Genomic DNA, 56,206 nt, shown 5'->3' with positions numbered 1-56,206 from the left:
AAGGAACCGAGGCGGCTCTTTTATGCGCAGCGTTGCTACCGCTACGAACGCCCCCAGCGCGGACGCTACCGCGAATTCACCCAATTCGGTATCGAGATCCTGAACGGCGATTGCGCGATGGATCGAGAAGAGGCAACCGGACTGCTGCGGGCCTGCCTCGATAGCTTCGAAGGCCTTGAGTGGGTCTATTCGGACGGTGTGAAGCGTGGCCTCTCCTATTACGTGGAAGACGGTTTTGAAGCCGAATGCCCTGCACTCGGTGCGCAGAAGCAGATTGCAGGCGGCGGCCGTTACGCCGAAGGCATTGGCTGGGCGATCGGAATCGACCGCCTGATGCTTGGGTGGAGGCCGGAACTTTTCGATTGAGACCGATGCAGAGGGTGCGCCTCGGTCCGCGTGGCTGGTGTGCACCTTTCCGCGACAGCGGGGCCACCAGCAGCCGACCGGTGGCCTCCGCCTTTCGCGACATCGCTTCGATCGGCCGTCTGCAGCGCCTGCTCCAGGATCGCTGTTGTCCAGGGTGTCGGCCAGCCTGACCCGGATCGCCGCGATGTTGCCGGATGCGGCGATCCTTCGGAGCCCTCGCTCAGGAGATCGAAACCGACGACGAGCAAGTTGGCTTCACTTGCGCATCGATCTCCCACACGACCCGGCGGCGCCGCGCCATGGTCCGCATCGGCGCGATCCGCCTGAGGGTCAGGATCCGGGGACGGAGTTCAACCGCCGCAGGCCTTCGTCAGCTCATCCCCGGCCGCCTTCAATTCCGGCCGGATCCTTTCGGCATAGTCCGCGGTCAGCCGGGTGACCGGGCCGGACAGCGCGAGGGCGCCAAGGAGGCCGCCGCCCGGCCCGAACACCGGCATTGCCAGTGACGCGGCATGTGGATCGGTAACGCCACTGGTATAGATCGGCACATCGATCTTCGGCGCGACGCGACCGACGTCGAAATGGCGGAGCACCTGGGCAATGGCGGATTTGTCCATCGGGCGGAGGTCGCCGGACTGCACATGCATGCGAATCGGGCTGGCGCTCTCGACGCGGAACAGACAAAGGCGCTGTTCGCCGCGCCGCGTGTAGAAGGACGCGGTCTCCCCGGTCGAGCGCGCCAGCCGCTCCAACACCGGCGTCACATGGTCGGCAAGGCCGAAGGCATGCTGGTAGCAGGCGGCAAGCCGCATCACCTCGGCATCGAGACGGTAACCGCCGTCTTCGACGCGCTTGATCAGCCCGAAGCTCTCCAGCGACAGGGCCATGCGCATGACCGTCGTCTTGACCAGACCGGTGCGCTTGGTGAGTTCGGCCAGACTGACCACGCCGTCGCCACGCTGGAAGGCGGTCAGCACGGTCAGGGCGCGCTCGACGGCTGATACGCCCTGCAACCCGGACGATGCTTCGGTCTTGGCGGGCTTCCTGGTCTTGGTCTGATCGGTCGTCACATGCGGCTTCCTGAAGAGGCCGCCCATCGGGCGGCCATTTCAGGAGGATATACAGGCAACCGGCAGGAATTTCACCCGCCGGATCGCTCGTCCTCAGCCCATATACTCGACGCCGCGCTTCTTCAGTTCGGCATCGACCCAGGAGCGGTCGTTGCGTCCCGCCCGGATCGCTTCCATCTGGGCGGTTTCGGCGTCATGCTTCTTCTTGGTCCCGGCGTAGATCGCCTCCGCATCCGCGAGCGGGACGCAGACGAGGCCGTCGTCGTCGCCGAGCATCAGATCGCCGGGAGTGATGATCATGCCGTCGATGGAGATCGGCACGTTGATCTCGCCGGGGCCGTCCTTGTAGGGACCACGATGGGTGACGCCGGCGGCGAAGATCGGGAAGCGGCCTTCCCGCAGCGTGGCGGCGTCGCGGATCGCGCCGTTGATGACGATGCCGCCGACGCCGCGCCGTTCAGCATGCGCGACCATCAGTTCGCCGATCAGCGCGTTGGTGAGGTCGCCTCCGGCATCGAGGACGATGACGTCGCCCGGCTCCGCCATGTCGATGGCCTTGTGCAGCATGAGATTGTCGCCGGGACGCGACTTCACGGTGATGGCCGGACCGGCCAGCACGCCGCCGCCATGCATCGGGCGCAGACGCGGGCCGGCAGCCGCCATGCGCGACATGCTGTCGCTGACATTGGCGACCGGGAGCTTGCGAAAGCGCTCCACGAGGTCCGGCGAAGCCTTCTGCTTCGGGTTCGGATAGATGCGGAAACCGACGGTCATGTGAGCGCTCCTGCCTGTCTGATGTTGGTTTTGCGGCCGGATCATCCGACGCACGGTTGACAATCCGAGCCGCCGATGCAATAGGTACCAAAAAATGAAACGCCGTTGCAATTTCAAAAAGCAACGGTTGGCGACACCACCGACCCGCCACGGCCCAGGCCGGCAGCGTGCACCGTCACGCGCCGGCAGCGGCAGGCGCTTGCTTGAAATCAGAAAGGGACAGGCATGCCCTATACAATCCTGGTCACCGGCCCAGCGCTGACGCCGGAAGCCGCCGAAGTCGCGGAACGGCGCGGCGCGCGCCTCGTTTCCATCGGCGCCGCCTATGCGAGCCCCGAGGAACTCGCCGCGGTCGCCGCGAAGGAAGAGATCGACGGCATCATCGTGCGGCAGGGCAAGGTCACGGAAAAAGTGATCGCCGCGTCTCCCAGGCTCCGGGCGATCGCCAAGCATGGCGTCGGCTACGACAACATCGATACCGAAGCCGCCGCCCGCCACGGCATCCCGGTTCTCGTCGCCCGCGGCGCCAACTCGCAGTCGGTGGCGGAGCTTGCCTTCGCGCTGATGTTCGCCGTCGCCCGCGACCTCGCCCATCTCGATGCGCGGATGAAGGCCGGCTTCTGGGACAAGGCGACCACCTCTGGCCTGCAGCTTCGCGGACGCAGCCTCGGCGTCGTCGGCCTGGGCGAGATCGGCCGTATTCTGGTCGGGCTGGTGCAGCCCCTGCACATGACCGTGCGCGTCTTCGATCCCTACATGCCGGCCGACGTCCGGATCGAGGGGGCGGAGCGTGTGGCGAGCCTGGACGAGCTGCTCGCCACCAGCGACGTCATCAGCCTGCACTGTCCGCTGACCCCGCAGACCCGCAACCTGATCGGCCGCGAGCAGATCGCCACCATGCGGCCAGGCAGCATCCTGATCAACACGGCGCGCGGCGGGCTGATCGACGAGGACGCCCTGTTCGAGGCCTTGCGCGACGGCCGAATCGGCGGCGCCGGTCTCGACACCTTCGCGGTGGAACCGGTGAATCCGGCCAATCCGCTGCTGACGCTCCCCAACCTGATCGCCACCCCGCATGTCGGCGCCAGCACCCAGACCGCCCGCGACGCCATGGGCCTCATCGCGCTCGACCACGTCATGAACGTGCTCGAAGGCAAGGGAGCCGATCCGCGCGCGATGGTCAACGCGCCGCAGCTCCGCGTCGCCTGACCGACGCACCAGTCAATACCGCTCCGGGAGGAAACGATGTCGCAAACCGACGAAGCGTCCAACACGCTCGAACAGAGGACCATGCGCCGCGTGGCGTGGCGCATCATGCCGTTCATGATGATCTGCTACCTGTTCGCGATCCTGGATCGCGGCAACGTCGGCATGGCGTCCTTGCAGATGGTCCAGGATCTCGGAATGTCGAAGGCGGTGTTCGGCTTCGGCGCCAGCCTGTTCTTCTTCTCCTACTTCCTGATGGAGGTGCCGAGCAACCTGGCCCTCCAGCGCTTCGGCGCGCGGCGCTGGATCGCCCGCATCATGATCACCTGGGGCCTCGTTTCGGCCGGCATGGCGCTGGTCCAGGGGCAGAATTCCTTCTACGTCATGCGGTTCGTCCTCGGTGCCGCCGAAGCCGGTTTCTTCCCCGGCGTCCTGCTCTACCTGACCTACTGGCTGCCGGCCGGCTATCGCGGCCGCCTGATCGCCCTGTTCGGCATCTCTATCCCGGCGGCGACCTTCATCGGCTCCCCGCTGGGCGGCATCCTGCTCGGCCTCGACGGCATGCTCGGCCTGCGCGGATGGCAGTGGCTGTTCATTCTGGAAGGCGTCCCGACCGTCCTGCTCGGCATCGTCTGCTTCTTCTTCCTGACCGACCGGCCGGAACAGGCGCACTGGCTGCGCGGCGACGAGCGCACATGGCTCTGCGCCGAACTCGACCGTGAGAAGGCCAGCCGGCCGGCCGCCGCGCAGAAGACCGGTTGGGGATCCTTCGCGGAATTGCTGCGCAACCCCACTGTCTGGGCGATGGCGCTGACCTGCTCCGGCGCGTCGGCGGCGGGGACGGTGCTCGGCGTCTGGCAGCCGCAGCTTCTGAAATCCTTCGGCCTGACGAATTTCGAGACCGGTCTGATCAACTCGATCCCCTATGGCGTCGCCTGCGTGCTGATGGTGCTGTGGGGCCGCCATTCCGACAAGACGAAGGAGCGGCGCTGGCACACCGCGCTGATGCTGCTGCTCATCACCGCCGGCTTCCTCGGCGCCTTCGTCGTCCAGTCGCTTGCCGGAACCATCGCATTGCTCAGCATGGTGCTGGTCGGCGCCTACGCCTTCAAAGGCCCCTTCTGGGCGCTGTCGTCCGGCTGGCTCAGCGCCGGATCGGTCGCGGCCGGCCTCGCCATGATCAACGCCGTGTCGAACCTCATCGGCGGCGGTCTGATGGTGAATGTCTATGGCAGCATTCTGCAGGCGACCGGCAACTACGCGCTGGCGCTTCTGCCGATCGCCCTGGTCACCGCGATCGGCGCCGGGCTGGTCCTGGCGATCAGCCGGCAGAAGCGCGACGCGGCGGTGACCACAGCCGCTGCGAAGGGGGCGTGACATGACGCGAGAGGATGCGATGACGCGCCGCGCCCTGCTGGCGGGAGCGGCGGCCACCGCCGCGCTCCCACCATTGGCGACGGCTTGGGCGGAAGGGCGCGGTGAAGAGGCGGTCCGCTGGTCCACCGGCACCGCAAGGCCGGCGGCGAAGGCGCCGGCCAACGCGACCGACTGCCATTTCCACACCTACGACTCCCGCTATCCCACGGCCCCCGGCGCGACGCTCACCCCGCCCGACGCGTTGCCGGAAGATTACAGGACGCTGCAACGGCGCCTCGGGACGACGCGCGGCGTTCTGGTGACGCCCTCGACCTACGGCACCGACAACAGCCTGCAGCTCGCCTCCCTGCAGGCGCTCGGACCCGACAATTTCCGCATGGTCGCCGTCGTCGCCGAGGATGTTGCGGATGCGGAACTGAAACGGCTCGACGCGCTGGGGGTGCGCGGCGTGCGGTTCAACCTGCCGTTCCCCGGACCGCTGTCGATCTCGTCGCTGCAAAAGCTCTCGCCGCGGCTCGCCGCGCTGGGCTGGCACTGCGAGATCAACATGCGGCCGCAGCAGTTGGCCGAGACGCAGGATCTGCTGATGGCCCTGCCGTCACGCATCGTGATTGACCATCTGGGCGCGCTGCCGGCCGAAGGCCTCGAAAGCGCATCCTATGCGATCATCCGCAGGCTGCTCGACAAGGGCAAAACCTGGGTCAAGCTGTCCGGCGCCTACCTCACCAGCAGGTCGCCCTACATCCAGAGCGCCGCAATCACGGCGGCCTATGTCCGGGCCGCTCCGGAGCGGATGGTCTGGGGCAGCGACTGGCCCCATCCGACCCGTAAGCCCGACGATAAGCCGGACGATGCCGAACTGTTCGATCTGATGGCGCAGGCCATGCCGGACGAGGCTACACTGCACCGTATCCTCGTCGACAATCCCGCGGACCTTTACGGATTTCCGAAATGAGCTGGTTTGCACCTCCCCGCCGGATCGAAACCAGCGTCTTCACCCGCCTTCCGGATCGCTTCCGGACGGCGCGGCGCACCGCCTGGGCCGATGGCAACCAGGGCGGCCGGCAGATCGACAGCTTCCTCGAAGGGCCGTCCTTCGATCGCGCCGGCCGCCTCTACGTCACCGACATCCCCTATGGACGGGTGTTCCGCGTCGATCCGGACGGCGAATGGACGCAGGTGACCGAGTATGACGGCTGGCCGAACGGCCTGAAGATTCATGCCGACGGCCGGATCGTCATCACCGATTACAAGCGCGGGCTGATGCTGCTCGACCCGGACAGCGGGCGGGTGACGCCGCTGCTGGAAACGGCGGCGACCGAAAGCTTCAAGGGCGTCAACGACCTCGTCTTCGCACGGTCGGGCACGATCTACTTCACCGACCAGGGCCAGACCGGCATGCACGACCCGACGGGCCGGGTCTGGCGGCTGGGAACCGACGGCCGGCTGACCTGCCTCGTCGATACCATCCCCAGCCCGAACGGCATCGTCGTCGATGCCGACGAAACCTTCCTGCTGGTCGCGGTGACGCGGGCCAATCAGGTCTGGCGCATTCCGTTGCCCGAAAGCGGCCTCGTCACCAAGGTGGGCGTGTTCGTGAACCTGCATGGCGGGCCGGGCGGGCCGGATGGTCTGGCGCTGGACCGCGACGGCAACCTGCTGATCTGCCACACGGGGTTCGGTTCGGTCTGGCGCGTGTCGCCGGTTGCCGAGCCGCTCGACCGCATCGTGTCCTGCGCCGGGGTGGGAACCACCAACCTCGCCTTCGGCGGCGAGGGAAACCGCAGCCTGTTCATCACCGAAAGCCGGACCGGCTCGATCCTGCGCGCCGACCTGGAAACGCCGGGCCTGCCGATGTACTCCCACACCTGAGGCGCTGCGTCGGTCATGGGAAAGGAGTGACCATGACGGTCACTCCTTTTTTATTGCCGGCACGACGCCGGCGCCTCGCCCGGAAAGCCTGCCGACAATCAGGAGAAGCCGAAGAGGGTGGCCGGATTCGTCACCAGAATCTTCTTCCGCGTCGAAGCGTCCGGCGCCCAGCCCGTCAGCAGGTCGAACAGCAGGGCATCGTCCGGCTTTTCCTTTTCGGTCGGGTGGGGCCAGTCGCTTCCCCAGATCACCCGCTCAGGAGCGGCCTGCACATAGGCGCGGGCGAGCGCACCGGTGTCGGCATAGGCCGGCGGACCGAGTTTGGTGTCGACATAGGGTTCGGACAGCTTGATCCAGCTGCGGCCCTTGCCGACGATGCGCAGGATGGCCTGCGCCCCCGGATGCGACAGGCCATCGGGCTGCGGAATGCGTCCGAGATGGTCGAACACCACGGGAACCGGCAAACCGGTCAGCACCTCTTCGAAGCGGGCGATCTGCTCGCCCGACATCAAGACCTGCGCATGCCAGCCGAGGGGGGCGATGCGGGCGGCCGTCTCGATCAGACGCTCCGGCGTCGTGACGCCCCAGCTCTGCGGGGTGAGGAAATTCACCCGGACGCCACGCACGCCCAGATCGTTCATCCGTCGCAGCTCGGCGGCCGTCGTGTTCTCGTCGATGACGACGATGCCGCGGGCTTCGCTTCCGAACTGTTCGAGCGCGTCGAGCAGGCAGCGGTTGTCGACACCATAGGTCGAGGGCTGCACGATCACATGCCGGGTGATCGACAGCTTCTTCTGCAACAGCCGGTAATCGGCGACGGTCGCCCCGTCGGGCCGGCCGCCGCGCCAATGCGGCGATACCGGGAAACGGGCGTCGTAGATGTGATGGTGGCTGTCGCAGGCGCTCACCGGGGCCTTCAGGGCCGGCGGCTCGGTGCCTGCGGAATTCGGGACGGTCTGGGCCAGGGCGGGCCGGGGAGCGATCCGGGTACCGGCGAGCGCGCAGGCTCCGCCCACCGCACCACCGACCAGGAGAGTGCGCCGGGTGATCATGTCACCCCCTTCGGCGTGAACTTGTCGCGGCCGGGATCGCCGAGAACGGCCATGACCGCCGCCCCGGTGAGGAGGATGGCCGACAGCACATAGAGCGGCGTCGAGAAGCTCATGGTCGTCTCCCGCAGATAGCCGATCATGTAGGGCCCGGCGAAGCCGCCGAGATTGCCGATGGACACGATGAGCGCCAGACCGGCCGCGGCGGCGCGTCCGGTCAGGAAGCCGGACGGGATCGCCCAGTAGGTCGCCTGGAACGACAGGATGGAGACCACGGTCACGGTCAATGCCAGCATGGCCGGCAGGGGGGCCGTGAAGGTCGCGCTGACCGACAGGGCCAGACCGGCCATCGCCAGAGCGCCGCAGACGAACCACAGCCGATGGTTCGAGCGGTTGGCGAAACGCGCCCAGAGGAGCATGCAGACGGCACCGAGCGCATAGGGTGCAGCGGAGATGAACCCGACCGCGACGTAGCTGACCCCAAAGCCGCGCACGATCTGCGGCATCCAGAGCCCGACCCCGAGCGAACCGCAGATGCCGCAGAAATTGACCAGCGCGAGCACGAAGACCTTCGGGTTGGCAAAGGCATCGCGCAGCTTGTTGCCGTGGCGGGCGGCGAGAAGCGACTGTTCGGCGGCCAACTGCTCGCCGAGCGCGCGCCGTTCCCCGTCTTCCAGCCACTTGGCGTCGGCGGGTCCGTCGGAAAGGACGAAGAGGCAGGCGATCCCCAGCAGGACCGCGGGCAGCCCTTCGATGATGAGCAGCCATTGCCATCCGGCAAGACCGCCGAAGCCGTCCATGGTGAGCAAGGCGCCGGAGATCGGCGAGCCGATCATGTTGGCAACGGGAATGCCGACGAGGAAGGCCGCGGTCGCCTTCCCGCGCCAGGCACCGGGAAACCAGTAGGTGAAATACAGATAGACGCCCGGCGTGAAGCCGGCCTCCGCCATGCCGAGCAGCAGACGCATCACCGAGAAGCTCACCGGTCCGGTGACGAAGCATGTCAGCGTCGACAGCAGGCCCCAGCTGATCATGATGCGCGCGATCCACAGACGCGCCCCGACCCGCTGCATCATCAGGTTGCTGGGGATCTCGCAGAGGAAATAGCCGAGAAAGAAAAGTCCCGCTCCCCAGCCGAACTGCGACGGCGTAAGGCCGAGATCGCGGTTCATCTGCAGGGCGGCGAAGCCGACATTGATGCGATCGAGATAACTGACGACGTAGCAGACGAAAATGAACGGAATGATGCGCCGCATCACCCTCGTCATCGTCGGCTCGATGCTGATCGCCGGTGCCATTGCGGCAGCGGACGCGCTTCCCATACGCCTTCTCCCATCATTGTTTTGTGCCGTGAGGCGACATTCGTTGGGGCGAACCATAGAAGCTGTCCGCAGATAATGCAACGACGTTTCATTTTATGGGGGGCGGCTTATGGCACCGGCGGCTTGCAGATCGGACAGGCGAAGGGCAGAGGCCTGTGCCGGCCCCTTTAGGGAGAAGGAAATTTGAGGGATTGCGGGCTCAAAGAATCCGGCGGGCGAGCCGTTCCGAATGCATCCGAATGCCGGGTTCGGAAGCGTCAGCCCCAACGCTTCGCCATCCAAACGCGGTCCTGCCCCGGAGGCCGGTCGCGCAGGCGTCCGATTTCGACATACCCGTGCTTCTCGTAGAAGCCGATTGCCTGGAAGGTCGAGGTTGTCAGTTGCGCGCCGATGGCTCCCTTGCCTCGGGCCGCGTCCTCGGCTTGCGAGAGAATGCGGCTGCCATGGCCCTGCCCACGGAATGCGGTTTCGATCCAGAAATTGTCGATCTGCAGCCAGCACAATGTCAGCATGCCGCGGATGCCGCCGCGCAGCAGGCCGGCATCGTCCTTCAGCATGACCGTCAACGGCACGCGCGGCCAGTCGCCCGCTTTCTCGACCAGATGCGCAAGCAGGCCGGCCGTTATGCCTTCCGCTTGGGGGGGAGCAGCCGCTTCATGAACTTCTATACGCATCGCCCCTCCCGATCGCGGCGGCTTGGCTTCAGTCCTGCCCGCGTGAGACGCGGAACCAGTGTTCAGCATATTGCCGGCACAGCTCAGCCTCCACGCCGTCACCGGCACGTTCGGCATCGGCGGCGCGGGCGAGCCACTGAGACTGTTTTTGAAGCGCCGATCCGTTCACACGGGCGGGCGATGGTCGAACCCCGGCCGAAGCGGCAGCGGTGGGGCGGGGCTTGCTGAAATTCGGTCGCGGCACTGATGCGCGGGGCCTGGAGGGTGGCATGGGGCCTGTCGATTTCCTTGAAAGAGTGCGAGGTCATCCGTCGATCCGGGAGAGTCTACGCTGCGCATCGCTTCGACGCGCGAAAATTCTCCGATGCCGCAGTGTCGCGAACGTCTGCCGGCGCGCCGACCGGCATCGGGGAGGGCGGCCGACCGGCTGGGCTGGTGTCTGTTGACAGGCGGAGGACCGGTGTCGGCGCGGTGGTCAACACCGCCAAGGTACAGATCACCCACGTGCTGACGCTGGACGAGATCAACAAGGGCTTCGACCTCATGCACAAGGGCGAGAGTATCCGCTCGGTAGTCGTCTACTGATTTTTTCCTATTCTATCGGGGAGAATGGCAATGGCGGTGATTTCTGGCGACGACATTTTTTCGCACGTCATGATCGGCTGCAACGACGTGGCGACTTCGGCGAAGTTCTATGATCCGGTGCTCGGCGCGCTGGGCATCAGGAATCTCGGGCCATTCGGCGACTGGATCCTCTACGGTCGCGACAAGCCCGCTTTCCTGCTGACCAAGCCGGGCAACGGCCAAGCGCCGTCGAGCAACGGCGTGACCATCGGCTTCGCTGCCGCGACCACGGCCGAGGTCGACGCCTTCTACAAGGCGGGGCTCAACAATGGTGGCACCGACGAAGGCGCCGCCGGCCCGCGCAGCCACCTGCCGGGCGCCTATGCCGCCTATCTGCGCGATCCCGGCGGCAACAAGATCTGCGCCTATACCTTTACCGAATGAGGTGGGCGCATGGCACTCGATGTCGTTTCGACCAACCGCTCATTCGGTGGTGTGTGGGGTGTACAAGCATTACTCGGCCACCACCGGCACGGACATGACCTTCTCCGTATTCATGCCTCAGCATGCTGGGGGTGCACGGCTACCGGTGGTCAGGTATCTGTCCGGCCCCACCAGCACCCATACGAACGTGACCGAGAAGGATGAATGATGCGAGCAAGGCGCCGCTCATCGACCATTATCGCATGTGGAGTTACGTTACCGAGGAACTATCGGCGCTCGTGTCGGGGAAGTTCCCGGCCGATGTCGTGCGGCAATCGATCGTACGAAAGTCGGTTGGTAGTTGGCGGGGAAGGGATTGCCGGATAAGGAAGTCGGTCCCGCTGAAGCCGTGCCCCGCCGTGCCCCGGATGATGCCATACAAAGCCAACGGGAGCCGACGTCACAAGATCCCGAAGGTCCGCTATCGGGTTGAGAACTGGGCGTCTTACGATGCGGCGCTTCGCCGCCGGAGAGACCTGAAGATCTGGGTGTCGTCGGAAACGATCACCGTTTGGACGCCGCCCGCCAAGTGGCGGCGCGGCCGGCCATCGCGCTACTCCGATATTGCCATTGAGGCCGGGTTGATGCTGCCCTTGGCGTCCGGTCGGCCGTGGCGCCAGACCGACCACGCCGCCCCGTTTTGGCCGGCGTCCAAGCGGCGATCGCCTCGGGTGTCACCCACACCGTCAGATCGCCACGCCGGCCGAGCGCCGCATCGTAAGATGCCCAGTTCTCCACCCGGTAGCGCGCCTTCGGGATCTTGTGGCGGCGGCTCTCGTTGGCCTTGTAAGGCATCGGGCTCTCGGCTTCAGCGGAACGCCTCGATACCCGCCAGAACCCTCAGCCAGCCCCCAAGGATTTATGCGCCAACCTCGCTCAGCAGGGCTGGATGGGACGTCTGGAACAGGATGGAACGGTTTTCCCGACCTGTTCCACCGCTCCCTTGGCCGGCCCGCGTTAAAGTCTGTCTGATTTATATAGAAGCATTCCCTGCATGTCGGATGTATGCGGCGCACTCGTGTGGCTGGAAGTCGCGGCAGACCGGATAGCGGGAATGGCCGCCGGTGCGGATCGCTTCCAGCAGTTCCGCCTGCGGCTTGCCGAGGTCGAGTCCCCGCCCGCCGGGCGGGGCTGCTCCATCCTGGTTGAAACCAGCCGAAGATGTGGTGGGTGTCCGACTGCTTGCAAGAAGCCGCTGCGTTTGGATCCGTGCCGGAAATTTTGCGCCCTGACCAAAAATTCGGCCTCTACGCAAAAAGTGGATTGTTGGCGTACCAATCACCGTCTATCATATTCCAGTCGATGTAATCGAATACCGATTATAAAAACGAACACCATGCAGATCAAGGAGATCGCGTGTGGACGTGATCGCTGAGCTGTCGGGCCTGATCGGCGCCGACGCCGTTCTGACATCCAAATCCGACCTGGACGCCGTGACGGAGGACTGGCGCGGCCGCTACCGCGGGCCGGCACTCTGCCTCGTCAGGCCGGCGAATGCCGAACAGGTTGCGGCGGTGGTCCGCTGCTGTGCTCGCCATGGCGTGCCGGTGCTGCCGCAGGGTGGCAACACCAGCCTGTGCGGCGGCGCCGTCCCATCGGAAAGCGGCCCCGCCCCGGTGATCCTCAATCTGGCGCGCATGCGCGCGGTGCGCAGCATCGATCCGGTCAACAGCACGATGGAGGTCGAGGCCGGTTGTGTGCTCGCCACCGTGCAGGAAGCGGCGGCGGCGGCCGGGCGGCTCTACCCGGTCAGTCTGGGCGCCGAGGGATCCTGTCAGATCGGCGGGACGATCGCGACCAATGCCGGCGGCACGTCCGTCCTGCGCTACGGCAATACGCGCGACAATGTGCTGGGGCTGGAGGTTGTGCTGGCCGACGGCACGATCTGGTCCGGCCTGTATGGCCTGCGCAAGAACAACACCGGCTACGACCTGAAACACCTGTTCATCGGATCGGAAGGCACGCTGGGTATCATCACGGCAGCGACGCTGAAGCTGCATCCGCTGCCGACGCGCCATGCCGTCGCCTGGATCGGGATGGCCGGTCCGGCCGACGCGCTGGTCCTGCTGACCCGCATGCAGGAACGCTGCGGCGCCCGGCTGTCGGCCTTCGAGATGATCAACCGCCTCCAGCTCGACTTGGTGGTGGAGCAGGTTCCGGGCCGCCGCAGCCCGATCGAGACGCCGGCCGACTGGCATATCCTGATCGAGCTGTCCGACAACAGCGAGGGCGATACGCTGGATGCCGAACTTCAGGCGATCCTGGAGGACGCCTTCGGCGACGGGCTGCTGACCGACGCGGCGCTCGCCGCCAGCGACGCCCAACGCCATGCCATGTGGGAGGTGCGCCACAGCGTGTCGGAGGCCAACAAGAAGGCCGGCGTCGGCCTGACCACCGACTGCGCGGTGCCGCTGTCGGCGGTGCCCACCTTCATCGACGCCGCAACGACCGCGGTGCAGGCGCTGGTGCCCGGCTTGCCGGCGATCGTCGTTGCTCATCTCGGCGACGGCAACGTCCATTTCATCCCCTTCTTCACCTTCGGCGCCTGGAATGCGGTGGCCGACCGCGAGGCGCTGGCCGCCGCCATCCGCCATGCGGTGAACGATGAGGCCGCCCGGCTGAACGGCACCTTCAGTGCCGAGCACGGCGTTGGTCGCGTCCAGTTGGGTGAAATGGCGCGCTACAAGCCCGCCGCCGAACTGGCGCTGATGCGCGCGGTGAAGCAGGCCCTCGACCCGCAGAACCTGTTCAATCCCGGCCGCCTGCTGCCTTCGGGCTGAGGTCCGTTCCGTCCCTTCTTCCGCGGTTTCTTCTCCGTTCCGGCCCACCAAGAGGAGTCCCGACATGAGCATCCGCCAAACCGGCTGGTCCCGCCGCACCCTGCTGAAAGCTGGCGCCGCCGGCGCCTCCACGCTTGCCATGCCGGCGATCTGGAGCCCGGCCCGCGCGCAGAACAAGCGGATCGTCGTGCGGGACGACGGCGGCATCTACACCAAGGCCTATGGCGAGGTGTTCTACAAGCCCTTCACCGCCGCGACCGGCATCGAGGTGGTGGGCGTCCAGGCCAATGCCGAGCCGACGGCGCAGATCCGCTCGATGGTGGAAGCCAGGTCCTACACCTGGGACATGGCGAAGATCAGCCAGCCGGCAATCCTGATGCTGACCGGCGGCGACAAGCCAATGCTGGAGAAGCATGGACTGGAGACCGATCCGGCCGTCGCCTCGATCCCCAAACAGTACATCTCGGAATACGGCGTCGGCACCAACGTCTACTCGACGGTGCTGGCCTACCGCACCGACGCTTTCAAGGGCCGCAAGGCACCGGCCTCCTGGAAGGATTTCTACGACGTCGCCAACTTCCCCGGCCGCCGCGCCCTGCGCAAGCACCCGTTCGACACCATCGAGCAGGCGCTGATGGCCGACGGCGTGCCGACCGGCGAGGTTTATCCCTGCGACCTCGACCGCGCCTTCAGGGCGCTGGACCGTATCAAGAAGGACATCGCCGTCTTCTGGACCAGCGGCGCACAGGTCGAACAGATGCTGCTGTCGGGCGAGGTCGATATGATCCCGACTTGGGTGTCGCGTCCGCAGGCGGCCATCGCCGCTGGCGCACCGGTCGGCATCGTCTGGGACCAGAACATCTGGGGCCTCGACAACTGGGCGATCCTGGCCGGCACGCCGAATGCGGACGCCTGCCGCCAGTTCATCAAGTTCGCTTCCGATCCCAAGCGGCAGGCGGAGCTGGTGAAGTATTTCCCGGCCGGCGTCACCCAGCCGGACGCCTTCAAGTACATCGACTCGAAGATCGCCGCCGACTGCCCGACCTTCCCGGCTAACATCGAGCACGGCGTGCAGATCAACGCCGACTACTGGCTGAAGAACCAGCAGAAGGGTCTTGAGCGCTACAATGCCTGGCTGCTGAGCTGAGGCGGAGCAGGGGTGGGGGATGCCGTCACGGCGCCTCCGCCCCCGTCTTCCCGCACCCCATTCCCCTTCGGCCCCACCCTTTCGCGAGGAGGCGCGCATGTCTTCTTCCAGCCTTTCCGTCCAGGGTCTTGCCAAGCGCTACGGCGACTTTGTGGCGCTCGCCCCCACGGATCTCGTCGTCGCCGACGGCGAATTCCTGACGCTGCTTGGTCCGTCGGGCTCCGGCAAGACGACGCTGCTCAGCCTGCTGGCCGGGTTGGTGCCGCCCGACGAGGGAAGTGTGCGCATCGGCTCGCAGGACGTCACCTACGCCCCGCCCTATGAGCGGGACATCGGCGTGGTGTTCCAGAATTACGCGCTGTTCCCGCACATGACCATCGAGGAGAACATCGCCTTCCCGCTGAAGATGCGGAAGGTGCCGGCGGCCGAGGCCAAGCGGCGCGCGGGCGAGGCGTTGGAGATGGTCCATCTGCCGCACATCGCCGGCCGCTATCCGCGCGAGCTGTCGGGCGGCCAGCAGCAGCGCGTCGCGCTGGCCCGCTGCATGGTCTACAAGCCGTCGATCATCCTGATGGACGAGCCGCTGGGCGCGCTCGACAAGAAGCTGCGCGAGCATATGCAGCTGGAGATCAAGCGCCTGCACCGCGAGCTGGGAACGACGGTCGTCTACGTCACCCACGATCAGGAAGAGGCGATGACGATGTCCAACCGTATCTGCCTGATGAATGCCGGGCGGATCGAACAGCTGGGCACGCCGGCCGACCTGTATTTCCGCCCGCGCTCGCTGTTCGTCGCCGATTTCCTGGGCGAATCCAACATCCTGCCCGCCGCGCTCCGCAGCCGCAGCGGCGACGAGGTGGAGATCGGCCTCGGCACGCTGGGCGTGTCCGGCCGGGCGCTGGCCAACGGCAACGAGCTGCCGCCGGGTACCGAGGTGCGCGTGATGGTGCGGCCGCAGAACCTGACGGTCGCCCGCAAGGGCGGGAACACTCCGGACGAGCTGCAAGGCCGCGTGTCGGAGGTGATGGTCACCGGCAGCCTGACCAAGGTCTATATGGAGCCGCTGGACGGCAAGCTGCCGCCGCTGGTCGCCGCCTTCCCCACCCGCAACGACGATGACGCGGTCCGCATCGACGACGTGCTGACGCTGTCCTGGAGCGGCCGCGACGCCGTGGTGATCGCCGACAAGATCGCCGATGCCGCCCGTGCGGCCGGGACGGCGTGAGATGAGCGGACAGACCGTGACCATGACCCACGCCCCGGACGCCAAACGCCATTCGCCCCCGCCCGCCTGGCGCAAGCCCGTACTGATGGGCGCGCCGCTCGTGCTGCTGCTCGTCGGATTCCTGGTCTTCCCGGTCGGGCAGCTGCTGGCGCTCAGCGTCTACAACGGGCAGGGCTTCACGCTGGCGCCTTATGCCCAGCTCTTCGCCTCCAGCCTCTACGTCACCGTCCTGTGGATCACGCTGAAGATCTCGCTGGCGACGACGCTGGTCGCGGTGGTCGCGGCCTATCCGATCGCCTACCTGATCTCCATTGCCAAAGGGCCGGCGAAGAGCCGGCTGATCTTCTGGGTCCTGCTGTCCTTCTGGACCAGCTTCCTGGTGCGTGCCTTCGCCTGGGTCGTCATCCTCGGCCGCAACGGCGTTGTCAACAGCACGCTGATGTCGCTGGGCATCATCGACCGGCCCCTCGACCTGCTCTACGGCTTCGGCGCCGTGCTGGCCGGCATGGTGCATGCCATGCTGCCGCTGGCGGTGATGACCATGCTGGCGGTGATGGAGAACATCGACCGCACCCTGCCTCGTGCCGCCGGCACGCTGGGAGCCCGGCCCGGCACCGCCTTCTGGACCGTCTATTTCCCGCTGTCGCTTCCGGGCGTCGCCGCATCGGCGATCATGGTCTTCGTGTCGGCCATCGGCTTCTTCATCGTGCCCGCCCTGCTGGGCGGCCGGAAGGAGACGATGATCACCCAGCTGATCATCGATCAGGTGCAGCAGACGCTGAACTGGGGGCTGGCCGGCGCCATCTCGGTCCTGCTGCTGACGGTCGTGCTGGTGGTGTTCGTGCTGTACGACCGCGTCTTCGGCTTCGCATCGCTGACCGGCGAGAGTGCGGTGGTGCGCAACCGCGACACCGCCATGCGGCGGCTGGGCGGGCGCGTGCTGGGCATGCTCGGCTCGGCCAGCGACACAGCTATCGGCCTGCTGCCGCGCCGCCATCCCATCCGCGGCCGGGCCGAGCACCCGCTGGCGCTGACCGGCTTCGTCTGGCTGCTGCTGGCGCTGATCAGTCTGCCCGCCTTCCTGATGATCCCTCTGTCCTTCGGCAAGGGCGGGCTCGCCTGGCCGCCGTCGGGCTTCACTCTGCAATGGTATCAGCAGCTGCTGGACTCGCCGATCTGGATGCAGGCGCTGTGGCGCTCCATCGTGGTGGCCTTCGGCACCGGCCTCCTGGCAATGGCGATCGGCGTTCCCGCCGCCTTCCTGATGGTGCGCAGCCAGATGCGGGGCAAGGGCGCCATGCTGGCCTTCATCCTGTCGCCCATCGTCGTGCCGCGCATGATCATCGCCGTCGGCATGTTCTATGTCTTCGCCCAGATGGGTCTGGTCGGCACCATCCTGGGGCTGGTCATCGGCCACACCGTCGTGGCTGTGCCCTATGTGGTGATGACCATGATGGCGGTGCTGCGCAACTACGACACCCGGCTGGACATGGCGGCGCAGAGCCTGGGCGCCCGGCCGCTGGCGGCGCTGCGCCACGTCACCTTCCCGATCCTGGGGGCCGGCATGCTGTCGTCCTTCCTGTTCGCCTTCGCCACCTCCTTCGACGAGCTGACCATCTCCCTGTTCTCCTCGGGCGGGCTGAGCGCCACGCTGCCCAAGCAGTTCTGGGACGAGGTGACGCTGCAGGTCTCCCCCGTCGTCGCGGCGGTGTCCACCGGGCTGCTGTTGTTCGTCGCCACCCTGATCTATGTCGCGGACCGGCTGCGCCGGCGCAGCCTCGCCGGCTGATCCCGACTTCCAACCGCTTTCACCCTCCGCTTCTTCCAAGGACTAGACATGCTCAACGCCACGAAGCTTCGCGGCATCCTGCCCGCCACCCCGACGCCGGTCACCGCCGACGGCACCGTCGACGTGGCGGCCTCCAGAGCGCTGTTTTCCTGGCTGTTCCGCCAGGGCATCGACGGGCTGGTCCCGCTCGGCGGCACCGGCGAGTATGGCGCCTTGGCGAAGGACCAGCGCATCCGCTTCGCCGAGCTTTCAGTGGAGGCGATGGCCGGCGCGGGCGAGAAGCGCGGGCCGGTGGTCGCCGGTGTGCTCGACACCGGCTATTACGACGCGCTGGCCGCCGGCCGCGACTTCGCGGCGGCCGGAGTGGATGGGCTGCTGGTGCTGACCCCCTACTACACCAACCCGACGCAGGCCGGCATCCGCGACTATTTCCTGCGCTACGCCGACGAATCGCCGGTGCCGATCCTGATCTACGAGATCCCCTACCGCACCCGCATCGCCATCGATCCGGAGATCCTGCACGAGCTGTCGCGGCACGAGCGGATCGTCGGCATGAAGGCCTGCAACACCGACATGTATCATTTCCTGCGCACGGTGGCCGGGGTGGACCCGTCATTCGCGGTGCTGAGCGGTGAGGACACGCTGTTCCCGCTGCATGTCGCGGCCGGGGCCCGGGGCGGCATCGTGGTGACGGCCAACCTGCTGCCGCGGGCGTGGCGGCTGATCCACGACCTCGCCTCCACCGGCAAGCTGGACAAGGCGCTGGAGATCCACCGGACGCTGATCCCGATGATGAATCTGGCTTTCGCCGAGACCAACCCCGGCCCGATGAAGGCGGTGATGGACCTGATCGGCGTGGAGGCCCCGGCGATGCTGGCGCCGCTGCGCGAGCCGGCCGAGCCGCTGAAGCAGTCGCTGCGGCGTGAGCTTTCACGCCTGCTCGTCACCTATGAGGGAATGCCGGCCGCCCGCCCGGAGTGACCTGCCGTACCGCGGCGCGTGGCATTCGGTTCGCCGGATGCTATGCGTTAGCGCGGAGGTGCCGGACCATGAGCCGGCCGGATAAAAGACTGTCTTGGGGGAATTGCCGATGACGCGGACAGCAGGGCGGACGCCGAAGGCGCAGGCGTCCGTGACGCCAACAGATGCGGCGGCGACGGCTGCGGAGCCGGACGGCAGGAAGGCCGACCCGCGCGAGTCCTCGCTGTTCGTTGGCTCGACCGAGAAGACCTTCCAGATCCTGCACGCTTTCGACGGGCCGCACCGGCAGATGCCGCTGTCGGAGATCGCCAAGGCGGCGAAGCTGGACCGCAGCGCCGCGCAGCGGTTGGTCTACACGCTGGAGGTTCTGGGCTATCTGCGCCGGGTCCACGGCACGCGCAACTATGCGCTGACGCCGAAGCTGCTGCAGTTCTCCTACAACTACCTGCGCGCCAACGAGCTGATCGAGAAGGCTTTCCCCTACCTTCTCGATATCAGCCGCAGCGTCGGCGAGACCACCAACCTGCAGGAGCTGGACGGCGCCGAGATCGTGTTCGTCGCCCGCTTCCCCGGCAAGCATCTGGTCAACATCGAATTCATGGTCGGCAGCCGTCTGCCCGCCTATTACACCGCGTCCGGCACCGCCATCCTGTCGCGCCTGTCGGAGGAGGAGCGGGAGGAGATCCTCGCCCGCACCGACCTGCACCCGCTGACCCCGTTCACCGTCTGCGATCCCGACCGGCTTCGTGCCCGCGTGCGCGAAGCCGGGGAGAAGGGCTATGCCCTGCTGATCAACGAGACGGTGATGGGCGACATCTCCGTCGGCGCCGCCATCACCGACGAGCATGGCCGCGCCGTGGCCGGCCTCAGCATCTCCGTCCCGGCCACGCGCTGGACGCCGGAGCAGGTCGAGCAGGAACTCGCTCGCCATGTGCAGGTGGCCGCGGCCTCCATTTCCGTCCACAAGTTCGGCAGCTACTCCCGATAGCAGCCCCACCCCGCGGGAGGCGGTGACCTCATGGCGGCCCTCCAGACATGCCTGAACATCGACGAGTTGCGGCTGCGCGCCCGCCGTTTCCTGCCGCGCGGCCTGTTCGAGTACATCGACCGCGGTACCGAGGACGAGACGGCCCTGCGCCGGCTGCGCGACAGCTTCGAACAAGCCGAACTGACGCCGCGGGTGCTGGTCGATTGCAGCGAACGTCATGCCGGCGTGACGCTGTTCGGCCGCGACCGGCCGCTGCCCTTCGTCATCGCGCCCACCGCCGCTGCCGGTCTGGTCCGTTATGACGGGGAGGTGCTGCTGGCGCGGGCCGCCCGCGCCGCCGGCATTCCCTTCTGCGTCTCGACCCAGTCGATCACCAGCATCGAGGCGATCGCCGAGGCCGGGGCCGAGCTGTGGTTCCAGCTCTATGTCTGGCGCGACCGCAGCCTGACCCATGCCCTGCTCGACCGGGTCGCCGCCTGCGGCGTCGACACGCTGATACTGACGGTGGATACCGCCGTCTCGCCGAAGCGCGAGTACAACCGGCATAATGGCTTCAATGTCCCGGTCACTCCGTCCCTGCGCGGTGCGCTGGACGTGGCCCGGCATCCGGCATGGCTGGGCGGCGTGCTGCTGCGCCTGCTGGCTGAAGGCGGCTGGCCAGGCTACGCCCATTATCCGCCGCAGTTCCGCACCCGCATCACCGATGCGGCCTCCCACGACCCGATCCGGCTGTGCGACGGGGTGAGCTGGGACGACGTGGCCGAGCTGCGCCGCCGCTGGCAGGGGCGGTTGATCCTGAAGGGCGTGCTGGCGCCGGAGGATGCGCTGCGGGCGGGTGGGACCGGGGTGGAGGCCATCGTGGTGTCCAATCATGGCGGCCGCAATCTGGACAGCGCGCCGGCGCCGCTTGCGGTGCTGCCGCGGATCGTAGATGCCGTCGGCGGCCGTATGACGGTGCTGGCCGACAGCGGGGTGCGGCGAGGCAGCGACGCCGCCAAGCTGCTGGCTGCCGGGGCGGCGGCGGTCCTGCTCGGCCGAGCGCCGCTGTTCGGGCTTGCCGCTGGCGGACAGGCCGGGGCGGAACATGCGCTGGCGATCCTATGGGACGAGCTCGAGCGGACGATGGCCCTGCTCGGCTGCCGGACGGTCGCCGACCTGCGGTCGATCTCCTTTCCCGGCATCGATGCGCAATCCAGCTGACATTTCCCCACGCGTTCGCCAGGGCCGGCGTGGTGCAGGGATCAAGATTGGCGGTGGCTTGCAGATCGGCATAGAAGCCGTGTGCCGTTGATACCAGCCACCCTACCGACCGAGGGCCGTTCAAACATCACGTGATCTTGCCCCGGTTCGGTGGAGACGGGTTCACGCGGATTTCAGCTCGGCTCGCTCGAGCGTTCTGTAGCCGATGGCCGAGTGTGTGCTGTCGATTGTAGTAGGTCTCGATGTAGGCGAATACCTGTCGGCGGGCCTGCTCGCGTGTCTCGAAGCGAGTGCGATGGACCAACTCGACCTTGAAGGTGTGGAAGAAACTCTCCATGGGGACGTTGGTGCAAAAAGGTCGAACTGGTGGTGGTCGGGAGGACGAGCGGGTATAGAAGCGGCCGGCTGAATCCGGGACCCCGATGCCCCACAAGGCCAACGAGCCGCGCCGCCACAAGATCCAAGGCCCGGTACGGTGTGGAGAACTGGGCGGCCTACCATGCGGCACTGCGCCGGCGGGGAGACCTGACGATCTGGGTGACGCCGGAGGCGATCGCCGCGTGGACGCCGCCCACCACGGGGTGGTGTGGCCGCCCTTCCCGCTACTCGGACTTGGCGATCGAGGCCGGGCTGATGCTGCGGCTGGCGTTCGGTCGGCCGTGGCGCCAGACCGAGGGTTTGCTGGGTTCGCTCATGCGCCTGTTCGGCCTGGACCTCCCGGTTCCCGATCATACGACGTTTTCCCGGCGCAGCACCAATCTGGCTGTCGTGTCGGCGCCGGTCAGATCGGACGGGCCAGTCACCCTGGTCATCGACTCCACCGGGCTGAAGGTGTTCGGCCGGGGCGAGTGGCACCGGGAAAAGCATGGAGGCCAAGTGCGCCGGACGCCGAGGTGATCATCCCACCGCGCGCGACCGCGGTGGCAAGCGACACCACCCAGAGCGCCTCCACCCGGCGCGACCGCCACATCCAGATGATCAAGGAGCGTGGTCGTCTGGGCTGGCAGCGAGCCGTCCAATACGGCAGGAGATCGTTGGTCGAGGTGGCGATGCTTCGGTCAAGGCCCTGATCGGACGCAGCCTGCGCGCCCGCACTCTGCCCGCACAAAAAGTCGAAGCCAAGGCCGCCTGCGCCGTCATCAATCGCATGACCAACCTCGGCATGCCAACCTCCCGGAAGGTCGCCTGATCTCCATCGCCTCCGGGCGAAATCCGTCAGCAAGCCGAGTTCTGCACCAAAGTAAACCGGAAGTAGAGCCACACCACCGTGGCGATGACCGCGGCGGGGAAGCGGCAGCCGACGTAGCGGTGATCACGGGGCGTCGTCATGGCAACCCTATACTCGCCCCCCTGCCGCTCCGCCACCGTGGACTTGACGGTGCCTTTCCGCGCCATCATCGCCGACTCGCGATTCCCAGAGCCTTCATCCGGGACGCCAGCGTTGTCGGGCGCAGCCCCAGCCGTTCCGCCGCCCCGCCGGGGCCGGACACCTTGCCGCCGGCCGCGTCGAGCGCCGCCAGGATGTTCGCCCGGTCACGCGCCCGCCGGTCGGCCTCGGTCTCCACCGCGGTCGCGGGCGGCGCCACCGCCTTCGCCGAACCGCGCACCGGCAACGCACCCGCCGGCAGGTCGAGGGTGATCCGCCCCTGGCTCGCCAGGATCGCCGCCCGCTCGATCACGTTCTGCAATTCGCGGACGTTGCCCGGCCAGCGGTAGGCGCTGAGCTGACGGACGTTCCCCTCCGTCAGGGTCACCGGCCCGGTGTTCAGCTTGCGCGAGGCCGCGCGCAGGAAATGGGTGGCCAGCAGCGGGATGTCCTCCGGCCGGTCACGCAGCGGCGGGGATTCGATGGGGAAGACGTTCAGCCGGAAATAGAGATCCTCGCGGAAACGCCCGCGCTCCACCTCGGCGCGCAGGTCGCGGTTGGTGGCCGCGACGACTCGGACGTTGACCTCGCGGGTGCGGGTCTCGCCGACCCGTTCCAGCTGCCCCTCCTGGAGGACGCGCAGCAGCTTGCCCTGCTGGTCGAGCGGAATCTCGCCGACCTCGTCGAGGAAGAGCGTGCCGCCGTCGGCCAGTTCGAACCGGCCGACCCGGTCGCGCAGCGCTCCGGTGAAGGCGCCGCGGGCGTGGCCGAAGAACTCGCTCTCGAACAGCTCGCGCGGGATGGCGGCGCAGTTCACGCGGATCAGCGGACGGGTGTTGCGGCGGCTCGCCTCGTGGATAGCGCGGGCGATCAGCTCCTTGCCGGTACCGCTCTCGCCGGTGACCAGCACGTTGGCGTCGGTCGGCGCCACCAGCTCGACCTGCCGCAGGATGTGCTGGATCGCGGCGCTGCGGCCGATCACGCCATGATGGTTGCCGGTCTGGCGGATCTCCTCCTGCAGATAGGCGTTCTCCAGTTCCAGCCGCTGGCGCAGCCGGTCGACCTCGGCCAGCGCGGCGCGGAGATTCTCCTCCGCCTCGCGGCGCTGGCTGACGTCGCGGAAGACCACCACCGCGCCGACCACGGCGCCGCCGGCGCGGATCGGCGTGCTGGTATATTCGACCCAGATCGGCCGGCCGTCGCGGTGCCAGAACACCTCGTCCGACACCCGGTGGACCTCTCCGTCGCGGAAGGCGGCGTAGATCGGGCACTGGTGGTTGGGGTAGGCGGAACCGTCGTGCCGGTGGTGGTGGACGATCGCGTGCATGTCGCGCCCCAGCATCTCCGCCGCCGGCCAGCCGAGGATGCGCTCGGCCGCCGGGTTGACGAAGCTGGTCTTGCCGTCGGCGTTGACGCCGTAGATGCCCTCGCCGGCCGCCTGGAGGATGAGCTGGTTCTCCCGCTCGATGTCCTGGAACACCCGCTCGACCCGCCGCCAGGCGCCGATGCCGCCCTGCATGTAGCCGTCGGCCTCGCAGTCGACGTCGCGGCGGCGGCGCTCATCGAGGTCGTGCAGGGTCAGCAGGATCGCCGGCCCATCGGAACCCGTCTGCGGCAACCGGGAACCGGCATATTCGAGCCGCAGATCCGTTCCCGTCCCGTGGCGCGGCGACAGGGCGCGCGACCAGTGGACGCCCTGCGCCAGCACCGCTTCGGTGAAGACGATCAGGGCCGGCTCCTGCCCGCGGTGCAGATCCGGGAACAGGGTCGCCCGCAGCACGCCGCGCCCGTAGCCGAGCAGCCGGCAGGCGGCCTGGTTGGCGTCGAGGATGCGCCCGTCCGCCGGATCGACGACCAGACAGGCGTCGAGCCCATGTTCGAAGGCCAGACCGAAACCGTCCATCCCCGACTCACGACATCTCGTAATCGACATCACGATAATTCGTGATTCACGAAATCCCGTCAATCGTCAGTTCACTCCAATCCGAGGATTTTCAACGGCTTGAGCGCGGCTCCGGTCCTGGCACGGCCTTTGCCATCCTGGAGACCAAGAACACGGAAGCACTGCAGACGGAGAGAAGCGAGACATGGCCACCTTCGACGATCCGTACGATCCTTCCAAGCCCCTGAGCCGCCTCGGCTGTTCCTGCGGCCGGCACGCCTCCCAGGCCGACCATGAGGTCGACCACGGGGCCGACACGTCGAGCGGTTCCGAGGCTCGGCTGACCCGTGTCGTCCAGGGCGCCATCATGCGGGCTCTGTTCCCCGACGATCTGACCCGGCGCAATTTCCTGCGCGCGGTCGGCACCTCCACCGCGATGGCGGCGGTCGCGGCCTTCCTGCCGGTCGGGCTGGCGACCGAGGCGCTGGCGGCCAGCGGGCCGCTGGAGAAGACCGACCTGAAGGTCGGCTTCATCCCGATCACCTGCGCGACGCCGATCATCATGGCCCACCCGATGGGCTTCTATGCCAAGCAGGGGCTGAACGTCGAGGTGGTGAAGACCGCCGGCTGGGCAGTGATCCGCGACAAGACGCTGAACAAGGAATACGACGCCGCCCATATGCTGTCGCCGATGCCGCTGGCGATCACGCTGGGTGCCGGCTCCACCCCCATCCCCTACACCATGCCGGCGGTGGAGAACGTCAACGGGCAGGCGATCACGCTGGCCATGAAGCACAAGGACCGGCGCGATCCCAAACAGTGGAAGGGCTTCAAGCTGGCCGTGCCCTTCGACTATTCGATGCACAACTACCTGCTGCGCTATTACTTGGCCGAGGCCGGGCTCGATCCCGACACCGACGTGCAGATCCGCGCGGTGCCGCCGCCGGAGATGGTCGCCAACCTGCGCGCCGACAACATCGACGGCTTCCTGGCGCCGGACCCGGTGAACCAGCGCGCCGTCTATGACGGGGTCGGCTTCATCCATCTGCTGTCCAAGGAGATCTGGGACCGCCACCCTTGCTGCGCCTTCGCCGCCTCGAAGGCCTTCGTGACGGAGATGCCGAACACCTACGCCGCCCTGCTGCGCGCCATCGTGGAGTCGACCGCCTACGCCTCGAAGCCGGAGAACCGCAAGCAGATCGCCGAGGCCATCGCGCCGGCCAACTACCTGAACCAGCCGGTGACGGTGCTGGAGCAGGTGCTGACCGGCACCTTCGCCGACGGGCTGGGCAACGTCCGCAAGGTGCCCGACCGTGTCGATTTCGACCCGTTCCCCTGGGAATCCTTCGCCGTCTGGATCCTGACCCAGATGAAGCGCTGGGGCCAGATCAAGGGCGAGGTCGATTACGCCGCCGTCGCCCGGCAGGTCTTCCTCGCCACCGACGCCGGGCGGCTGATGGCCGAGGCCGGGCTGGCGGTGCCGGCGGCGACGTCGAAGGGCTTCTCGGTGATGGGCAAGCCCTTCGACCCGGCGCAGCCCGACGCCTACCTCGCCTCCTTCGCCATCAAGCGCACCGGCTGAGGGGAGAGCTGATGAACGTCTCGCTCAATGTGCGGGCGGCGGTGCTGTCGGTCGGCATCCTCGTCCTGTTCCTGGCGGCGTGGTACGCCGCGACCACCGGCTCCGGCCCGGTCGCCCCGATGGATCCGGAGTACGCCAAGCTGATGGGGCTGACCGCCACCCAGGGCAAATCGGCGATGCCGGGGCCGCTCGACGTCGCGGCGACCCTATGGGGGCATCTGCGCGATCCCTTCTACGTCCGCGGCACCAACGACGTCGGCCTGGGCATCCAGCTCGGCCATTCGGTGCTGCGGGTGGCCGGCGGCTATCTGCTGGCGGTGCTGGTCGCGGTGCCGGGCGGCTTCCTGATCGGCATGTCGCCGCTGATGTCGCGGGCGCTCGACCCCTTCATCCAGGTGATGAAACCGATCTCGCCGCTCGCCTGGATGCCGCTCGCCCTCTACACGATCAAGGACAGCGGCAAGTCGGCGATCTTCGTGATCTTCATCTGCTCGCTGTGGCCGATGCTGATCAACACCGCCTTCGGCGTCGCCAACACCCGCAAGGAATGGCTGAACGTCGCCCGCACGCTGGAGGTCGGGACGCTGCGCCGCGCCTTCCTGGTGATCCTGCCGGCCGCCGCCCCGACCATCCTGACCGGCATGCGCATCTCCATCGGCATCGCCTGGCTGGTGATCGTCGCCGCCGAGATGCTCGTGGGCGGGACCGGCATCGGCTACTTCGTGTGGAACGAGTGGAACAACCTGTCGATCACCAACGTGATCACCGCGATCCTGGTGATCGGTCTCGTCGGCATGATCCTCGATCAGGCGCTGGCCCGCGTGGCGCGGCTGGTGACCTTCCCGGAGTGACCCCCATGACGGACGGCAACATCATCTCCATCGAGGGGATCGCCCGCCGCTACCCCGCACCCGGCGGCAAGGGCAAGAGCACCACCATCTTCGAGAATCTTTGGCTGGGCGTCCGGCGCGGCGAGTTCGTCTGCACCATCGGCCATTCCGGCTGCGGCAAGACGACGGTGCTCAACATCCTGGCCGGGCTGGACGCCCCCAGCGAGGGCACGGTGATCGTCGACGGGCAGGCGATCGACGGCCCCAGCCTGGACCGCGCGGTGATCTTCCAGAGCCACGCGCTGCTGCCCTGGCTGAGCGTGCAGGGCAACGTCGCCTTCGCCGTCAGGTCGCGCTGGCCGGACTGGAGCGCCGCCCGCATCGAGGAGCAGGCGAGGCGCTTCATTGCCCTGGTCGGGCTGGCCGGGTCGGAGCGCAAGCGCCCGGCCGAGCTGTCCGGCGGCATGAAGCAGCGCGTCGGCATCGCCCGCGCCCTGTCGATCGAGCCGAAGATCCTGCTGATGGACGAGCCCTTCTCGGCGCTCGACGCGCTCACCCGCGGCACGCTGCAGGACGAGGCGCGGCGCATCTGCATGGAGACCGGCCAGACCACCTACATGATCACCCACGACATCGACGAGGCGATCTACCTCGCCGACCGCATCGTGCTGATGACCAACGGTCCCGGCGCCCGCGTCGCCGAGATCGTCGAGAATCCGCTACCGCGCGACCGGGCGCGGACGGACCTGTACCGCCACCCCTCCTACTACCCGCTGCGCAACCACCTGATCGAGTTCCTGGTGACGCGCAGCCGCACCCTGCGCGACGCGCCGGCCGACGGCTGGGATCCCCGCCACCCGCCGGTGGTCCGCCCCGGCGCCCATCCGGAACTGGTTCCCGGCGAACCGTCCCTTCATTCCGTCCCCAACGCGCTCAGCGCCTGAACCCCGTTTCCACAGGAGAACCGACCATGAAGCGTGAAGACCTGACCGAGAAGATCCTCGACATCAAGCGCGAGAAGAACCTGACCTGGGCGCGGATCGCCGAGACCATCGGCGGCCATTCGCCGATCCTGATCACCGCGGCGCTGCTCGGCCAGATGAAGCTGACCAAGCCGCAATGCGCGAAGGCGGCCGAGCTGTTCGGTCTGACCGAGAACGAGGCGAAGATGCTGAACGAGCCGCCCTACCGCGGCTCCATCCCGGCGCTGCCGCCGACCGATCCGCTGATCTACCGCTTCTACGAGCTGGTGATGGTCTACGGCACCACCTTCAAGGAACTGATCCAGGAGGAGTTCGGCGACGGCATCATGTCGGCGATCGACTTCGAGATGACGATGGAGCGCCAGCCGAATCCCAAGGGCGACCGCGTGCGCCTGGGAATGTCGGGCAAGTTCCTGCCCTACAAATACTACGGTAACGACGAGACGGTGCCCGACTACGGCTTCGGAAACCCCTGAGGAGCATGCCGCGATGAGCGCCCGTCCACCGCTTCCCCCCTTCACCGCCGAGACGGCGGCCCAGAAGGCCCGCCTGGCCGAGGACGCCTGGAACAGCCGCGATCCGGAGCGCGTCTCGCTCGCCTACACCGAGGACAGCCGCTGGCGCAACCGGGCGGAGTTCATCCAAGGCCGCCCGGCCATCATAGGGCTTCTGTCCCGCAAATGGGCGCGCGAGCTGGATTACCGGCTGATCAAGGAGGTCTGGACCTTCCACGGCAACCGCATCGCCGTGCGCTTCGCCTACGAGTGGCACGACGATTCCGGCCACTGGTACCGCTCGCACGGGAACGAGCAGTGGGAGTTCGACGAGCAGGGCCTGATGCGCCGCCGCGAGGCCAGCATCAACGACGTGCCGATCCGGGCGGAGGACCGCAAGTTCCACTGGCCGCTCGGCCGCCGGCCCGACGACCATCCGGGGCTGACCGACCTGGGGCTGTGAGGGGTGCGGTGCTTGCCCCCTCACCGCCCTTCCCCAATAGGCACTAACTGTTTGGTTGCGGAACGTTGTCGGGACGTGAGCTGTTGGGCTATCTGGGAATACGGCGCGTGGCTCAAGCGACGCCTTATGACGTCGTGCGTCGGCGCGCCGGAATTCGGCGCAGACCTGTCCGTCGACGCCATGATGAGCAAAGCTGACCCGGCGTCCGTCCCGCCGTCAACCCCGTGAGCCGCCGTAAGGCGGTGGCCCGCCAGGGCCAGGGTTGATGGCGGGGCGGCGACAGGTAACCTCTGCCATGGCAACGAGTGCCTGCTGAAAGGCTACAATCTCGCCTGCAACGGTTGCCACCGGGTCTTCAACGGGTCTTGGATGGCCGATCCCCCGACGAGGTCGTGAGCGAGCGACTGAAAGCAAGGCCGGAGCTGATCAATCCAACCTATCGACCTCCCGATCCCTGCTCCCTGACCAAAACCAAAATCGCGGCGCGGCTGAAGGTTTGCAGGGCCAAGGAGGTGTCGCAACCTGACAGCTAGAGCGTTCTCAGGTTGCCTGGAATCGCTGAGGGGGATTCCCATTGCCGTCGTAGCATGATTCGCTGCTCCCGGATTTCCGGTCTGGGGGTAGCGATGGCATGGCGTCAGGGGCAGAGCCATTCGGACGATCTTCGGTCCTGGGTTCTGGCGGCGGTTGATGGCGGCATGGCCGTGCGCGCTGCCGCCTCGGTGTTCCAGGTCAGCATCTCCTACATCTACAAGGCGCTAATCCGACGCCGGACCACCGGCGAGACGGCGGCCAACCGGTCGCGCGGCCACCGCCCCTGCAAGTTGACACCAGAGCAGGAGACCGCGCTTGCGGCCCATCTGCGGACACACTCGGACATGACGCTGGCGGCGATGCAGACGTGGCTGGAGAGCGAGCATGGCGTCCGGCTGAGCAGCGGCGCACTGTGGACGGCCATAGATCGGCTCGGGCTGACGCTCAAAAAAAGACACTCAAGGAGAGCGAGCAGGACCGACCGGACGTCGCGGCCCGTCGACGGGTCTGGCGGGCGGCCCAGCCCTTCGTCAATGCCGACCGGCTCGTCTTTATCGACGAAACCGGCGCCTCCACGAAGACGCCTCGGCTGTACGGCCGGACGCCGCGCGGCCAGAGGCTGATTGCCTCGGCGCCTTTCGGGCACTGGAAGACCACGACCTTCGTGGCCGCGCTGAGACGTGACGGCCTGACCGCGCCGATGGTGCTCGACGGGCCGATGACCGGAGCGGCCTTCCTCGCCTACGTCCAGCAGGTGCTGATCCCAACCTTGCGGCACGGCGACATCGTCGTGCTCGACAATCTGCCCGCCCACAAAACCGCCGAGGTCCGCCCCGCCATCCAAGCGTCCGGCGCCCAACTCTTCCTGCCGCCGCCCTTTAGCCCCGACCTCAATCCCATCGAGATGGCCTTCGCCAAGCTTAAGACCCTGCTGCGCCAAGCCAGTGCGCCAACTTCTTCCGCGCCGCAGGGTATCGAGACTCATTCTGAAAATGCTCTAACCGACCGGACCAATGACCACCTCGCGCCCGCCGCCGCCCGAGGTGGGGCATGCCCCACCCCGGGCGATCATCGATTTTCCACCACGCTCTCGGACGCTAACGAACTCGATTGGTTGGCGTTTGGCCGGAAGCCTCAGCGTCCGGTCAGGCGGCGGCTGGCGAAGCCTCTCCCGCCCAGCGGAATTCCGTGCCGTCGCTCCACATGCGATGCATGATCACCGCCAACCGGCGGGCGAGTGCCACGATTGCCTTCTGCTGGCCGCGCCGCTTGGCGATGGCCATCGCCCAAGCCTTGAGCCATGACCACTTCTGCACCCGTGTCAGCATGACCTGGGCGGCCTCGTAGAGAAGGTTGCCCATCAGAACTCGTGGTCGAGACGAATTACCAGTTTGCTGCCTTTTGAACGATTCTCGGCCAAGGTTTCTTGGTAATAATTTATCCAGAAGAAATTGTTCTCGTTAATACTCACCATCATGCCCGGCCCGACGCCCAGGACTTGTTCTTTTTGTCCCGGCAGGCGAGCATGATCCACCTTGAGATCAGTGAACTGCTTGAAGAAATACCCGTTCAAACCGACGGTCACTGTCGGGGTCAGGGTGTATCCGATGGCAAAGTTGATGTTGTAGGCTTGGCCAGCCTGGGATGACTTAGCATCCTGATATCCAACCCAGGGTCGGTTGTTCTGGGCATTCCAAAGATAGCTAAGCCGCGCCGATATGGAGAGGCTGGGCGTGACAAATGCGGTAAACGCGTAGTACGGATTGAACGTGACGGTATTGCTTCCCGGATTGAAGGCGTATTTGGGACTATAAGAGCCTAGGGGAAATAAGAAATCCAGCTCGATCCTCTGCGAGAAAAGAGGTCCGTTCTCTCCCATGATCGGCTTGAACTGGTAGCCACCGCCAAGCATCACATCGCCAATACCTGCCTGAGCTTTCAAGACTTTATTCTGCAATCCATCATCAATACGTGCCGTTTCAAATATAGGAAGCAAAAAATCGAAAACGAGATGACCATCGCTGAAGCGACCCCATTCTGGAGTATATATAAGCTGATTGATCATGCTGTTGATTCGGGTGTCCTGATTAGGTAGTTTTAGAGATTTACCATCGGCATCAGTGATTTTATCGGCGGAATAGATGATTTGATAGCCGACATAGTGCCATTCTCCAGACCCAGGAACCGGCAGACCATCGTAGAAGCTTGTGTTACCCATGTTCGAGTTTGGCTGGTCCGCAGCCTTAGCTTGTTGCATGGCCAGGACGGAAGAAATACAAAAGAGTGATGCGGCCCAATATTTCAACACCATTCCTCCCCATTTTCTTGTTTGTAGTGGACTTAGGCGAGATCCCAGCCACCGCCTCTACTTGCCCGTCTTGACAGGCCATGCAATTCGGCAGCCGGGCGTGGTAGAGTCGTTAAACAGTAGTTGGTCATCGCTCGGCGACGGCCCCGCCCCGTAATGGACCGGGAGCCGCGCCCGAACGCCCGCGTGCGGCCGATGGTAGGCCGGCCCAGCGGCCATCGTCGAAGGCCCGGCGCGCAGCCGACTGCCCTGTCGAAATCGGCGTTGGATGCATCGACAACCTGGGAAATTTCCCCACCAGAAGAAGGATCGATGACCGACAAAGTCACGTCATGCGTCGACGCCATCCACTCATTGTTGATGAAGAGCGCGGGGCGGCGCAAAAGCGTCTTCTTAACGGCCGAGGAATATTTACCTCGTTCGAGCCTTATCATCCGCAATTTCAATAGCAATCGCTATTCAATTTCTTCTCCCTAAACAATTTGTTGTCTGAACAATATGCATCTGAACCAACGCCGCCGATACGGCGGAAATACTTATGGCAGCTATAAGGTCGACACTCGATGCAGGAAGAAAACCGCTCTCTGCGCTAATGACATACCTGCAGATATCAAGCGAAATTTAGCACTACACGGATGCGGTGGTGATGCCAGTGAGCAACGACGCGCTGCTGCGCGTAGTTCGCCGCCAGGGCAGTCCCAAGTTCATGCCGCCAACCGTCATTGGAGTCGATGACTGGGCCTGACGGCGCAATCAGCGCTGCGGAACCCTGATCTGCGACTTGGAGCGCCACCGGACCATTGCATTGTTGCCGGATCGCGAACCGGCGACCATTCAGGCTTGGCTTGAAGGCTCCAGGTCCGCACCGTCGCCCAGGACCGCAGCGGTGGCCAGTCGGACATGCAATCGCTGCACAGGGCGCGGGAGCGTTTGGTGAACGAACGGATCGCGCTAATCAGCCACCTGCGGGCGCTCCTGCTGGAACGGGGCATCAACGTGGCGCAGGGGCGGCGCCAACTGGAAAAGGAATTGCCCGGCATCCTGGCCGACGAGACGTTGAGCTTGAGCCCCCGCGTCCGCCAGTTGGTCAGCGACTTGCGCGAGGAATGGCAGGGGCTGGATCTACGGTTCACACGTTTTGACCAAGCCGCAGGAAGGCCAGAATATCGTAGAGATTGTGTTGGGAAATTTCCGTAAGCGCACTTCATGCCTCGTCGAATGCCGCTCGCGCGGCGTGGATCGTGGCTTGGTTGGCTTCGGCCCAACGAATGACAGCGCCAAGCGCAGGCAGCAGCGACAGACCAAGAGGTGTCAGGGCGTACTCGACGGCCGGCGGTGTGGTCGGAAAGACCGTGCGGCTTAGCAACCCTTCGCGCTGCAATCCCTTAAGGGTTTGGGTAAGCATGCGCTGCGAGATATCGGCAAGCGCACGGCGCAATTCACCAAATCGATGCGGACGATCCTGCAGGGCAATGAGGATGAGCACCGACCATTTGTCATTGATATGGGACATGACGTCCCGGATCGGGCAGTTGTCCGGCGAGAAGCCTTCGGCGCGGATGTCGTCAAGTGATTTCAAGAATGGATCGGGCGGGGCTTTCGTCTGTCGGGGCATAGATGGTTCCCTCTATGTAACTATGGGCGAAAAAAGTGCCGCCTTTACAGTTAAACAGAACATTAGTTACGATTTTAGACCAGCAACCGGTCTGCATTCAACGACCAATTCGAATGCACCCAGACAGGAGTATCCAATGCCCCAACCTCTTCTCGTGACCGGCGCCGGCGGCCAGCTCGGCCGCTCCGTCGTGGATAACCTTCTCGCGTCGGGCGCCGGCCACATCATCGCGACGACACGCGATCCTTCCAAACTCGCCGATCTTGCCGCGAAGGGGGTCGAGGTGCGCCGGGCCGATTTCGATGATGCCGCCTCGCTGCCCACCGCCTTCGCCGGCGCAGGGCGGGCGCTGATCATCTCAACGGACGCCCTGGATCGGCCGGGACGACGGCTGGAGCAGCACCTGTCAGCGGTCGCCGCGGCCAAGGCTGCGGGCGTCAAGCACCTCGTCTATACATCGATGCCGAAACCGGAGCCGGGTTCTGCGGTCATCTTTGCGCCAGACCATTTCGGCACCGAGACGGCGATCAGAGAAAGCGGGCTCGGCTACACCATCCTGCGTAACAGCTGGTATCAAGAAAACCTCATGATATCCCTGCCCAACGTACTCGGCTCTGGCCTGTGGTTCACCTCGGCCGGCGCGGGAAAGGTCGCCCATGTGGCGCGCGAAGACGCCGCCCGCGTAGCGGCGGCGGCACTGGCGTCCGGCTCAGACGAAAGCCTGACGCTCGACGTCACCGGACCTGAGGCGCTGACGACGGAACAGATCGCGGCGCTCGTCTCCGACGTTGTCGGCAAGCCCATCCAGGTCATGCAGGTAACCGATGAACAGCTTGCCGGCGGTATGAAACAGGCCGGCCTCCCCGACTTTCTGGTTCCGCTGCTGGTCTCGTTCGACGCCAACACGCGCAACGGCGGCCTGACCCCGCCGACCGATACCGTCGAGCGCCTGACAGGTCTGCGGCCACGGCCGCTGCGGGCTTTCCTTGAGGCCGTCAAACCGGCGCTCGTCGGCTAAGGCGCCGAGCTGGCCTCTCACACCCGACAGGGCGGGAGGCCAGCTCAAAGGCCTGCCGTGCAACGAAGCCTGGAGAAAGGAGGCAGACGGGCACCGTCATTTGTCGATTGGCTGGTTGCCGGGTCTGGCGGCGGTGAGATAGGGAAGGATCATGACGACGCGCCCCGATCCTCGCTACGCCGGCTACCGCTATCCCTCCGAGATCATTGCCATGGCGATGTGACCGTACTTCCGCTTTCCGCTCAGCCTGCGGCAGGTTGAGGAGATGCTTGCGTCCCGGGGCATCACCGTCAGCCACGAGACGGTGCGTCAGTGGGGTCTGAGATTCGGCCGCGACATCGCCAACCGGTTGCGTCGCCGGGTGCCGCGGCGTGGCGATAAATGGCACCTCGACGAGGTGGTTTTGACCATTGCCGGCAAGAAGCATTACTTGTGGCGGGCCGTTGATCAGGACGGCTTCGTCCTCGACGTTCTGATCCAGAAGCGGCGCGACACCAAGGCGGCCAAGCGCTTGCTGCGCACATTGCTGAAGAAACAGGGCTGGACGCCGCGGGTGATGGTGACAGACAAGCTGAAATCCTGCGCCGCCGCCAAGCGGGTGGTGGGAATGGGCGGGGAGCACCGCCAGCACAAGGGGCTGAACAACCGGGCCGAGAACTCCCACCAAACGACCCGACGACGGGAACGGCAAATGAAGCGGTTCAAGTCGCCCCGGCAGGTCCAGCCCTTCTTGTCCATCCACGACCCGATCGCCAATCTCTTCCATCTCCGCCACGACCACCGTGCCGCTACCGACTACCGTGCCGCCCGAGCCCAGGCCTTCATCGCCTGGGACGAGGCCGCCGGTGCGCCCTTGGCGGCCCGATGCCCGCATCCGCCGCGTTTTCGTGCCAAAAGCGCCCCCCTCGCTTCGTCGGGACCAACAAGTTGACGGTGCCCTGCCGGGTGCGTTTTAGGCTCTGACGCAAACTTGGTGATGGGCAGAACTTCTACCTTGGCGGCTTTCTTGCCGACCCCGAACTGATAGCGCGCCGTTTCGCTGAATTGGCGGAGTGGTTAGCGCAGGGACGGCTTCGCCTGTCCGTTGCGGAAGTGCTGCCGCTCGACCAAGCGGGCCAGACGCATCGCCTGCTGGGAGGGCGGGGAACGGTGGGCAAGATCGTTCTGATTACCTGGGCGCGCATGCGATCACGTTACGAGAAGCCCGGCACGATCGCGCCGGGCTTTTTTTGACCACGCGAACCAAGGGTCAGGCTGCCGGAAGGCCCCGCATTGCGGGGAGCCAGCACGCCAGTGACATGCGCGCCACCTTGCCCGCTCGCAGGTGGTACCTAGCGAAGAAGCGCATGGTCAGGTTGTCGCCAGGACCGAGCGAGGCAAAGGGAAAGTCTAGTCTCTCGATCCGCGCGGTGAAGGTTGCATTGAGTTCAGCTATGATCAGGTCCTGGCTCTCAAGCACGGCGAGCGGAGTCAGCGTTTCGACAACTCCATGATGAACGAACTGCAACATCCGCAGGAAGTCCGCTGAGGTGGCGAAGCTTTGGTCCGGCCCGTCGATCACCGCGTCGGGGTGGAAGAAGGTGTCGATCAGGCGGGCGTCGTCGCCCAGGTTGTAGGCCGCGAGGTAATCTTCGTATTTCATGGAAGTCTCCGACAGCTGTTCCCGGCCCGGGCGCACGCGGGGCACCGCCATCGCCCAAGAACGGGAATATTTTAAAATGGGTCAGTATTTGAAGGCGGCGGACGGCGAGGCGGTCCGCGGTTCTCCGGCGAAGCGGGTCACTGCGTCGTCGGAATAGGCCAATGCGGTCCAGTAGTTAGGTGTCCAGCGGATTGCGGACCGAGAACCGTACCGTCCAACGGTCGTCGCTGCGGCCGCCATGATCCATCAGGCCGATCACGCGCTGGCCGATTTCCCAGCCGCTGACGCCATCACCCACTTGGGCGACAGTGCCGCACACCTCGCCCCCAGTACGATTGGCAGCGGGGTCGGGGCCGGACAGGGGTGCCCCCGCCGCCGCACCGTATCGGCGAAGTAGACCCCCGCCGGCTCCGCGAGCACGAGTAGTCCTCCTTCCCAGGTACCGGAACAGGCTGTTCGACCAGCTTCCGTTGCTCAGGTCCCCCGGTCGTTTTCAACTCAATCGCGCGCATGAATGGCTCCCGGGATATGGACGCATCAGCCGAGGCTGGCAACGCCGCCGTCGATGACGATCTCCTGGCCGAGCATGTAGCCTGCCTCGTCGGATGCGAGATAAAGCACCGCCTGGGCCGCCTCTTCCACCGACCCGGCGCGCTTCATCGGCGTCAACTCGGTCAGCGACTTCAGAATCTCGTCCCCGCCGAAGTCCTCCCCACCGCCCGGCGTGCGGGACGTCAGCGGAGTGGCGATCAGTCCGGGGGTAACCGTGTTGACGCGAATGCCTCGGGGTAACAGCACTGCTGCCAGCGTGCGTCCAAGATGCCGCAGAGCGGCCTTGGTAATGCCATAGACGCTGAGTGCGGGATTAATCCGAACCCCGGCCAGCGAGGCGCACAGGACAATGGCGCTACCGCGAGGCATATGAGGCGCAATCTTCTGCACCAGGAAGAAGTTGCTCTTGAGGTTGATGGCGAACAGGCTGTCCCACAGCGCTTCGTCCACGGTCTCGAATGGAGCGACCGAAGCGATGCCGGCGTTCGCGTAGAGCACGTCGATCCGGCCCAAGGCGCCTACCAGCTGATCCACCAGTCCCGCGAGGCCTGCGATGTCGGCCATGTCATACTGGATCGCAACGGTGTCTCCGCCAATCTCGGTCCTGGCTTCTTCCAAGGTCTTCGCATTACGCCCTATGATCGCGACGTGCGCGCCTTCTGCCGCGAAAGCCTTGGCGGTGGCGAGGCCAATGCCACTGTTGCCACCCGTTACGAGAACGTTCTTGCCGCTAAACCTGGGATGCATCTCTACTCCCCTTCTGAATGCTGCGGAACGTTCTGGCGCGCCGAGCAGCGCGCCAGCGACGCTCACCACACGCCGTTGCCGTGCGGCAGGTCGGCAGGGAGGTCCTGACCGATGTCCCAATGCTCGGCGATGCGGCCATTCTCGACGCGGAAGCGATCCACATACAGGCGCGGCGTCGGGTTGTCCTCCTCCTCCACACGAACGAAGAAGATTACATTGTCACCGTCCACGAACACGTCGCGGATCAGTACGTTGGCGTTCTTCTGATTCTGTTCGAGATGGCTGATGAAATTGAAGACGCCCTCGTAATCATCAGCCATGGGGATGCTGCTGTGCTGGATATAGCGATCGGCGATATAATTCTTGATAATGCGCGGATTTTTCTCGCAGATCACCTTCTCGTAGAATTCGACGCAGAGGTCGAGATTCTTCTGCTCCTGCTCTGTACGGCTCATTGTTTCTCCCTTCTGTTTTTTTATATCTTTATGAGAGCCTGTTTGAGAAGCGGCGGAGTCACAATATGGAGTATAAAGATTTTCGCTTCACCTACTACATATTGTGCCCATAACCAATTCTCAAACAGGCTCTGAGGACGGTATCCAGCTGCCATGGAAGCCGATCGGCAATCGGGCGGGCAGGTGAATGGTGGCGAGCGGCGGCGCGGTGATGTCGCGCGCGTCAAGGACGTGCAGGTCGGTCGCGCCGCGGTCCGGATCGGAGGCCGTGAGCAGGATGTAGCCATCGTCCTCCCCCTTCGCCGGGCTTGTCGGAGTGAAAATTGGCTCGCCGACGATAGCGCGCTCCGGGTAGAGCCGCTCAGTCGATGTGCCCTGGTCGAGATCGTACTTGATCAGTCGATTGCTGCGCGCATCCGGTGCCACCGTTTCGTCGCGCGCGATGAACGAGTCTGCGAGATCCTCGTTCGAGATCATGTAGACATAGCGGTTGGGCCGTCCGGTGAAGGCTTCGTTGATGCGCGGGAATTCCTGGGGGCGGACATCGACCAGCTCGCGGGCAACGGTGCCGCTGTCGAGATCGAATACAAGCTTTTCGAAGCGCGGCGCGCCATTGTGTTCGACCGATCCAGGATACGTGGCGCACATCCGCGGATGTGTCACTGCGTAGAGCACGACAGTATTGCCGACTTCGAAGGCATTCGCGGTGTGGAAGATCCACAGCGGTGGCACGTCGAACCAGCGGATTTCGCTAGCTGCGCCGTTGATCGGCAACAAGCCGATGCGAGGTTGATATTCGGGGTCCCAACGATAGGGGATCAACGCGCCCGATGCCGCCTCAGACGGGTCGAACCCGACTTGAAGATCGTAGATCAGGGCGTAGTTTCGGGTCAGCGCGAAGTCATGGATCATCGGGCAGTGCGGGACGTGGACATGCTCCACCCTTGTCACCTGCCCTGCGGCCGAGACCACGATATGCTGCACCATCGGCATTCCGGGGAAGTAGGCCACGCCGTGCATGTCGCCCGTATCCGGATCCCAGTGGGGGTGCGCGGTGAAGCCGCCCGGAAGCGTGCCCTCGAAATCGTAGGTGCCCACCGTGCCCAGATCGCCGTCCAATTCGTAGGGCAGCGTCCCGATCTCGACCAGCGCGAGCGTGCGCCCAGCATGGCTAACCACATGCGTGTTCACCGGAACATCCATGCCGCCATAGACCATGGCCTTGCGCGGCGGTTCATGCAACTGGCGGATGACGGCGGCCTGCCGTACCCAACGGTTGCGGTACCATTCGGCCCGGCCGTCCCGGATCCGCACACCGTGCACCATGGCCTCACCCTGAAACAGGTGATGGCGACTACCCTGCGCGGTAATTGGGTTGGGGCCGTTACGCAGGAAACGGCCATCCAAATCAGCCGGAATCGAGCCCGTAACGGCTAGATTGAACGCTTCGATCTCCCCTTCAACCGGCTCGTAGCCATTCATCAGGTAGCGGTTGCCTTCCGGCACAATCCGGGGGTTCATTACGCATCCTCCTTTGGGGCGCTTGCATCGCGATCTGCTCCAGTGATGCCATCGAGGCCATGGAGCGGTTTGAAGCGGTTTTCCGGGTCGTGGTGATGGCGCGCGGCCTGCAAGGAGCCAATGGCGGGACCGAGCTGACGACGCCAGTCGTCAGCACTGAGCCGCAGGGCACCAGCCTGCGGGTCGCCGAGCCCGTCGAGCTCCAGCGCGAGGTCAAACAGGCGCCGGTTGCGGGCTTCGCTTGCGGCTAGAGCCGCGGTACTGGTGTCGGTCTGGCATGGGAACGCCGAAGCAATGTAGGCAACCCCCTGCCCACCCCAACGCCGGCCCATCTGGCCTAGGCGAGACACCGGGACCGGATACAGTTCGATTACCCCCGCCGGCCCCATCTGATCGGCCGGAAAGCTGCTCATCAGTTCAGCTGCATAGCGGGCGGCATTGGCAGCGGGGATGAAAGCGGTAGCCCAGGGATGAGCATGGGCGTCGTTGCCGCGATCACAAGGGAAGGCGGGATTTAGCTCAAGCCGACGCAAGAACTGGTCCAGCGACAGCCGGTCCACCTTTGTTGTCGGCAATGCCGAAAGCGCAGGTGATGCCTTGTCGATGGCCTTCGAGCCCGCGGGAACGACTGCCTCGATACACGGCGTCCAGCCATGAGGCAGCGGCAGGATCCATCCGCCAAGATGCCATAGGCCCGCCACATCAAGCAGGGCCAACTGATCGGCGACCATCGCTTCTGCATCACGATAGAACAGGTGGTAGCAGTCCACCTCCGCCGGAGCATCAACCAGCTTCAGGCGCAGCCGGGCAATAACCCCGAACTGTCCTGCCCCGCCCTTCACCAGGGCGAACAACTCGGCGTTTTCGTCGGACGAGCAGCGAACCATCGCACCGTCGGGCTTTATCACATCCGCCCACAGCATCTGCTCGCAGATCATGCCTTCGCGAAAGCTTGTTCCGCCCAAGCCTCCGATGGAAACGGTGCCCCCCACGGTCAGACCCAAATAGTCGGGTAGCACCGCGGGAACCTGCCCCGTCGGCAAGGTGCCGCGGATCACCTCGCCCCAGGTGGTGCCCGCCAGCACGTCACAATAGCCCTCGCCCACATGATCCACACCGACAAGCCCGGACAGGTCGAGGAGAAATCCCTCCCCAGCGAGGGTCTGACCATTGCAGGAGTGGCCCAATCCTCGGACCGCCACCTGAAGCCCGGCGACCTGCGCCTCGGCTATGGCGGCACAGGCCATCTCGGCACTCGATACGCTCCGCACGATTGCCGGTTCGGCCCGACACATACCGCCGAAATCGCGCGCGAGGTTTCCACCTCGCAAGGCAGGTTGCTGGCTCACGGTTGTATTTCCTGTACTTGTGGCAGCTGCGTCGCAGCGGGTCCGATAAGTCGCGGCAAGTCAGAGCTGGATGATGACCGACTTGAGCTCGGTATAGGCTTCAAGCCCTTGGCGAGCCTGTTCGCGTCCAACGCCCGACTGCTTGTAACCGCCGAACGGCAACGCGGCATCGAGCACACCGTGGCAATTGCCCCAAACGGTGCCCGCCCGGACCTTCGCCGCAAGCCGATGCATGACTGAGAGATCGCGCGTCCAGATGCTCGCGCCGAGGCCGAAAGCAGTGTCATTGGCCGCGGCGGCAACCTCGTCGAGATCGTCAAACCGCTGCACCACGACGACAGGACCGAAAATCTCCTCACGAACCACACTCATCTGCGGGTTCACGTCGGCCAGTACGGTCGGATTCAGATAATAACCTTCGGCTGCGGGAGCATCGCCCCCGGTCATCACGGTAGCCCCGGCCCGACGGCCTTCATCGATATAGCGCAGCACCCGCTCATGCTGCTCACGCGAGACAACGGGACCCATTCTGGCGGTCGGATCGAGTGAAGGCCGCGGAGTCCAGGCCTTGCTTGCGTCAACCACACCATCAAGGAACCGATCGTAGATATCCCGATGGGCAAACAGACGCGAACCCGCGACGCAGACCTGACCGGCATTGAAGAAGATTGCTCCGGCGGCCCCGGCAGCAGCGCTTTCCAGCTCTACATCGGGCATCACGATGACGGGTGATTTGCCGCCGAGTTCCAGCGTGACCCGCTTGAGCGTGTCCGTAGCCGTGCGGTTGATGATCTTGCCGACCTCGGTCGATCCGGTGAAGGCGATCTTGTCCACCAGCGGATGACGGACCAGCGCGTCCCCGGCTATCCGGCCATCGCCTGTGACCACGTTGACCACACCAGCTGGGAAGCCGGCCTCCAGCACCATGTCAGCCAGACGCAGCGCCGTCAGGGATGTCTGCTCGGCGGGCTTCAGGACCAGCGTGCAACCGGCTGCCAATGCCGGTGCGATCTTTAACGCCGCCATCAGCAGTGGAAAATTCCAAGGAATGATTTGCCCGGCCACCCCAATCGGTTCCCGCCTAACATAACCGTGAAAGGCCCCCGTTGGGGCAGAGAGAGGGTCGACCACCTCACCGGAGATCTTCGTCGCCCAGCCTGCCATATACCGCAGTTGCGCCACCGTACCGGGAACATCGACGGCCGCCGCCATCGCGCGCGGCTTGCCGTTGTCGATGGCTTCAAGTTCGGCGAACTCGTCCGCGTTCGCCTCGATCAGATCGGCCAGCCGATTGATCGCCGCCTCGCGCCGGATCGGCGGCAAGCCGGACCATCGGCCATCGTCGAAAGCGGCACGGGCCGCACGAACGGCCCGGTCAATGTCTTCGGCGGTCGCATCGGCAATGTGCCCGATGATCTTCGAAGTGGACGGATCGATCACCTCGATCTGCGCATTGCCGGTGGACTCCACCCACTCATTATCAATGAAATGCGCTGGCCTGCGGCCCAGCAGGCGGTTCACGGCGGGCGAATAAGCAGGCTGTGTCCAGCCCTGAAGTTCAACGGGTCGCATCGGGATCCTCCCAGCATTTTTGTTGGTTAGGATTTCCCATACGGCGCGGTGTAGCAAAAGCCGCGGATGCGTGATGCAAACCATAAGCAAGACTTATGTGCATGGTCCGGCTTGCCTCGGCGCACGAAAGAGGGAACAACGAATTATTGACGTCGAAAACGATGCAGGGAGGGAGGGAGCATGATGGCGACGAGGGATCGTCCTGGCGGGCACATCGACGCAGAACGAGGTCAGAACGACTTGTTGAACTCACTGTCGCTGCCCAACCGCGAATTGCTCCTGCGGCTGCGGCGAACGAACCTCAACCTCCTCCCGATCCTGGCCGCCGTACTGGAAACGAGAAGAATCGGGCAGGCGGCGCGGGAGCTGAACCTCACCCAGCCGGCCGTGAGTCAGGCGATCCAGCAGCTAAGGACAATATTTGGCGATGAGCTGATCGTTATGGCGGGACGCGTCCCGATGCTCACCGAAAGAAGCGCGGAACTGATCGGCCCTGTAAAATCGCTCTTGGCGGATCTGGATGAAATGTTGTCAGGTGCCAGACCTTTCGACCCTATGGTGGAATCCATGACGGCGCGGATCGTGACCGCGGACTATATCACCGCTATACTGACCCCGCAGATGATAGAGATTTGCGACGCGTTGCACGCCCCTCACCGTATTGAATTCGTCGGCATAGACATCAAGCGCATGCATGATCTGTCACAGATGGACCTCGTTATCCTGCCGCGGGCGCTTTCGCGCCACCTGGGCAAGACGCACGGTTCGCTCGAACTGCTCGACGATCGCTTTGTCTGCATCGCGCGCGCCGGCAGCTCTTTGCCCGAGACTCTCGGTGCCGACCGCATCCGCTCGTTGCCGCAGTTCAAGTTTTCGATGGACGTCCACTTCCCCAGCAACACCCATCATTTGCTAACGGCTGCAGCCGACCTCGAGAACGATGCCGCATGGGCATTCGAACACTATGCAGTCCTCGGCATAGCCGTCGCGGAGTCAGAGCGTATCGCCGTGGTACCGGAAATGCTTGCCAAATGGCTTGGCCGTTATGCACCGTTGCGGATCATAGAAATCGACGGAGAGCCACGCAAATTTGGTCTCGATGTAGTCTGGAGCCCCGAACTGGAAAGCCAGCGCGGCCATCGGTGGCTCCGTTCATTAGTGATGCGCGCAGCACAGCAGGCGCAGCAGGCACTAGGCCGTGTCGGCAAAGGGGTAGCAGGTTGAAGGAAGGTTCCCCATTTGTGCTGGATGGGACGTTACGATCTGACTGATGCACAATGGGAGCGGCTGGAGCCGCACCTTCCTCCCGAAAAACCTCGCACTGGACGGCCGAACCACTCTCACCGGCGGATGGTCAACAGCATGCTGTTGACCATCCGCAGCGGAGCGCCATGGCGGGATTTGCCGGAGCGCTATGGGACGTTCGGCACGGTGTCGAGCCGGTTCTACCGCTGGCACCGCGCCGGCCTCTGGCAGCGCATCCTGGAAGCCTTGCAGGCCCGTGCCGACCGCCAGGTCGGGCGGACTGGAGCCTGCACTTCGTGGACAGCACCGTGGTCCGCGCTCATCAGCACGCGGCTGGTGATCTTGCCCCGGTTGGGTGGACACGGGTTCACGCAGATCTTAGCTCGGCCTGTTCGGGGGTGATGTCTCCGATAGCCGAGTGGGCGCGTTGGCGATTGTAGTAGGTTTCGATGTAGGCGAACACCTCCCGGCGCGCCTGGTCGCGGGTTTCGAACCGGGTACGATGGACCAACGCGACCTTGAGGGTGTGGAAGAAGCTCTCCATGGGAGCATTGTCGTAGCAGCAGCCCTTGCGCGACATGGACTGCCGCATCCCGGCCGCCTGCAACAGATCCCGGTAGTCCCGGGAAGCATACTGACTGCCGCGATCGGAATGCTGGATGAGACCCACAGACGGCCGATGGCGCTGGATGGCCATCACCAGAGCCGAGGTGGTGAGTTCGGCGCGCATATGGTCGCGCATCGCCCATCCAACGATCTTCCGGGTCGCCAAGTCGAGGACAGCCGCCAGATACAGCCAGCCTTCAGCAGTGGGCAAATAGGTGATGTCGGCAAGCCAGACCCGGTTGGGCTCGGCCACCTGGAAGGCCTGGCCCAGCAGATCGGGAGCGACCGGAAGGCCATGGCGGCTGTCGGTCGTGACGGGCCGGAACCGGCGTGCGGCGGCACCCCGGATGCCGTGCCGGCGCATCAGACGCGCCACCCGGCCCCGGCTGGCGGCAACGCCCTCTGCGCGAAGAGTGGCATGCACGCGTGGTCGAGCACGAGCACCGCCTGGACGTCCGGTTCCAGGCTCCGGCAAGCTGGCGCGAAACCTGCCGGAACCGCGGCGCTGTCCGCCGCCAGCTTCGCCCGGATTGGAGGCTGGGACATGCGCCCGGCTTCGGTCAGGCGGGCGGGACTGAGCGGTCGCAGCGCTGGAAGACGCCCCGCGGCCCGCCACTGAAATCGCGATGCATGAGTCCTCCTCATGCATGGAGGCCGGATAAATCGTTTGTCGGAAACTGGCCGAACGCGGAGGTTTGGCCCGAGGCTTTCAGCATCGACAATGGAGGAATTGCCTTGGCAAAAGGAATTGAACGCTACGCGCTGGATGAGTCCTCGCCCTACCGGCCCCAGTTCCTGGAATCGGTGCGGGTGCCGGTCGATGGAACCGAATTCCTGATGCTGAGCGGGCTGACGCCGCCGGTCATCGACAGCTCCGTTCCGAGCGACCGAGCCGAGGCCTATGGCGACACGGAAGTCCAGACCCGCAACATCCTGGCGGAGTTGAAGGCTACGCTGGAACGGCGCGGCTATGGCCTGAACGATGTGGTCAAGGTCCAGGCCTTCCTGGTCGGCGACGCGCAGTTGGGTGGGCATGCCGATTTCCAGGGCTTTTCCCGCGCCTACGCGGAGGCTTTCGGCACCGCCGGGACCCCGAATATTCCGGTGCGCACCCGTGTGCAGGTGGCCGGCCTGGTGGAACCGGGCTGGCTGGTGGAGATCGAGGCGATGGCCGCCAAGGCGGGGTGAGCGCCGCCGCCACGGTCAGGCGGACCCATCCGGCGGTCCGCCGAACCGTTCGGCGATGGAGAGAATCAAATCGTCCGCGCCCGGCCGCCCGACGATCTGGACCCCCACCGGCATCCCGTTGCGGTCGCGGCCGGCCGGCAGCGCCAGCGTCGGCAGGCCAAGGAGACTGAAGGGACGGTTGAAGCGCAGGAAGGCCAGGGTGGTGGCGCCGGCAATGGTCTCGTCGTCGTCGTCGACAACGTCCAGACGCGGAGCCGGCCCGCCGATCACCGGACAGAGCAGGACGTCCGCCGCAGCGAAAGCCCCCTGGATCACCGCCGCCCGATGGGCATCGCGGTCGCGCAATGCCCGGTCGTAGGCGTCGCGCCCCACCTCGGCCGCCGCGACCAGACGCCGCCGCACCGCCGCCGGGTACCAGTCCGGACGCTCCACCAGCCTCGTCCGGTGCAGGGCGGACGCCTCGAACGAGGTGATGGTCCCGGCGCAGGCGTTCAGCACATCGAGCGGCGGCAGGGCGACCTTGACCGCCAGCGCTCCGTCCTCTGTCATCCGGCGCAGGACGGACTGGATGACCGCGGCGACCTCCGGCTCGACCCCGGTCCGGAGCCACTCCGTCGGCAGACCGAGACACAGAGGGCCGACGCGCAGAGGAGCCTCGTGCTGCTCCCCGGACGCCGGGTCGCGCAACGCCGCGAACACCGCACGCAGCAGAGCGGGATCGCGGGCGATGAGGCCGATCGCGTCCTGCGACGGCGACAGCGGCGCGATGCCGGGGTCGCGGATGGCCCCGGCGGTTGGCTTGAAGCCGAGGACGCCGCACAGGGCGGCCGGAATGCGCACCGACCCGCCGGTGTCGGTGCCGAGTGCGAAGGGCACGATGCCGGCCGCAACCGCCGCCGCCGATCCGCTCGACGACCCGCCGACGGCAAACCGCGCATCCACCGGATTCAGCACCCGCCCGAAATAGGGGTTCAACCCGGTGGCGGCATAGCAGTGCGGGTCGAGGTTCAGGGCCCCGATGGCGATGGCTCCCGCCGCCGCCAGACGGTCGAGCGCCACGCTGGTCCGCTCTCCACCCCAGCGATAGCCATGCCCGACCCCCACCGTCGGCTGCCGCCCGGCGGTGACGAACACGTCCTTGTGGGCGAAAGGCAGACCCCAGAGCGCCGGTCGCGGACCGTCCGCCGAAGCCGCCGACAGAGCCCGCGCCCACTCCTCCGCGTCGGGGAACAGCTCGATGAAAGCATTGAGCCGGCTGGCACGCGCCGCGGCCAGGGCGGTCGCGACAGCCTGGGCAGGGTCGCGGGGAGACGCGGCGATCATGCTGGGGTCCTTTCAACAATGGTGTCGCGGCGCAGGGGATGGCGGCAGTGGCACTCCCGAAACGGCCCCGTCTCCGGCGGGCGGAAACAGGGCCGTCCGACAGGGCGTCAGACGTGGCCGTAGCGTTCCAGCGCCTGCGCCAGGGTCAGGCCGTTCGACAGTTCCTCGCGGATGCGGATCTCGGTCGCGGTCAGCGCCTCCGATTCCGCCAGCACCTTCGGAACGATGGCTGCCGGGATGGCGAGCGCGCCGTCCTCGTCGGCCAGGATGAAGTCGCCCGGCTCGATCCGCACGCGCTCCACCGTCGCCCCGCGCAGGAAAACCGGAACCTGCCAGGCGTTGACCTTCCAGCGGCCGATCGACTGCACCGGCGTGCGGTAGCGGGCGTAGACCGGGAAGCCGTGATGGCCGAGCCAGCGCACGTCACGGATGCCACCGTCGACCAGTGCGCCGGTGCTGCCGCGCTCCTTCATGCCGATGGCGATCAGCTCGCCGAAATAGCAGATGCCGTCGCCGTCGCCGCTCCACACCGACACCTCGCCGGGCGACAGCCCCTGGCAGGCCGCCATCTTGTCGGCGTCGCCGCCCAGCGGATAGGGTGTCATCTGGCCGCGGATGGTGTAGGCCCAGCCGGCCAGCCGCCCGGCGGTGGCGGGATAGGGCATGAATTCCGCCGCCAGCCCCTGGTCGGGCCAGCCCATCACGTCGAGCACGTCGGCGACGTTGGAGGTGTCGACGGCCAGGAAACGGGTGCGGATGTCCTCGCGCTGCGCGGCGGTGAGGACCGTGTCGGTGCTGCTGCTCATGCTGGGGATCCTTCGGACTGTCAAATGCTGGGGATGTAGCCGCCGTCCACCCGCAGGGTGGAGCCGGTGACATAGGCGGCGCGCTCGCTGGCCAGGAAAGCGACGGCGTCGGCGTATTCGCGGGGCTCGCCGTACCGGGCCATCGGGATGGCGGCGGTGCTCTCGGCGACGACCTCGGCAACCGGCCGCCCCTCGCGCGCCGCCTTGCTCTCGTCCAGGAAGCGGATGCGGTCGGTGGCGATGCGGCCGGGCAGAACGACGTTGACGGTCACGCCGTCGGCCGCCACCTCGCGGGCCAGCGACTTGGACCAGCCGACCAGGGACAGGCGCAGCGCGTTGGACAGGGCGAGGTTGGGGATCGGCACGACGACGCCCGACGAGGCGCTGGTGACGATCCGGCCCCAGCGCCGCTGCCGCATGCCGGGCAGCACCCGGTCGGTGATGCGGATGACCGACAGCACCATCGCCTCGAACTGCGCCGACCAGATCTTCGGATCGACGCCGCTGGCCGACGACGGCGGCGGGCCGCCGGTGTTGTTGACCAGGATGTCGATTGCGCCGAACCGCTCCTCGGCCAGGGCGATATTGCGGTCGGTGGCGGCCGCGTCGCCCAGGTCCCAGACGATGGGGAGACAGGGTACGGCGGTTTCGGCCTTGGCAATGTCGGCGAGGACGGCGCTGGTGGCGGCCAGCGACGGCGCGTCGCGGTCGGCGATGACGAGGTTGGCGCCCTCGCGCGCCAGACCCAGGGCGATGGCGCGGCCGAGCCCGCCCCCGGCGCCCAGCACCAGCGCGGTGCGGCCGGAAAGTCCGAGATCCATGACGAATCCCCCTTCTGTTTTTGATTTTCTGAAAAGGCCGGCGCTCAGGAGCCGACGCGCAGCGGCGCGCGCAGCTTGCGCAGATAGGCCAGCACCGACAGGGCGGTGATGCGGCCGGTCTTCGGGTTGTCGGTCGGGATGTTCTCGATCGCCATGGTGAAGATTGCCGAATCCGCCTCGACCTCGATGCGGTGGGTGTTGCGCTCCAGCGCCGGATCGGCCCAGATCTCCAGCGTCGTGCGGTCGGGGCCGATACCGGCGAGCGACAGCGCCACCGCGACGTTCAGATTGGCCGGGAAACCGACCGCCGCCTCGCGCGGGGTGCCGTGGAAGATGCGTAGCGGGTCGGTGATGTCTTCGATAGCGATGCCGTTCTCGACCAGATAGGGGGCGCCGACCAGCCCGCGCACCGGCTTGCGCGTCACCATGCGCACGGCGCGGATTTCCCCCTCCGCCGCCGCCGTCACCGCGTCGAGCCCGAGCAGCGCCCCGGTCGGCACGACGATCTGGCCGCCATGGGCGCGGGCGGTGGCGACCAGCCCTTCGTTGGCCAGCAGCGCGCCGGAGCTGAGCACCACCGCCGTCTTGCCGGCGCGGAGGAACGGCTCGACGATGGCCGGAAGCAGGGCTGCGGGGGCGCATTCGACGACAAGGTCGGCGAGCGGCTCCAGCTCGCCGATGTCCACCACCGGCACCGGGTGGGTCAGGGCGGACAGGCGGTCCGCCGCCGCCACCTTGTCGCGGGCCGAAACGGCGGTCAGGACGCAGCCGTCGAGGCCTTCGTCGAGCGCCTCGACGATCTTCAGGCCGACGGCGCCGAGGCCGGCGACGGCGACCCGCAGGGGGGGCAGAGCGCGGGCGCACGCCGGGGTTTGGGACAGCCCAAGGGGCGTCTCAGTCATGATGGAACCTCTCGGATGGGAGCCGGCCCGAGGGGGGCCGGCGTCAGGAACGGGTCAGGGACTGGCCGGCGCGGTCGTTGCCGGCGGCGGCATCAGCCCGGCGAAGTGGTCGGCGATCTGGCCGGCGGTGGCGAACCAGATCTCGTCGCGGTGGGCGTCGAGATGCTCCAGCACCCGACGGAACTGCTTGATGCGGAAGGGCTGGCCGACGATGAAGCTGTGGATGGTGATGCCGTAGGCGAGCGGCTGGTCCTTGGACTGGCGCAGCATCTCGTCGAAATTGTCGATGGCCATGTCGGCGAAGGCCGGCGCCGTGCCGTCATGCAGCACCACCATTGGCACGTCGTTCACCTCGTGCGGATAGGGCACGCTCAGCAGCGGCCCGCCGGTGGTCCGCATCCACACCGGCTGGTCGTCTATCGGCCAGTCCAGCGTGTAGCGGTAGCCGGCTTCGGCCAGCAGATCCTCGGTGTTGGCGCTGGGGTGGGCGCCGGGGCTCATCCAGCCGGCGGGGGGCTTGCCTTCGTGCAGGCGGATCGCCTCGGTCGCCTCGGCGATCAGGCGGCGCTCCTCTTCCAGGCTCATGCCGTTCTGGTGCTCGCCGTTGGTCCGGCCATGGGCAACGATCTCGTCGCCGCGGCGGCGCAGCGCCGTGACCAGCTCCGGGCAGTGCTCGTAGCATTCGGTGTTGAGCAGCACCGTCAGCGGCAGGCGGTGGGCGTCGAACAGGTCGATCAGCCGCCAGCCACCGACCCGGTTGCCGTACTCCCGCCACGCCCAATTGTAGCTGTTGGGATGGCTCAGGCCCGGCGAATAGGGCAGGCCAAGGCCGCTGCCGTAGGGGAAATGCTCGATGCAGAGCGCCACATAGACGGCCAGCCGCTTGCCGCCCGGCCAGGAGAAGTCGGGACGGTCGGTGATCGCGGAGTAGGGGAAGCGGTTGTGGGAGGGAAGCATCGCGGATCCTGCCTTCAGTCGGTGCCCAATGGAGCGTTGGTTCAGGGCCGGTAGTCGGCCGGGGCGACGACCGAGCTTAGATCGACCTCGCCCAGCGTGTCAGAGGTGACGAGCAGCGCCGGCAGCACGACCTTGGCCTCGACCGGCTTCTTCGCGGCGGCGGCCAGCGCCTGGGTGAAGGCGGCGCGGCCCTGCGCCACCACCTGCTGGATGGAGGTGCAGGCCAGCTCGCGGTCCTTCAGCAGTTGCTGCGCCGTCGGGCTGAAATTGGAGGCCGAGACCCGCACCGCCGGCATGCGCCCGGCGGCCTTCATCGCGGCGACCACGCCGGCCGCCATGTCGTCGGTGGCGGCGTAGACGCCCTTCAGCTCGGGGAAGCGCTGGGTCCAGTCCTCCGCCGTGGTCAGGGCGGCGTTGCGGTTGTCGGCCAGCCGGGATTCGGCGACGACCGTCACCCCCGGCGCCTCCTTCGCCAGCGTCTCGCGGAAGCCCTTGGCCCGCAGGTCGGACCAGGCCTGCCCGGTCGGCCCGGCCATCATCGCCACCTCGCCCTTGCCGCCGATGGCCTGGGCCAGACAGCGCGCCTGGAGGCGGCCCATGTCGTAATGGTCGGCGCTGACCGTCGCGCTGAGCCGGTCGCTGTTGGGCGGCGAGGAGATGCCGACCACCGGGATACCGCGGCCGACCGCCTGCTCCACCACCGCCCGCACCGCGTCGCCGTTGGTGGCGCCGACGATGATGGCGGCGACGCCGCGCTGGGCCAGATCCTGGATCTGGGCGATCTGCTGGCTGCTGTTGGCGTCGCCGCCGGCGTTCAGCTTGACCAGCGTGACGCCGGCGGCCCTGGCCTCCTGCTCCGCCCCATAGACGGCGGAGATCCAGAAGGACGAGGCGAGGTTGGGGATGGCGAAGCCGATGGCCTTGTCCTGCGCCAGGGCCGGCGCGGTGGAGAACAGCAGGAGGGCGGCGAGGCTTCCGGCGATGCGGATCGGGGAGCGGGTCATGTCCGTGTCCTTGATTGGGAGTGGAAGGACGGCAGAGAGCGCAGAAGCGTTTCGAGAAGGCCGGAGGCGATGATGACCACCCCGACGGCGATCTGGGCGACGAAGGGCGAGACGCCCTGGAGGTTGAGGCCGGTCAGCAGCACCTGGATGAAGGCGGCCCCGATCACGACGGCGGCCACGCTGGCGATGCCGCCGCTGAGCGCGGTCCCGCCGATGACCGCGGCGGCGATGGCCTGAAGCTCCATCCCCGCCCCCTCGGTCGGCAGGCCGGAGCCGGCGCGGACCGTCATCAGCACCCCGGCGAGGCCGGCGAACAGGCCGCACAGGCCATAGGCCCAGAGCTGGACGCGCCGGGTGTCGACGCCGACCAGCGCCACCGCCTCGGGGTTCGAGCCGGCCATCAGGATGCGCCGGCCGGCGAGGCTGCGGCCGACCAGCAGGGCCGCCCCGACCGCCAGGACCAGCGCCGCCCAGCTCGCGGCGGGCAGGACCGGCATCGGCTCGAAGCCGAGACGGGTCACCGCGCTGGCCGCGTCGAGCGGCACCACCTGCCCGTCGCCGGTGATCAGCAGCGACAGGCCGCGCACTGCGATCAGGCTGCCCAGCGTCGCCACCACCGGCTGGAGGCCGAGCATACCGACCAGCGCGCCGTTGATCAGCCCGCAGAGCAGCCCGGCCAACGCCCCGGCGGCCAGCCCGGGCAGGCCCCAGCCGTTGCAGGCCATCGCCGCGCAGACGCTGGACAGGGCGGCGACGGCGCCGACCGAGATGTCGAAGCCCCGGGTCGCCAGCACGAACATCTGGCCGATGGCGAGCAGGGCGAGGACCCAGACCTGCGCCCCGATGTTGGCGGCGTTACCCAGGCTGAGGAAGCGCGGCGCGGTGGCCGCGAACACCGCGACCGCCAGGATCAGGCAGAGCGGCGCGACCCGGAAAGGGACGGGAAGGACGGAGCCGGCGGCGCGCAGGCCATCGGCGGAGCGGCGCAGGAGACGGGCGCTCATGACCGCTCCTCCTCTGGCTGGCGGGCGGGCCGGACCGGCAGCAGAAGAAGCAGCCGGGGCGCCTGCTGGAGGAGCACCGCGCCGAGGATCACCGCGGCGATCATCAGCTGCTGGTAGGCGACGGGCAGGTTCAGCAGCACCACCGCGTTGTTCAGCATGGCGATGACCAGCACGCCGCACAGGGTCTGCACCGCCCTGCCCTGCCCACCCGCCAGCGGGATGCCGCCGACGGCGCAGGCCGCGATGGTCTCGAAGGGCAGGTTGGGAGCGAGGCCGGGCTGGCCGGAGGCGACCCGGCTGGTCAGGATGACAGCGGCAAGCGCGCAGAAGGCGCCGGCCAGCAGATAGCCCGCCAGCACCGACCGCCACACCGTGATGCCGGACAGCCGCGCCGCCGTGCCGTTGGCGCCGACCAAGTACCAGAGCCGGCCGGCGCGGGTGTGGGCGAGCAGGAGGTGCAGCAGTGCGAAGCTTGCCGCCGCCGCCAGGATCGGCACCGGGATGCCGGCGACCCGGCCGCGCGCCGGCCAGGAGAAGGCGTCGCTCGGCGGCGCGTCGATCGGCAGGCCGCCGGCCAGAACCGCCGCCCCGCCGCCGGCCACCATCAGCATGCCGAGCGTGACGAGGAAGGGCGGCAGGGAAAAGCGCGCGACCAGCGTGCCGTTGACGAGGCCGACCAGCAGCACCGCCGTGGCACCGGCCGCGAAGCCGCCCGCCACCCCGGCGGACGGCAGGGCCAGCACCGTCACCACGCTGGCCAGCGCCGCCGACGCGCCGAAGGAGAACTCGATCCCGCCGAGGATCAGCACGATGGTCTGGCCGCAGGCGGCGATGCCGAGGATGGAACCGACCCGCAGCAGATTCTCCAGATTGCCGGCGCTGGCGAAGCGCGGCACCGCCAGGGCGAAGACGCAGAACAGCAGCAGGACGACCCAGACGGCGGCGGGCGGGTTGAGACGGCCGGAGAAGCGGCGCGGCCGGGCGCCGGTCAGAGCCATCATGCCGCCCTCCGTCCGGCCAGCCGGTCCATCAGGGCGGCGCGGCCGGTGCCGCGCGGCAGCTCGCCGTCGAGGCTGCCGTGCCGCACGACCAGGATGCGGTGCGACAGGGCCATGACCTCGTCGAGGTCGCTGGAGGCGACGACGACGGCGACGCCCCGGCCGGCGGCCTCGACCAGCGCGTCGTGGATGGTTTCCCGCGCGGCGATGTCGACGCCCCGCGTGGGTTCCAGCACCACCAGGACCCGCAGGTCCGGCACCGCCAGATTGCGCGACAGCAGCAGCTTCTGCTGGTTGCCGCCGCTGAATCCGGCGGCCGGACGCTCCGGCTGGAAGGGGTGCAGGTTCAGCCGGCGCAGCCAGGGCATCAGCGCCGCCGCCTCGCCGCCCGGACGCAGCAGCCCGCCGCGCGAGAACAGCGCGACGGTCGAGGAGGAGGCGTTCTGGAGCGCCGCCAGCGGGCCGAACAGCCCCTCGGCATGGCGGTCGGCGGGGACGTAGCCGACCCCGGCGGCGACGGCGCGCACGCGGTCGCCCGCCGGCAGGGCCTCCCCCCGCACCGCGAGCGTGCCGGCGGCGACCGGCCGGGCCCCCGCCAATGCCGCCGCCAGTTCCAGGGCGCCCGAACCGACCAGCCCGGCCAGCCCGACGATCTCGCCCGCCCGCACGGTGATGTCGGCGGCAGCGTCAGCCGGCCCCAGCCGCAATCCGGTCGCGGTCAGTACCGGACCGCCCGGCTGCGGCAGAGCGCGGTCACCGGGCTCCACCATGTCGCCCAACATGGCGCGGACCAGCTCGGCGCGGCTGAGCGAGGCCAGCGGTTCGGCGTCGATCACCGCGACGCCGTCGCGCAGGACGGTGACATCGTCGGCCAACGCCTCGATCTCGTCGAACTTGTGGCTGATGAAGAGGACGGCGGTGCCCTCCGCGCACAGGCGGCGGACCACGCCGAACAGCCGGTCGGTCTCGTCATGGGTCAGGGCTGCGGTCGGCTCGTCCAGCACCAGCAGCGTGCAGCGCTGCCCCAGCCCGCGGGCGATCTCCACCAGCTGGCGCTCGCCGACCGACAGCCGCTCGACCGGAAGGTCGAGGTCGCAGCCGAGGCCGACCGCGTCCAGCCAGGCCCGCGCCGTGGCCCGCGGCACCAGCGCCGGCCGGGCGCGCAGCCCCGCCGCGCCTGCGATGGCGAAGGCCGACAGGTTCTCCAGCACCGACAGATGGGGGAACAGGCTGAGGTGCTGGTAGATCGGGATCACCCCGGCGGCAATCGCCTGCCGCACCCCGGCGAAGAGGGTCGGAACGCCGTTCAGCGCGATCCGTCCGCGGTCGGGCTGGATCGCGCCGACGACGATCTTCACCAGCGTGCTCTTGCCGGCGCCGTTCTCGCCAAGAAGCGCATGGACCTTTCCCGGCCGCAGCCGCAACGAGGCGTTGCGGAGCGCGCAGGTCGCCCCGTAATTCTTGGCAATGCCGCTGACTTCGAGCGTCCAAATCTTACCGGGATCGCCCCTTGTCTGTCGTGTCATGGCTGTTCGTGTCACGGTAACCCTCGCGCTTGCCCTGTTTCCTTTGAACTCTGACGGTTCAGTGACAGGAAGCGTGCCGGAGGACACCGGACCTCACAAACGACTTGTTCGGCCCCTATGCATGACCTAGGCTCATCCATGGGAGGCCATGCCGATGCCGAAACGACCGCTGCCGCCGCTCAACACCCTGCGCGGGTTCGACGCCGCCGCGCGGCACCTCTCCTTCACGTTGGCGGCCGACGAGCTGCACCTGACCCAGGGCGCGATCAGCCGGCAGGTGCGCGACCTCGAACTGGCGCTGGATTGTCAGCTGTTCCGCCGCATGACCCGGCGGATCGAACTGACGCCGGAGGGGGAAGATTTCGCCCGCACCGTCCGCGACTGCCTGGGTGAGCTGGAGCGCTCGGCGCAGCGGATCGGCCGGTCGCGGACGATGCGCACGCTGACCATCTCGATCCTGCCGACCATCGCGTCGCTGTGGCTGATGCCGCGCCTGCATCTGTTCACGCAGGCCAACCCCGGCGTCGAGGTGCGGATCATCTCGTCGATCGAGCCGTCGAACCTGCTGGCGCACGAGGCCGACATCGCGATCCGCGTCGGCCGCATCCCGGGCCGCCGCTACGAACGCGGGCAGCCGCGCATCGACCTGGACATGGTGACGAGCTGGGATGGCGTGCAGGCCGACGAACTGTTCCCCGATATCCTCCGCCCGGCCTGCGCGCCGGAGCTTGCGGGCGAGGCGATGCTGGAGGACGGGCGGCCGGTGGTGCGCCTGCCGCTGATCCACACCTCCAGCCGCCGGCACGCCTGGCCGGACTGGCTGAAGGCGACCGGCGGACAAGCCGTGGCCGGAACCGGCGGCGAGCTGGAGTTCGGCCATTTTTTCATGTCGCTGGACGCCGCCCGCCAGGGCCGCGGGATCGCCATCGTGCCCGACATCCTGCTGGCGCAATACGACCGTCGCGCCGAACTGGCGATGCCGCTGCCATCCGAGGTGCGCAGCGCCGGCGAATATTACCTGCTAATCCATGAAAGCCGGCTGGACGACCCCCGGACGCAGGCTTTCCGCGGCTGGATCCTCTCGGAATCCCGCAAGGCGCGCGATGGGTTGACATCCTCGGTCGACCGGTGCGCCAGCACCTCTCTTTCGCAGCTTTCCGATCTTTAGGGTTCCGTCGGGTTTCGCGCCAAGTCTGAGTACCTGTTCGCGACTTTGGCGCAGAACTCGGCCTGCTGACGGATTTTGCCCTGAGGCGATGGAGTGAAGTGGTCCCCGTTTCCCGGACAGTCGGATAAGCTTGGTTCGCCCAGGAAGAAGGACGGACCCCCGATGACGGGGAAACGGAAGCGGTATTCTGCAGAGTTCAAAGCGAAGGTGGCGCTGGAGGCGATCCGGGGCGAGCTTACGGTATCGCAGTTGGTCTCCAAGCACGGCGTACACCAGACGCTGATCAACGCCTGGAAGAAGCAGGCGATGGAGGGGATGGCTGGTGTGTTCTCCGGCAAGGCTGAAGCGGCTGAAACCAGCCATCAGGGCGAGGTGGAGAAGCTGCACGCAATGATGGGCCAGTTGGTCGTGGAGCGGGATTTTTTGCGCAAGGCCTCCGGTCGATGAGCATCGGTCGGAGGCGGGAGCTGATCGAGCCGGAGCATCCGCAGTTGTCGATCACCCGACAGTGCGAGCTGGTTTCCATCAGCCGGTCCAGCTACTACGGGCCGGGCAAAGGCGAGCCGACCGAGAACCTGGAGTTGATGCGGCTGATCGACGGGCAGTTCCTGGAAACGCCCTGGTATGGCAGCCGGCAGATGACTCGGCATCTGCGCCGGCACGGCCATCAGGTAACCGCAAGCGGGTTCGCCGCCTGATGGTGCAGATGGGCTTGCAGGCGGTTTACCAGCGCCCGAAGACGACAGTGCCACATCCCGAACACAAGATCTGGCCGTACCTGCGACGCGACCTGACCATCGACCGCCCCGATCAGGTGTGGTGCAGCGACATCACCTATATTCCCATGCAACGCGGCTTTCTGTACTTGGTGGCGGTGA

The 56,206-nt window shown here is 66.5% G+C and carries 50 protein-coding genes and 12 pseudogenes (1 of these 62 cut by a window edge); 32 read left to right on the top strand and 30 right to left on the bottom strand.

Going from position 1 to position 56,206, the window contains the following annotated elements; translation table 11 throughout:
• Window positions 1–366, top strand: partial view of an ATP phosphoribosyltransferase regulatory subunit gene (locus J2848_RS34770; RefSeq protein WP_211103352.1) — the final stretch only. 366 nt of this gene lie to the left of the window's left edge; the window shows 366 of its 732 coding nt (coding positions 367–732); its start codon lies beyond the left edge, outside the window; the stop codon is at window positions 364–366.
• 350 nt (window positions 367–716) lie between these two features.
• Here J2848_RS34770 and J2848_RS34765 read toward each other — a convergent pair whose 3' ends face one another.
• Both J2848_RS34765 and J2848_RS34760 read right to left on the bottom strand, forming a co-directional pair.
• Window positions 717–1,436, bottom strand: coding sequence for an IclR family transcriptional regulator (locus J2848_RS34765; protein ID WP_211103353.1), 720 nt, complete (start codon window positions 1,434–1,436; stop codon window positions 717–719).
• Between the two features lie 93 nt (window positions 1,437–1,529).
• Entirely contained in the window at window positions 1,530–2,210 is a 681-nt protein-coding gene (locus J2848_RS34760; protein WP_149235325.1) for an RraA family protein, read from the bottom strand.
• Window positions 2,211–2,435: 225 nt separating this feature from the next.
• On the opposite strand from J2848_RS34760, the gene J2848_RS34755 reads away from it, so the two are divergent.
• The 4 genes from J2848_RS34755 to J2848_RS34740 are packed head-to-tail and all read left to right on the top strand — an operon-like array spanning window position 2,436 to window position 6,665.
• Window positions 2,436–3,419, top strand: a complete 984-nt coding sequence (locus J2848_RS34755; RefSeq protein ID WP_149235326.1) for a hydroxyacid dehydrogenase — start codon at window positions 2,436–2,438, stop codon at window positions 3,417–3,419.
• A gap of 36 nt (window positions 3,420–3,455) precedes the next feature.
• Entirely contained in the window at window positions 3,456–4,793 is a 1,338-nt protein-coding gene (locus J2848_RS34750; protein WP_211103354.1) for an MFS transporter, read from the top strand.
• Between the two features lies 1 nt (window position 4,794).
• Entirely contained in the window at window positions 4,795–5,748 is a 954-nt protein-coding gene (locus tag J2848_RS34745; protein WP_149235328.1) for an amidohydrolase family protein, read from the top strand.
• On the top strand, window positions 5,745–6,665 hold the full coding sequence (locus J2848_RS34740) for an SMP-30/gluconolactonase/LRE family protein (RefSeq protein WP_149235329.1): 921 nt from the start codon (window positions 5,745–5,747) through the stop codon (window positions 6,663–6,665). Before J2848_RS34745 ends, J2848_RS34740 begins: the two co-directional genes overlap by 4 nt.
• A 98-nt stretch (window positions 6,666–6,763) precedes the next feature.
• Here the strand turns inward: J2848_RS34740 and J2848_RS34735 are convergent, their stop codons facing one another.
• The 4 genes from J2848_RS34735 to J2848_RS34720 all read right to left on the bottom strand — a co-directional run bounded on the left by J2848_RS34735 (window position 6,764) and on the right by J2848_RS34720 (window position 9,981).
• Entirely contained in the window at window positions 6,764–7,717 is a 954-nt protein-coding gene (locus tag J2848_RS34735) for an amidohydrolase family protein (RefSeq protein WP_149235330.1), read from the bottom strand.
• Window positions 7,714–9,036, bottom strand: coding sequence for an MFS transporter (locus J2848_RS34730; protein ID WP_170307289.1), 1,323 nt, complete (start codon window positions 9,034–9,036; stop codon window positions 7,714–7,716). Before J2848_RS34730 ends, J2848_RS34735 begins: the two co-directional genes overlap by 4 nt.
• Window positions 9,037–9,293: 257 nt before the next feature.
• On the bottom strand, window positions 9,294–9,710 hold the full coding sequence (locus J2848_RS34725; RefSeq protein ID WP_170307290.1) for a GNAT family N-acetyltransferase: 417 nt from the start codon (window positions 9,708–9,710) through the stop codon (window positions 9,294–9,296).
• 28 nt (window positions 9,711–9,738) lie between these two features.
• A complete protein-coding gene (locus J2848_RS34720; RefSeq protein ID WP_149235332.1) occupies window positions 9,739–9,981 on the bottom strand; it encodes a DUF4167 domain-containing protein in 243 nt (80 codons plus the stop codon).
• A 101-nt stretch (window positions 9,982–10,082) separates the two neighbouring features.
• On the opposite strand from J2848_RS34720, the gene J2848_RS34715 reads away from it, so the two are divergent.
• The 3 genes and pseudogenes from J2848_RS34715 to J2848_RS34705 form a co-directional block, all read left to right on the top strand.
• Window positions 10,083–10,295: a hypothetical protein gene (locus tag J2848_RS34715; protein ID WP_170307287.1), complete on the top strand. Its 213-nt coding sequence runs from the start codon at window positions 10,083–10,085 to the stop codon at window positions 10,293–10,295.
• Window positions 10,296–10,325: 30 nt separating this feature from the next.
• On the top strand, window positions 10,326–10,718 hold the full coding sequence (locus tag J2848_RS34710) for a VOC family protein (RefSeq protein ID WP_149235333.1): 393 nt from the start codon (window positions 10,326–10,328) through the stop codon (window positions 10,716–10,718).
• Between the two features lie 410 nt (window positions 10,719–11,128).
• Window positions 11,129–11,383: pseudogene (locus tag J2848_RS34705) on the top strand (transposase); the annotation flags it as partial.
• Here J2848_RS34705 and J2848_RS34700 read toward each other — a convergent pair.
• Window positions 11,379–11,552: pseudogene (locus J2848_RS34700) on the bottom strand (IS5/IS1182 family transposase); the annotation flags it as partial. The pseudogenes J2848_RS34705 and J2848_RS34700 overlap by 5 nt on opposite strands.
• Before the next feature lie 563 nt (window positions 11,553–12,115).
• On the opposite strand from J2848_RS34700, the gene J2848_RS34695 reads away from it, so the two are divergent.
• The 7 genes from J2848_RS34695 to J2848_RS34665 all read left to right on the top strand — a co-directional run bounded on the left by J2848_RS34695 (window position 12,116) and on the right by J2848_RS34665 (window position 20,867).
• Entirely contained in the window at window positions 12,116–13,537 is a 1,422-nt protein-coding gene (locus J2848_RS34695; protein ID WP_149235334.1) for an FAD-binding oxidoreductase, read from the top strand.
• A 64-nt stretch (window positions 13,538–13,601) separates the two neighbouring features.
• Complete coding sequence (locus tag J2848_RS34690) at window positions 13,602–14,684, top strand: ABC transporter substrate-binding protein (protein ID WP_149235335.1); 1,083 nt, start codon at window positions 13,602–13,604, stop codon at window positions 14,682–14,684.
• A gap of 97 nt (window positions 14,685–14,781) precedes the next feature.
• Window positions 14,782–15,909, top strand: a complete 1,128-nt coding sequence (locus tag J2848_RS34685; RefSeq protein ID WP_149235336.1) for an ABC transporter ATP-binding protein — start codon at window positions 14,782–14,784, stop codon at window positions 15,907–15,909.
• Window position 15,910: 1 nt separating this feature from the next.
• Window positions 15,911–17,698 (top strand): ABC transporter permease subunit, encoded by a 1,788-nt coding sequence (locus tag J2848_RS34680; RefSeq protein ID WP_149235337.1) that lies wholly within the window; start codon window positions 15,911–15,913, stop codon window positions 17,696–17,698.
• A 48-nt stretch (window positions 17,699–17,746) separates the two neighbouring features.
• A complete protein-coding gene (locus J2848_RS34675) occupies window positions 17,747–18,679 on the top strand; it encodes a dihydrodipicolinate synthase family protein (protein WP_149235338.1) in 933 nt (310 codons plus the stop codon).
• Between the two features lie 109 nt (window positions 18,680–18,788).
• Window positions 18,789–19,667, top strand: coding sequence for an IclR family transcriptional regulator (locus J2848_RS34670; RefSeq protein ID WP_149235339.1), 879 nt, complete (start codon window positions 18,789–18,791; stop codon window positions 19,665–19,667).
• Window positions 19,668–19,697: 30 nt separating this feature from the next.
• Window positions 19,698–20,867 carry an alpha-hydroxy acid oxidase gene (locus J2848_RS34665; protein WP_149235340.1) on the top strand — a complete coding sequence of 390 codons (1,170 nt, stop codon included), beginning with the start codon at window positions 19,698–19,700 and terminating at the stop codon, window positions 20,865–20,867.
• Window positions 20,868–21,029: 162 nt separating this feature from the next.
• On the opposite strand, the pseudogene J2848_RS34660 reads toward J2848_RS34665, so the two are convergent.
• Window positions 21,030–21,246, bottom strand: a pseudogene (locus J2848_RS34660) (IS3 family transposase); the annotation flags it as partial.
• Between the two features lie 43 nt (window positions 21,247–21,289).
• On the opposite strand from J2848_RS34660, the pseudogene J2848_RS34655 reads away from it, so the two are divergent.
• Window positions 21,290–22,056 (top strand): annotated as a pseudogene (locus J2848_RS34655) (transposase).
• Window positions 22,057–22,082: 26 nt separating this feature from the next.
• On the opposite strand, the gene J2848_RS34650 reads toward J2848_RS34655, so the two are convergent.
• Together J2848_RS34650 and J2848_RS34645 are read right to left on the bottom strand one after the other, a co-directional pair.
• A complete protein-coding gene (locus tag J2848_RS34650; RefSeq protein ID WP_149235341.1) occupies window positions 22,083–22,265 on the bottom strand; it encodes a hypothetical protein in 183 nt (60 codons plus the stop codon).
• On the bottom strand, window positions 22,262–24,136 hold the full coding sequence (locus J2848_RS34645) for a sigma 54-interacting transcriptional regulator (RefSeq protein ID WP_149235342.1): 1,875 nt from the start codon (window positions 24,134–24,136) through the stop codon (window positions 22,262–22,264). Before J2848_RS34645 ends, J2848_RS34650 begins: the two co-directional genes overlap by 4 nt.
• Window positions 24,137–24,320: 184 nt before the next feature.
• Here J2848_RS34645 and J2848_RS34640 point away from each other — a divergent pair, with 184 nt between their 5' ends.
• From J2848_RS34640 to J2848_RS36325, 6 genes and pseudogenes are all read left to right on the top strand, one after another.
• Window positions 24,321–25,697, top strand: coding sequence for a CmpA/NrtA family ABC transporter substrate-binding protein (locus J2848_RS34640; RefSeq protein WP_149235343.1), 1,377 nt, complete (start codon window positions 24,321–24,323; stop codon window positions 25,695–25,697).
• Window positions 25,698–25,708: 11 nt separating this feature from the next.
• Window positions 25,709–26,548 (top strand): nitrate ABC transporter permease, encoded by an 840-nt coding sequence (gene ntrB, locus J2848_RS34635; protein WP_149235344.1) that lies wholly within the window; start codon window positions 25,709–25,711, stop codon window positions 26,546–26,548.
• A gap of 5 nt (window positions 26,549–26,553) precedes the next feature.
• On the top strand, window positions 26,554–27,471 hold the full coding sequence (locus J2848_RS34630; protein WP_149235345.1) for an ABC transporter ATP-binding protein: 918 nt from the start codon (window positions 26,554–26,556) through the stop codon (window positions 27,469–27,471).
• A 26-nt stretch (window positions 27,472–27,497) separates the two neighbouring features.
• The gene (gene cynS / locus J2848_RS34625; RefSeq protein ID WP_149235346.1) at window positions 27,498–27,986 is read left to right on the top strand and encodes a cyanase; all 489 of its coding nucleotides are present in this window, start codon (window positions 27,498–27,500) and stop codon (window positions 27,984–27,986) included.
• Window positions 27,987–27,999: 13 nt separating this feature from the next.
• A complete protein-coding gene (locus J2848_RS34620) occupies window positions 28,000–28,467 on the top strand; it encodes a nuclear transport factor 2 family protein (RefSeq protein WP_149235347.1) in 468 nt (155 codons plus the stop codon).
• Window positions 28,468–29,093: 626 nt separating this feature from the next.
• Window positions 29,094–29,991, top strand: a pseudogene (locus tag J2848_RS36325) (IS630 family transposase).
• A gap of 155 nt (window positions 29,992–30,146) precedes the next feature.
• Here the strand turns inward: J2848_RS36325 and J2848_RS34610 are convergent.
• A pseudogene (locus J2848_RS34610) lies at window positions 30,147–30,350 on the bottom strand (IS110 family transposase); the annotation flags it as partial.
• An 11-nt stretch (window positions 30,351–30,361) separates the two neighbouring features.
• On the bottom strand, window positions 30,362–31,312 hold the full coding sequence (locus tag J2848_RS34605) for a SphA family protein (protein WP_149235350.1): 951 nt from the start codon (window positions 31,310–31,312) through the stop codon (window positions 30,362–30,364).
• A gap of 637 nt (window positions 31,313–31,949) precedes the next feature.
• Between J2848_RS34605 and J2848_RS36320 the strand changes: the two are divergent.
• Window positions 31,950–32,156, top strand: a pseudogene (locus J2848_RS36320) (hypothetical protein); the annotation flags it as partial.
• Window positions 32,157–32,242: 86 nt separating this feature from the next.
• Complete coding sequence (locus J2848_RS34595; protein WP_149235351.1) at window positions 32,243–32,506, top strand: hypothetical protein; 264 nt, start codon at window positions 32,243–32,245, stop codon at window positions 32,504–32,506.
• Window positions 32,507–32,513: 7 nt separating this feature from the next.
• Here the strand turns inward: J2848_RS34595 and J2848_RS34590 are convergent, their stop codons facing one another.
• A complete protein-coding gene (locus tag J2848_RS34590; RefSeq protein ID WP_149235352.1) occupies window positions 32,514–32,924 on the bottom strand; it encodes a winged helix-turn-helix transcriptional regulator in 411 nt (136 codons plus the stop codon).
• 136 nt (window positions 32,925–33,060) lie between these two features.
• Between J2848_RS34590 and J2848_RS34585 the strand changes: the two genes are divergently transcribed.
• The 3 genes and pseudogenes from J2848_RS34585 to J2848_RS36255 form a co-directional block, all read left to right on the top strand.
• Window positions 33,061–33,942: an SDR family oxidoreductase gene (locus J2848_RS34585; protein ID WP_149235353.1), complete on the top strand. Its 882-nt coding sequence runs from the start codon at window positions 33,061–33,063 to the stop codon at window positions 33,940–33,942.
• Window positions 33,943–34,093: 151 nt separating this feature from the next.
• Window positions 34,094–34,873: pseudogene (locus tag J2848_RS34580) on the top strand (IS6 family transposase).
• Between the two features lie 68 nt (window positions 34,874–34,941).
• Window positions 34,942–35,175, top strand: a pseudogene (locus tag J2848_RS36255) (zinc-binding dehydrogenase); the annotation flags it as partial.
• A gap of 16 nt (window positions 35,176–35,191) precedes the next feature.
• On the opposite strand, the gene J2848_RS34575 reads toward J2848_RS36255, so the two are convergent.
• The 7 genes from J2848_RS34575 to J2848_RS34545 form a co-directional block, all read right to left on the bottom strand.
• Window positions 35,192–35,584, bottom strand: a complete 393-nt coding sequence (locus tag J2848_RS34575; protein WP_170307294.1) for a nuclear transport factor 2 family protein — start codon at window positions 35,582–35,584, stop codon at window positions 35,192–35,194.
• A gap of 175 nt (window positions 35,585–35,759) precedes the next feature.
• A complete protein-coding gene (locus J2848_RS34570) occupies window positions 35,760–35,945 on the bottom strand; it encodes an alcohol dehydrogenase catalytic domain-containing protein (RefSeq protein ID WP_436232170.1) in 186 nt (61 codons plus the stop codon).
• 176 nt (window positions 35,946–36,121) lie between these two features.
• Entirely contained in the window at window positions 36,122–36,883 is a 762-nt protein-coding gene (locus J2848_RS34565; RefSeq protein ID WP_149235355.1) for an SDR family oxidoreductase, read from the bottom strand.
• Window positions 36,884–36,945: 62 nt separating this feature from the next.
• On the bottom strand, window positions 36,946–37,338 hold the full coding sequence (locus tag J2848_RS34560) for a nuclear transport factor 2 family protein (RefSeq protein WP_149235356.1): 393 nt from the start codon (window positions 37,336–37,338) through the stop codon (window positions 36,946–36,948).
• Window positions 37,339–37,458: 120 nt separating this feature from the next.
• Window positions 37,459–38,859: a carotenoid oxygenase family protein gene (locus J2848_RS34555; protein WP_211103358.1), complete on the bottom strand. Its 1,401-nt coding sequence runs from the start codon at window positions 38,857–38,859 to the stop codon at window positions 37,459–37,461.
• Complete coding sequence (locus J2848_RS34550) at window positions 38,859–40,208, bottom strand: FAD-binding protein (RefSeq protein WP_149235357.1); 1,350 nt, start codon at window positions 40,206–40,208, stop codon at window positions 38,859–38,861. Before J2848_RS34550 ends, J2848_RS34555 begins: the two co-directional genes overlap by 1 nt.
• Before the next feature lie 60 nt (window positions 40,209–40,268).
• Window positions 40,269–41,780: an aldehyde dehydrogenase family protein gene (locus J2848_RS34545; protein ID WP_149235358.1), complete on the bottom strand. Its 1,512-nt coding sequence runs from the start codon at window positions 41,778–41,780 to the stop codon at window positions 40,269–40,271.
• 180 nt (window positions 41,781–41,960) lie between these two features.
• Between J2848_RS34545 and J2848_RS34540 the strand changes: the two genes are divergently transcribed.
• A complete protein-coding gene (locus J2848_RS34540) occupies window positions 41,961–43,004 on the top strand; it encodes a LysR family transcriptional regulator (protein ID WP_149235359.1) in 1,044 nt (347 codons plus the stop codon).
• A gap of 24 nt (window positions 43,005–43,028) precedes the next feature.
• Window positions 43,029–43,363 (top strand): annotated as a pseudogene (locus J2848_RS34535) (IS5 family transposase); the annotation flags it as partial.
• Window positions 43,364–43,392: 29 nt separating this feature from the next.
• Here J2848_RS34535 and J2848_RS34530 read toward each other — a convergent pair.
• Window positions 43,393–44,061, bottom strand: a pseudogene (locus J2848_RS34530) (IS3 family transposase); the annotation flags it as partial.
• Window positions 44,062–44,366: 305 nt separating this feature from the next.
• Here J2848_RS34530 and J2848_RS34525 point away from each other — a divergent pair.
• Complete coding sequence (locus tag J2848_RS34525) at window positions 44,367–44,819, top strand: RidA family protein (protein WP_170307296.1); 453 nt, start codon at window positions 44,367–44,369, stop codon at window positions 44,817–44,819.
• A 15-nt stretch (window positions 44,820–44,834) separates the two neighbouring features.
• On the opposite strand, the gene J2848_RS34520 is transcribed toward J2848_RS34525, so the two are convergent.
• From J2848_RS34520 to J2848_RS34480, 9 genes are all read right to left on the bottom strand, one after another.
• Window positions 44,835–46,142: an amidase gene (locus tag J2848_RS34520; RefSeq protein WP_149235362.1), complete on the bottom strand. Its 1,308-nt coding sequence runs from the start codon at window positions 46,140–46,142 to the stop codon at window positions 44,835–44,837.
• A gap of 107 nt (window positions 46,143–46,249) precedes the next feature.
• Complete coding sequence (locus J2848_RS34515; protein ID WP_149235363.1) at window positions 46,250–46,948, bottom strand: RraA family protein; 699 nt, start codon at window positions 46,946–46,948, stop codon at window positions 46,250–46,252.
• Window positions 46,949–46,968: 20 nt separating this feature from the next.
• Entirely contained in the window at window positions 46,969–47,769 is an 801-nt protein-coding gene (locus J2848_RS34510; protein WP_149235364.1) for an SDR family oxidoreductase, read from the bottom strand.
• A gap of 44 nt (window positions 47,770–47,813) precedes the next feature.
• The gene (locus J2848_RS34505; RefSeq protein WP_149235365.1) at window positions 47,814–48,671 is read right to left on the bottom strand and encodes an aspartate dehydrogenase; all 858 of its coding nucleotides are present in this window, start codon (window positions 48,669–48,671) and stop codon (window positions 47,814–47,816) included.
• 54 nt (window positions 48,672–48,725) lie between these two features.
• Window positions 48,726–49,628: a polysaccharide deacetylase family protein gene (locus tag J2848_RS34500; RefSeq protein WP_149235366.1), complete on the bottom strand. Its 903-nt coding sequence runs from the start codon at window positions 49,626–49,628 to the stop codon at window positions 48,726–48,728.
• 41 nt (window positions 49,629–49,669) lie between these two features.
• Window positions 49,670–50,632, bottom strand: a complete 963-nt coding sequence (locus tag J2848_RS34495; RefSeq protein WP_149235367.1) for a substrate-binding domain-containing protein — start codon at window positions 50,630–50,632, stop codon at window positions 49,670–49,672.
• A complete protein-coding gene (locus tag J2848_RS34490) occupies window positions 50,629–51,636 on the bottom strand; it encodes an ABC transporter permease (RefSeq protein ID WP_149235368.1) in 1,008 nt (335 codons plus the stop codon). Before J2848_RS34490 ends, J2848_RS34495 begins: the two co-directional genes overlap by 4 nt.
• On the bottom strand, window positions 51,633–52,637 hold the full coding sequence (locus J2848_RS34485; RefSeq protein WP_149235369.1) for an ABC transporter permease: 1,005 nt from the start codon (window positions 52,635–52,637) through the stop codon (window positions 51,633–51,635). Before J2848_RS34485 ends, J2848_RS34490 begins: the two co-directional genes overlap by 4 nt.
• Window positions 52,634–54,160: a sugar ABC transporter ATP-binding protein gene (locus J2848_RS34480; RefSeq protein WP_149235370.1), complete on the bottom strand. Its 1,527-nt coding sequence runs from the start codon at window positions 54,158–54,160 to the stop codon at window positions 52,634–52,636. The genes J2848_RS34485 and J2848_RS34480 overlap by 4 nt, the downstream gene beginning before the upstream one ends.
• Before the next feature lie 154 nt (window positions 54,161–54,314).
• Here J2848_RS34480 and J2848_RS34475 point away from each other — a divergent pair, with 154 nt between their 5' ends.
• Together J2848_RS34475 and J2848_RS34470 are read left to right on the top strand one after the other, a co-directional pair.
• Complete coding sequence (locus J2848_RS34475) at window positions 54,315–55,328, top strand: LysR substrate-binding domain-containing protein (RefSeq protein ID WP_170307297.1); 1,014 nt, start codon at window positions 54,315–54,317, stop codon at window positions 55,326–55,328.
• A 162-nt stretch (window positions 55,329–55,490) separates the two neighbouring features.
• A pseudogene (locus J2848_RS34470) lies at window positions 55,491–56,206 on the top strand (IS3 family transposase); the annotation flags it as partial.

Source organism: Azospirillum lipoferum, assembly GCF_024170005.1.
GTDB classification, from domain to species: Bacteria; Pseudomonadota; Alphaproteobacteria; order Azospirillales; family Azospirillaceae; genus Azospirillum; species Azospirillum lipoferum.
Note: the sequence above shows the minus strand (reverse complement) of the source record. Positions and strands in the feature narration are given on the sequence as shown.

Excerpts from the sequence above, each read along its gene's own strand:
- J2848_RS34555 (WP_211103358.1), bottom strand. The coding sequence starts at position 38,859 with ATGAACCCCCGGATTGTGCCGGAAGGCAACCGCTACCTGATGAATGGC.
- J2848_RS34560 (WP_149235356.1), bottom strand. The coding sequence starts at position 37,338 with ATGAGCCGTACAGAGCAGGAGCAGAAGAATCTCGACCTCTGCGTCGAA.
- J2848_RS34545 (WP_149235358.1), bottom strand. The coding sequence starts at position 41,780 with ATGCGACCCGTTGAACTTCAGGGCTGGACACAGCCTGCTTATTCGCCC.
- J2848_RS34500 (WP_149235366.1), bottom strand. The coding sequence starts at position 49,628 with ATGCTTCCCTCCCACAACCGCTTCCCCTACTCCGCGATCACCGACCGT.
- J2848_RS34515 (WP_149235363.1), bottom strand. The coding sequence starts at position 46,948 with ATGAGCAGCAGCACCGACACGGTCCTCACCGCCGCGCAGCGCGAGGAC.
- J2848_RS34475 (WP_170307297.1), top strand. The coding sequence starts at position 54,315 with ATGCCGAAACGACCGCTGCCGCCGCTCAACACCCTGCGCGGGTTCGAC.
- J2848_RS34490 (WP_149235368.1), bottom strand. The coding sequence starts at position 51,636 with ATGAGCGCCCGTCTCCTGCGCCGCTCCGCCGATGGCCTGCGCGCCGCC.
- J2848_RS34680 (WP_149235337.1), top strand. The coding sequence starts at position 15,911 with ATGAGCGGACAGACCGTGACCATGACCCACGCCCCGGACGCCAAACGC.
- J2848_RS34690 (WP_149235335.1), top strand. The coding sequence starts at position 13,602 with ATGAGCATCCGCCAAACCGGCTGGTCCCGCCGCACCCTGCTGAAAGCT.
- J2848_RS34750 (WP_211103354.1), top strand. The coding sequence starts at position 3,456 with ATGTCGCAAACCGACGAAGCGTCCAACACGCTCGAACAGAGGACCATG.
- J2848_RS34620 (WP_149235347.1), top strand. The coding sequence starts at position 28,000 with ATGAGCGCCCGTCCACCGCTTCCCCCCTTCACCGCCGAGACGGCGGCC.
- J2848_RS34665 (WP_149235340.1), top strand. The coding sequence starts at position 19,698 with ATGGCGGCCCTCCAGACATGCCTGAACATCGACGAGTTGCGGCTGCGC.
- J2848_RS34640 (WP_149235343.1), top strand. The coding sequence starts at position 24,321 with ATGGCCACCTTCGACGATCCGTACGATCCTTCCAAGCCCCTGAGCCGC.
- J2848_RS34565 (WP_149235355.1), bottom strand. The coding sequence starts at position 36,883 with ATGCATCCCAGGTTTAGCGGCAAGAACGTTCTCGTAACGGGTGGCAAC.
- J2848_RS34740 (WP_149235329.1), top strand. The coding sequence starts at position 5,745 with ATGAGCTGGTTTGCACCTCCCCGCCGGATCGAAACCAGCGTCTTCACC.
- J2848_RS34650 (WP_149235341.1), bottom strand. The coding sequence starts at position 22,265 with ATGATGGCGCGGAAAGGCACCGTCAAGTCCACGGTGGCGGAGCGGCAG.
- J2848_RS34630 (WP_149235345.1), top strand. The coding sequence starts at position 26,554 with ATGACGGACGGCAACATCATCTCCATCGAGGGGATCGCCCGCCGCTAC.
- J2848_RS34585 (WP_149235353.1), top strand. The coding sequence starts at position 33,061 with ATGCCCCAACCTCTTCTCGTGACCGGCGCCGGCGGCCAGCTCGGCCGC.
- ntrB (WP_149235344.1), top strand. The coding sequence starts at position 25,709 with ATGAACGTCTCGCTCAATGTGCGGGCGGCGGTGCTGTCGGTCGGCATC.
- J2848_RS34725 (WP_170307290.1), bottom strand. The coding sequence starts at position 9,710 with ATGCGTATAGAAGTTCATGAAGCGGCTGCTCCCCCCCAAGCGGAAGGC.
- J2848_RS34670 (WP_149235339.1), top strand. The coding sequence starts at position 18,789 with ATGACGCGGACAGCAGGGCGGACGCCGAAGGCGCAGGCGTCCGTGACG.
- J2848_RS34745 (WP_149235328.1), top strand. The coding sequence starts at position 4,795 with ATGACGCGAGAGGATGCGATGACGCGCCGCGCCCTGCTGGCGGGAGCG.
- J2848_RS34540 (WP_149235359.1), top strand. The coding sequence starts at position 41,961 with ATGATGGCGACGAGGGATCGTCCTGGCGGGCACATCGACGCAGAACGA.
- J2848_RS34645 (WP_149235342.1), bottom strand. The coding sequence starts at position 24,136 with ATGGACGGTTTCGGTCTGGCCTTCGAACATGGGCTCGACGCCTGTCTG.
- J2848_RS34735 (WP_149235330.1), bottom strand. The coding sequence starts at position 7,717 with ATGATCACCCGGCGCACTCTCCTGGTCGGTGGTGCGGTGGGCGGAGCC.
- J2848_RS34485 (WP_149235369.1), bottom strand. The coding sequence starts at position 52,637 with ATGATGGCTCTGACCGGCGCCCGGCCGCGCCGCTTCTCCGGCCGTCTC.
- J2848_RS34755 (WP_149235326.1), top strand. The coding sequence starts at position 2,436 with ATGCCCTATACAATCCTGGTCACCGGCCCAGCGCTGACGCCGGAAGCC.
- J2848_RS34710 (WP_149235333.1), top strand. The coding sequence starts at position 10,326 with ATGGCGGTGATTTCTGGCGACGACATTTTTTCGCACGTCATGATCGGC.
- J2848_RS34520 (WP_149235362.1), bottom strand. The coding sequence starts at position 46,142 with ATGATCGCCGCGTCTCCCCGCGACCCTGCCCAGGCTGTCGCGACCGCC.
- J2848_RS34605 (WP_149235350.1), bottom strand. The coding sequence starts at position 31,312 with ATGGTGTTGAAATATTGGGCCGCATCACTCTTTTGTATTTCTTCCGTC.
- J2848_RS34590 (WP_149235352.1), bottom strand. The coding sequence starts at position 32,924 with ATGCCCCGACAGACGAAAGCCCCGCCCGATCCATTCTTGAAATCACTT.
- cynS (WP_149235346.1), top strand. The coding sequence starts at position 27,498 with ATGAAGCGTGAAGACCTGACCGAGAAGATCCTCGACATCAAGCGCGAG.
- J2848_RS34685 (WP_149235336.1), top strand. The coding sequence starts at position 14,782 with ATGTCTTCTTCCAGCCTTTCCGTCCAGGGTCTTGCCAAGCGCTACGGC.
- J2848_RS34510 (WP_149235364.1), bottom strand. The coding sequence starts at position 47,769 with ATGGATCTCGGACTTTCCGGCCGCACCGCGCTGGTGCTGGGCGCCGGG.
- J2848_RS34575 (WP_170307294.1), bottom strand. The coding sequence starts at position 35,584 with ATGAAATACGAAGATTACCTCGCGGCCTACAACCTGGGCGACGACGCC.
- J2848_RS34720 (WP_149235332.1), bottom strand. The coding sequence starts at position 9,981 with ATGCCACCCTCCAGGCCCCGCGCATCAGTGCCGCGACCGAATTTCAGC.
- J2848_RS34480 (WP_149235370.1), bottom strand. The coding sequence starts at position 54,160 with ATGACACGACAGACAAGGGGCGATCCCGGTAAGATTTGGACGCTCGAA.
- J2848_RS34675 (WP_149235338.1), top strand. The coding sequence starts at position 17,747 with ATGCTCAACGCCACGAAGCTTCGCGGCATCCTGCCCGCCACCCCGACG.
- J2848_RS34730 (WP_170307289.1), bottom strand. The coding sequence starts at position 9,036 with ATGGGAAGCGCGTCCGCTGCCGCAATGGCACCGGCGATCAGCATCGAG.
- J2848_RS34760 (WP_149235325.1), bottom strand. The coding sequence starts at position 2,210 with ATGACCGTCGGTTTCCGCATCTATCCGAACCCGAAGCAGAAGGCTTCG.
- J2848_RS34505 (WP_149235365.1), bottom strand. The coding sequence starts at position 48,671 with ATGACTGAGACGCCCCTTGGGCTGTCCCAAACCCCGGCGTGCGCCCGC.
- J2848_RS34495 (WP_149235367.1), bottom strand. The coding sequence starts at position 50,632 with ATGACCCGCTCCCCGATCCGCATCGCCGGAAGCCTCGCCGCCCTCCTG.